This is a genomic window from Helicobacter pylori NQ4053 (assembly GCF_000274605.1).
GTDB classification, from domain to species: domain Bacteria; phylum Campylobacterota; class Campylobacteria; order Campylobacterales; family Helicobacteraceae; genus Helicobacter; species Helicobacter pylori_CV.
The window spans coordinates 230687-271993 of the sequence record NZ_AKNV01000003.1 but is presented as its reverse complement, the minus strand read 5'-3'; the positions used below and the strand labels follow the sequence as shown (position 1 = coordinate 271993).

Annotated in this window: 34 protein-coding genes and 1 pseudogene (1 of these 35 running past the window's edge); 12 read left to right on the top strand and 23 right to left on the bottom strand. The window is 39.8% G+C overall.

Annotated elements, in window-relative coordinates; translation table 11 throughout:
* From AYS37_RS03115 to hopE, 5 genes and pseudogenes are all read right to left on the bottom strand, one after another.
* Nucleotides 1-216, bottom strand: a pseudogene (locus AYS37_RS03115) (hypothetical protein); the annotation flags it as partial.
* Nucleotides 217-438: 222 nt separating this feature from the next.
* Nucleotides 439-1341, bottom strand: a complete 903-nt coding sequence (locus tag AYS37_RS03110) for an SAM hydrolase/SAM-dependent halogenase family protein (RefSeq protein WP_000751306.1) — start codon at nucleotides 1339-1341, stop codon at nucleotides 439-441.
* Between the two features lie 202 nt (nucleotides 1342-1543).
* Nucleotides 1544-1888: a hypothetical protein gene (locus tag AYS37_RS03105; protein WP_000023614.1), complete on the bottom strand. Its 345-nt coding sequence runs from the start codon at nucleotides 1886-1888 to the stop codon at nucleotides 1544-1546.
* Between the two features lie 19 nt (nucleotides 1889-1907).
* A complete protein-coding gene (rsmH, locus tag AYS37_RS03100; protein ID WP_001169159.1) occupies nucleotides 1908-2834 on the bottom strand; it encodes a 16S rRNA (cytosine(1402)-N(4))-methyltransferase RsmH in 927 nt (308 codons plus the stop codon).
* A gap of 171 nt (nucleotides 2835-3005) precedes the next feature.
* Nucleotides 3006-3827 carry a Hop family outer membrane protein HopE gene (gene hopE, locus AYS37_RS03095; RefSeq protein ID WP_000395412.1) on the bottom strand — a complete coding sequence of 274 codons (822 nt, stop codon included), beginning with the start codon at nucleotides 3825-3827 and terminating at the stop codon, nucleotides 3006-3008.
* A 164-nt stretch (nucleotides 3828-3991) separates the two neighbouring features.
* On the opposite strand from hopE, the gene uvrA reads away from it, so the two are divergent.
* Nucleotides 3992-6817 (top strand): excinuclease ABC subunit UvrA, encoded by a 2826-nt coding sequence (gene uvrA, locus AYS37_RS03090; RefSeq protein WP_001164002.1) that lies wholly within the window; start codon nucleotides 3992-3994, stop codon nucleotides 6815-6817.
* Nucleotides 6818-7490: 673 nt separating this feature from the next.
* On the opposite strand, the gene flgR is transcribed toward uvrA, so the two are convergent.
* From flgR to AYS37_RS03015, 15 genes are all read right to left on the bottom strand, one after another.
* Entirely contained in the window at nucleotides 7491-8636 is a 1146-nt protein-coding gene (flgR, locus tag AYS37_RS03085) for a transcriptional activator FlgR (protein WP_000684534.1), read from the bottom strand.
* On the bottom strand, nucleotides 8633-9106 hold the full coding sequence (locus tag AYS37_RS03080; RefSeq protein ID WP_001874555.1) for a hypothetical protein: 474 nt from the start codon (nucleotides 9104-9106) through the stop codon (nucleotides 8633-8635). The genes flgR and AYS37_RS03080 overlap by 4 nt, the downstream gene beginning before the upstream one ends.
* The gene (gene gyrA / locus AYS37_RS03075) at nucleotides 9106-11592 is read right to left on the bottom strand and encodes a DNA topoisomerase (ATP-hydrolyzing) subunit A (protein ID WP_001154007.1); all 2487 of its coding nucleotides are present in this window, start codon (nucleotides 11590-11592) and stop codon (nucleotides 9106-9108) included. The genes AYS37_RS03080 and gyrA overlap by 1 nt, the downstream gene beginning before the upstream one ends.
* Nucleotides 11593-11607: 15 nt before the next feature.
* Nucleotides 11608-11994: a diacylglycerol kinase gene (locus AYS37_RS03070; RefSeq protein ID WP_001279198.1), complete on the bottom strand. Its 387-nt coding sequence runs from the start codon at nucleotides 11992-11994 to the stop codon at nucleotides 11608-11610.
* Nucleotides 11987-13015, bottom strand: coding sequence for a hypothetical protein (locus AYS37_RS03065; RefSeq protein ID WP_000162012.1), 1029 nt, complete (start codon nucleotides 13013-13015; stop codon nucleotides 11987-11989). The genes AYS37_RS03070 and AYS37_RS03065 overlap by 8 nt, the downstream gene beginning before the upstream one ends.
* A gap of 10 nt (nucleotides 13016-13025) precedes the next feature.
* The gene (locus AYS37_RS08100; protein WP_000869316.1) at nucleotides 13026-13217 is read right to left on the bottom strand and encodes a hypothetical protein; all 192 of its coding nucleotides are present in this window, start codon (nucleotides 13215-13217) and stop codon (nucleotides 13026-13028) included.
* 197 nt (nucleotides 13218-13414) lie between these two features.
* On the bottom strand, nucleotides 13415-13915 hold the full coding sequence (locus AYS37_RS03055) for an acetone carboxylase subunit gamma (RefSeq protein ID WP_001873222.1): 501 nt from the start codon (nucleotides 13913-13915) through the stop codon (nucleotides 13415-13417).
* Between the two features lie 23 nt (nucleotides 13916-13938).
* Nucleotides 13939-16236 carry a hydantoinase B/oxoprolinase family protein gene (locus AYS37_RS03050; protein WP_001285041.1) on the bottom strand — a complete coding sequence of 766 codons (2298 nt, stop codon included), beginning with the start codon at nucleotides 16234-16236 and terminating at the stop codon, nucleotides 13939-13941.
* Nucleotides 16237-16247: 11 nt separating this feature from the next.
* On the bottom strand, nucleotides 16248-18389 hold the full coding sequence (locus AYS37_RS03045; RefSeq protein WP_000650667.1) for a hydantoinase/oxoprolinase family protein: 2142 nt from the start codon (nucleotides 18387-18389) through the stop codon (nucleotides 16248-16250).
* A 233-nt stretch (nucleotides 18390-18622) separates the two neighbouring features.
* Nucleotides 18623-19633: a lipid A deacylase LpxR family protein gene (locus tag AYS37_RS03040; protein ID WP_000465194.1), complete on the bottom strand. Its 1011-nt coding sequence runs from the start codon at nucleotides 19631-19633 to the stop codon at nucleotides 18623-18625.
* A gap of 124 nt (nucleotides 19634-19757) precedes the next feature.
* On the bottom strand, nucleotides 19758-21122 hold the full coding sequence (locus AYS37_RS03035) for a TIGR00366 family protein (RefSeq protein WP_000479504.1): 1365 nt from the start codon (nucleotides 21120-21122) through the stop codon (nucleotides 19758-19760).
* Between the two features lie 19 nt (nucleotides 21123-21141).
* A complete protein-coding gene (locus AYS37_RS03030) occupies nucleotides 21142-21765 on the bottom strand; it encodes a 3-oxoacid CoA-transferase subunit B (RefSeq protein ID WP_001206235.1) in 624 nt (207 codons plus the stop codon).
* Nucleotides 21762-22460, bottom strand: coding sequence for a CoA transferase subunit A (locus AYS37_RS03025; RefSeq protein WP_001045175.1), 699 nt, complete (start codon nucleotides 22458-22460; stop codon nucleotides 21762-21764). The genes AYS37_RS03030 and AYS37_RS03025 overlap by 4 nt, the downstream gene beginning before the upstream one ends.
* A 10-nt stretch (nucleotides 22461-22470) precedes the next feature.
* Nucleotides 22471-23646: an acetyl-CoA C-acetyltransferase gene (locus AYS37_RS03020; protein ID WP_001006938.1), complete on the bottom strand. Its 1176-nt coding sequence runs from the start codon at nucleotides 23644-23646 to the stop codon at nucleotides 22471-22473.
* Nucleotides 23647-23927: 281 nt separating this feature from the next.
* The gene (locus AYS37_RS03015; protein ID WP_424321609.1) at nucleotides 23928-24758 is read right to left on the bottom strand and encodes a 3'-5' exonuclease; all 831 of its coding nucleotides are present in this window, start codon (nucleotides 24756-24758) and stop codon (nucleotides 23928-23930) included.
* Nucleotides 24759-24873: 115 nt separating this feature from the next.
* Between AYS37_RS03015 and feoB the strand changes: the two genes are divergently transcribed.
* Both feoB and AYS37_RS03005 read left to right on the top strand, forming a co-directional pair.
* The gene (gene feoB / locus AYS37_RS03010) at nucleotides 24874-26802 is read left to right on the top strand and encodes a ferrous iron transport protein B (protein ID WP_000391122.1); all 1929 of its coding nucleotides are present in this window, start codon (nucleotides 24874-24876) and stop codon (nucleotides 26800-26802) included.
* Between the two features lie 253 nt (nucleotides 26803-27055).
* The gene (locus AYS37_RS03005) at nucleotides 27056-29359 is read left to right on the top strand and encodes a TonB-dependent receptor family protein (protein ID WP_000822069.1); all 2304 of its coding nucleotides are present in this window, start codon (nucleotides 27056-27058) and stop codon (nucleotides 29357-29359) included.
* 36 nt (nucleotides 29360-29395) lie between these two features.
* Here the strand turns inward: AYS37_RS03005 and fliP are convergent, their stop codons facing one another.
* Nucleotides 29396-30142 (bottom strand): flagellar type III secretion system pore protein FliP, encoded by a 747-nt coding sequence (gene fliP / locus AYS37_RS03000; RefSeq protein ID WP_001210287.1) that lies wholly within the window; start codon nucleotides 30140-30142, stop codon nucleotides 29396-29398.
* A gap of 82 nt (nucleotides 30143-30224) precedes the next feature.
* Between fliP and glmU the strand changes: the two genes are divergently transcribed.
* The 9 genes from glmU (at nucleotide 30225) to AYS37_RS02955 (ending at nucleotide 38871) form a co-directional block, all read left to right on the top strand.
* Nucleotides 30225-31526, top strand: coding sequence for a bifunctional UDP-N-acetylglucosamine diphosphorylase/glucosamine-1-phosphate N-acetyltransferase GlmU (glmU, locus tag AYS37_RS02995; protein ID WP_000953714.1), 1302 nt, complete (start codon nucleotides 30225-30227; stop codon nucleotides 31524-31526).
* Between the two features lie 292 nt (nucleotides 31527-31818).
* The gene (locus AYS37_RS02990) at nucleotides 31819-32199 is read left to right on the top strand and encodes a hypothetical protein (protein WP_000015744.1); all 381 of its coding nucleotides are present in this window, start codon (nucleotides 31819-31821) and stop codon (nucleotides 32197-32199) included.
* A gap of 39 nt (nucleotides 32200-32238) precedes the next feature.
* On the top strand, nucleotides 32239-32748 hold the full coding sequence (locus tag AYS37_RS02985; RefSeq protein ID WP_000381667.1) for a hypothetical protein: 510 nt from the start codon (nucleotides 32239-32241) through the stop codon (nucleotides 32746-32748).
* 298 nt (nucleotides 32749-33046) lie between these two features.
* Entirely contained in the window at nucleotides 33047-33388 is a 342-nt protein-coding gene (locus tag AYS37_RS02980) for a hypothetical protein (protein WP_000015919.1), read from the top strand.
* 33 nt (nucleotides 33389-33421) lie between these two features.
* Nucleotides 33422-33928 (top strand): hypothetical protein, encoded by a 507-nt coding sequence (locus AYS37_RS02975; RefSeq protein ID WP_000381687.1) that lies wholly within the window; start codon nucleotides 33422-33424, stop codon nucleotides 33926-33928.
* A gap of 165 nt (nucleotides 33929-34093) precedes the next feature.
* Nucleotides 34094-36460, top strand: coding sequence for a ribonucleoside-diphosphate reductase subunit alpha (locus AYS37_RS02970; protein WP_000633925.1), 2367 nt, complete (start codon nucleotides 34094-34096; stop codon nucleotides 36458-36460).
* Nucleotides 36461-36521: 61 nt separating this feature from the next.
* A complete protein-coding gene (locus tag AYS37_RS02965; protein ID WP_000895555.1) occupies nucleotides 36522-37469 on the top strand; it encodes a Gfo/Idh/MocA family protein in 948 nt (315 codons plus the stop codon).
* Between the two features lie 124 nt (nucleotides 37470-37593).
* The gene (locus AYS37_RS02960; protein ID WP_000356050.1) at nucleotides 37594-38361 is read left to right on the top strand and encodes a sulfite exporter TauE/SafE family protein; all 768 of its coding nucleotides are present in this window, start codon (nucleotides 37594-37596) and stop codon (nucleotides 38359-38361) included.
* A gap of 3 nt (nucleotides 38362-38364) precedes the next feature.
* A complete protein-coding gene (locus AYS37_RS02955; protein ID WP_001874553.1) occupies nucleotides 38365-38871 on the top strand; it encodes a methylated-DNA--[protein]-cysteine S-methyltransferase in 507 nt (168 codons plus the stop codon).
* A 63-nt stretch (nucleotides 38872-38934) separates the two neighbouring features.
* On the opposite strand, the gene xerH is transcribed toward AYS37_RS02955, so the two are convergent.
* Nucleotides 38935-40005, bottom strand: a complete 1071-nt coding sequence (xerH, locus tag AYS37_RS02950; RefSeq protein ID WP_000682457.1) for a tyrosine recombinase XerH — start codon at nucleotides 40003-40005, stop codon at nucleotides 38935-38937.
* A gap of 229 nt (nucleotides 40006-40234) precedes the next feature.
* Nucleotides 40235-41307: the 3' portion of a pyridoxal phosphate-dependent aminotransferase gene (locus AYS37_RS02945; protein WP_000967299.1), read on the bottom strand. 100 nt of this gene lie beyond the right edge of the window; the window shows 1073 of its 1173 coding nt (coding positions 101-1173); its start codon lies beyond the right edge, outside the window; it ends in the stop codon at nucleotides 40235-40237.

Genomic DNA, 41307 nt, shown 5'->3' with positions numbered 1-41307 from the left:
GCGTCTGTGAACAAATTAGCCGCTCGTTTTTAAAATCGTGTCTGTGGGTAAATAATTATAAGTTGCGTAAGTGTTTTTTGTGGTGGTGTGTCTTTTTTCTTGCGTTTGCGTGCCTTCTAATAGCCCAGTTTCAAACCCGGCTTCTATGAAAAAGCCATTTTTCTCGTTCGCTTCTAAAGCACTGAATAATAAAAGTGGGATGAATAGTTTTCTCATGGTTATCTCTTTTTAGTTTATAGTGCATTTATTATACAATTTAAGGGGATGGTTTATTTATTTTTTGAAAATTAAAGTTTTTACAAGGGATTAGTGTTTCATATTAAAACAAAATTTTAACAACAAGCGTTTGTTTTGGGGCCAATTTAGCATTAATTAGGCTGTGTTAATCAAAGTTTGATAGGGAAAAATTAACCTCTCATTAATTTTCTAAAAAGCGCCTTATTTAGCGCACTTCTTTATATCAATATTCCAGTCAGCACCGGATTTGATTTGATGTTTTTGCACGAAATTATCCATATTCAACGCCACGGAAACATTCAATAAGCTGTTTAAATAAACCAACGGCTGGCCTTCTAAAACATCGCCAAAGCTCGCAACATACGGCATTTTCCCTTCGTATTTTTTCTTGGAACCTTTAGAAATCGTTACACACAATATATCGTTGCGTTTGATTTTTGCTTGATTGAGCAGTTTATCGCTGATATTGCTCCAAACATTGCCGTATTGGATATCCAAAATCGGGATATTACCCTTCACCTCCCCTTTTGTGGCTTTCGCTTTTTGGTAAGGAATTTCAACGACTTTTGGGGGAAGCTCTGGCCCAACTTGCTCGAATGTGATCGCTCCAGAAGCCAAGCGCGCCCCAGTGTAAGCATACACATCACGACCATGGAAAGTATAGGATTTTTCAGAACCTTTCAAGCGGTTAGCTTTTTCATCAATTTCACGCACGCTATCAATCCCCAAAGTTTGCACCACCAAAGTCAGCGTGCCGTTATCCGGCGAGACGAAATACTGGCCGTTTTTAGTTTTTAGCACCACCGATTTACGATTAGTGCCTACGCCCGGATCCACTACGCTCACAAATACCGAGCCTTTTGGCCAATAACTAGCGGTCTGATACAAGCGGTAAGCACCCTCCCAGATGTTATATGGGGGGATTTCGTGCGTTAAATCAAAGATTTTGAGATTAGAATCAACGCTGAAAGCGACACCTTTCATCGCCGAGACAGCCCCATCTTTTAGGCTAAAATCCGTTTGTAAAATCAAAGCGTTATCTGCATAAACAGACGATAACCCTATACACGCTGATAAAAACAACGCTGAAATCGTTTTTTTCATCTGTATTATTTCCTGAATAATAAAAGTGGGATGAATGGTTTTCTCATGGTTATCCTTTATTGGCTTAAAGTGTTTTTATTATACAATTTAAGGGGGTTGTTTGTTTGTTTTTCACAATTTAAAGTTTTTATAAGGGATTAAAATTTCGTATTGAAACAAAATTTTAACGCTAATTAGACTCTCTTAAGATAGGGGGTTTTATTTAAAACGCAATATCGCCAATATTTTCACTATTTTCTATATAGTATTTAAAACGCTCTTTTTCTAATTCGTTTTTTAGGATTTGTTGTTCTTCTAAAAGCAGGCGTTTTTGATCTTCTAGGGTGTTGATTTTACGGCTAATATAATAGATATTATTGCTTAAATAGATTTTAGGTGCTAACAGAGCTAAAAATGCGCCCCCAAAAACCAATACCCCTATTAAATTCATTAAAGAAAGGCCATGCGGATTTTCATTTGCAGTTCCAGCAAACAATTCTTTCTTTTCGTCCTCTTCTATGCGCACAAAGCGTTCTTTTTCATTTGAAGAATGGTTTTTTATGCTCATGGCTTACTCATTGACTTGTTCATGGTTTGAATTTAAAAACCCTCATTTTAGCGCTTCGTGAACGCCTGTTGTTTTTAATTTCTTTTGGGCTTGGAGTGATGGGCTTTTTGGTTAAAATTGCGCCTAAAGCGTGATTGTTAGAGCAAGTGCATTTGAAGCTTGAAGGATCGCAAATGCAATTTTTAGCGTAATCTTTAAAAGCGTTTTTCACTAACGCGTCTTCTAAAGAATGGAAAGAAATCACGCACAAAATCGCTCCCTTAAGGTTTCTAGCGCATTGTAAAAATTCTTTTAACTCTTCTAATTCGCTATTGACTTCTATGCGAACGGCTTGAAACACCAAAGTCGCTGGATGGATTTTTTTATTTTTAGAAAGGGAGCTTAAAAAATCGCTCAAATCCTTAGCGTCTTTAAAGGGTTTTTTAGTGCGCCTTTCTGCAATTTTGTGGGCGATTTTTTTGTATTCTTTGATTTCGCCATAGTCTCTAAAGATTTTTTCTAACGCCACTACAGAATAAGAGTTGATGACTTTTTGAGCGTTCAAATCGCTCTCTAAATCCATGCGCATATCTAAAGTGTGCGAGTGGAAATTAAACCCTCTGTTATCATCATCAAGTTGCAAAGAGCTCACCCCTAAATCCACTAAAACCCCTTTAATCTCCTTGTTATGCGTTTCTAGGGCTTCTTTAAAGCGTTTGGCAAACCCTCCACTTAAGAGATTATAACGCCCTTCAAATTCTTTCAATCGTTCTTTAGCGATTTCTTGAGCGAACTTATCTTTATCAATGCCAATGAGTTTCAGGTGCGGTTTTTGGGATAGAAGGGCTTTAGAATGCCCCCCTAACCCTAAAGTGCAATCAATCAAAATCCCTTCTTCTAAAGGTGCGAACGCCTGCAAGACTTCTTGCAACAAAACGCTTTGGTGCAGATTTTCTATTTTTTGCAAACAACCCCCTTAAAACCCTTAGATGAATTTTCCAAATGCCTACTCAATGGTATTGGTTTTGTTGGTTACGCTCAAAAGTTTCTTTTAATTGATCTTAGCTTTTTAAGGTGTGAAAATTCAAACTAAAATCCCTTTTATAAAGACTAAAAAGGGCTTAAAGAACCCTTTTATTTAAAAAGTGTAGTTATACCCCAAATAAAGCGAATAATCCCGTTTCAAATGGTAATAAAGGTTAGTAGCGTTAGGACCCGCGCTCAAAAATTTATTGATGAGTAGCGGCACTCTCACGCCAAATTCCACGCCATTATGCTTGTAGATATTGGCTCTCACCCCAAAATTCAACCACACTTGAAAAGCGACAGTTGAAGTGTTGGTGCTATAAGGAGCGTTAGGGTTACAATAAGTAGGGGTACAAACATCAGGACCTTTGGCTTCAATGATTTGTTCTTTCCAATAGTTTGCTGCGGAGCTTTTCCAAGTGTTACCGCCGATAGCGACCCCACCAAAAATACCAAAAGAAGCGTTGTCTTTATCAATAATATCAGCTAACAAATCGCTCCCCACACCCCAAGAGACCATATCCAACTGGATTTTATTAGGTGCATAAACTTGTTTACCTAAATCGGCATGCCCGTAATCAAAAAGCCCATACACTCTAAAACCAAACCACTTGCTTGTCATATCTAGCGACTTGAATTGGAAGAATTTCTTATAACCCACATTCAACCCAAAACCATTCAAAGCCCCATTAGCGTATTTGGAGTGCCAATTGATATTGGTGCCTCCTGGATTATGCTTATTAGCGGTAAGACCTGGGGGGCAACCTACAACACTCCCTGTGCAATCCCCTGTGTTATAAATATTGCTATTCAAACGGGCTTGTCCAAGCTGGTAATTAGCCCCCACATAAACACCATCACCTTCGGCTAACAACGAAGAGCTCAAAACTGCGGATAGAAGCCCTAAAGCTACAAACTTTTTCATAAATTCCATTCCTTTACATTCCTATCTTTAAAATTGTCTCGTAAAATAATAGCATGTTTATCCTTAATCAAGCAAATATTTTTAACTCTTATGAATAAGAAATGATAATAAAACCATTCTTTTTTGAAGTATAATAGCTCCTTTTAATCCATTTTCTTATTTTAAGGAAACTCTTGCAACATAAAACCATTATGGATAAGATCATTATTCAAGGGGCTAGGGAAAATAATCTCAAAAATATTTTTTTAGAAATCCCTAAAAACCAGTTTGTTGTTTTTACCGGATTGAGCGGTTCGGGTAAATCCACTTTGGCGTTTGACACTTTATACGCTGAAGGCCAAAGGCGCTATTTAGAGAGTTTGTCCAGCTATGCGAGGCAATTTTTAGACAAAGTGGGTAAGCCTAATGTGGATAAGATTGAAGGCCTAACCCCAGCGATCGCTATTGATCAAAAGACCACCTCTAAAAACCCTAGATCCACTGTGGGGACGATCACTGAGATTTATGATTATTTAAGGTTGCTGTTTGCAAGGGTTGGGGAGCAATTTTGCCCCACATGTTTAGAACCCATTAGTTCTATGAACGCGAGCGATATTATTTCTCAAATCTGTCATTTAGAAGAAAATTCTAAAATCATTATTCTCGCCCCCATTATTAAAGATAAAAAAGGTTCGTTTAACGATAAATTAGAAAGCTTGCGTTTGAAGGGGTATGTGAGGGCTTTTGTTGATGGGGTGATGGTGCGTTTAGATGAAGAAATCCATTTGCACAAAACCAAAAAACACACCATTGAAGCGGTGGTGGATAGGGTGGTTATCAATAGCGAAAATTCTTCACGGATCGCTAGCGCAGTAGAAAAAGCCCTTAAAGAAAGCTATGGGGAATTAGAAGTGGAAATCTTGCAAGACAACGCGCCAAGCATCAGAAAGCATTACAGCGAGCATAAGGCATGTTTTAAATGTAAGATGAGTTTTGAAGAATTAGAGCCTTTGAGTTTTTCCTTCAATTCGCCTAAAGGGGCGTGCGAAAGTTGTTTGGGTTTGGGGACAAAATTTAGCCTAGATATTAGTAAGATTTTAGATCCTAATACGCCTTTAAATCAAGGAGCGATTAAAGTGATTTTTGGGTATAACCGCAGTTATTACGCTCAAATGTTTGAAGGCTTTTGTGAATATAATAGCATTGACACCGCGCTTTGCTTTAACGAATTGAATAAAGAGCAACAGGACGCTCTTTTGTATGGGAATGGCACTGAAATCAGCTTTCATTTTAAAAACAGCCCTTTAAAACGCCCTTGGAAAGGCATTATCCAAATCGCTTATGACATGTTTAAAGAGCAAAAGGATTTGAGCGATTACATGAGCGAAAAAACTTGTTCTTCATGCAAGGGGCATCGTTTGAAAGCTTCCAGTTTGAGCGTTCAAGTCGCCGGCTTGAAAATGGCGGATTTTTTAACTAAACCCATTGAAGAAGTTTATCATTTTTTTAATGATCCCACGCATTTTAGCTATCTTAACGAGCAAGAAAAAAAGATCGCTGAACCGATTTTAAAAGAGATTTTAGAAAGGGTGTTTTTTTTATACGATGTGGGGCTAGGGTATTTGACTTTAGGGAGGGATGCGCGAACGATTAGTGGAGGGGAAAGCCAAAGGATACGAATCGCCAGTCAAATCGGGAGCGGTTTGACAGGGGTTTTGTATGTTTTAGACGAGCCTAGCATTGGCTTGCATGAAAAAGACACGCTCAAACTCATCAACACCCTTAGGAATTTACAAAAAAAGGGGAACACGCTCATTGTCGTAGAGCATGATAAAGAGACGATTAAGCATGCGGATTTTGTTGTGGATATTGGGCCAAAGGCTGGAAGGCATGGGGGTGAAGTGGTTTTTAGCGGGAGCGTGAAAGAATTATTGCAAAATAACCATTCTACCGCCTTGTATCTCAACGGCACTAAAAAGATTGAGCGCCCCAAATTTGAACTCCCTAAAGAAAAGCATTTTTTAGAAATTAAAAATGTCAATATCAATAACATTAAGAATTTGAGCGTTCAAATCCCTTTAAAACAATTGGTGTGTATTACGGGGGTGAGCGGGAGCGGTAAAAGCTCGCTGATCTTACAAACCCTTTTACCCACCGCTCAAACCCTTTTAAACCATGCTAAAAAAACTCAAAGTTTGAATGGGGTGGAGATTGTAGGGTTGGAGCATTTGGATAAAGTGATTTATTTGGATCAAGCCCCCATAGGCAAAACCCCACGAAGCAACCCTGCCACTTACACGGGGGTGATGGATGAAATCAGGATTTTATTTGCCGAGCAGAAAGAAGCTAAAATTTTAGGCTATAGTGCGAGCCGTTTTAGCTTTAATGTTAAAGGAGGGCGGTGCGAGAAATGCCAAGGCGATGGGGACATTAAAATAGAAATGCACTTTTTGCCTGATGTGTTAGTCCAATGCGATAGCTGTAAGGGCGCTAAATACAACCCCCAGACTTTAGAGATCAAGGTTAAGGGTAAATCCATTGCCGATGTGTTGAACATGAGCGTGGAAGAGGCTTATGAATTTTTTGCTAAATTCCCTAAAATCGCCGTGAAGTTAAAAACGCTTATAGATGTGGGCTTGGGCTATATCACTTTAGGGCAAAACGCTACCACTTTAAGCGGGGGGGAGGCTCAAAGGATCAAATTGGCTAAAGAATTGAGTAAAAAAGACACAGGCAAAACCCTTTATATTTTAGATGAGCCCACCACCGGTTTGCATTTTGAAGACGTGAATCACCTTTTACAGGTTTTGCATTCTTTAGTGGCGTTAGGCAATTCCATGCTAGTGATTGAGCATAATTTAGACATTATCAAAAACGCTGACTACATTATAGACATGGGGCCTGATGGGGGGGATAAGGGTGGGAGAGTCATTGCGAGCGGCACGCCTTTAGAAGTGGCACAAAATTGCGAAAAAACCCAAAGCTACACGGGAAAATTTTTAGCTTTGGAATTGAAATAGTTTGCATTTGTTTGTAGAAACGATGTAGGGCTGAATAAAATAACAGACAGCTAAATATTAGAGAGCAGAGGTGCTATTTGCGTCATGGTTTCAAAATTATAAGGCTAGCGGCAACAATAACCATTGATTATATAAAAGTTAGCAAAGAAGCCATGCCTTTAAAATCTATCGCATGAGAGTTTGAGAAAAAAATAAGGGAGTTAGAGACCATTGGAACACTCCCTAACCATTACAGAGATGGCATCAACTATAGCGTTTCAAACCTTTATAAAATAGCGAGAGTGAGCCACCGAGTCTCCTTATGGCTCAATTACAAGGGGTAGGGTTGGAATCCCTAAACTCACCGAACCTAATCCTACACAAAAATTATCAATAAAAGGAGAGACACGAAATTAAGAAAAATGGGGGCGAAAGCTAAATCATCATCAAGTGGTTAGCAATTATAGATTATTATAGAGAGAAGCATGCAATTTTTTCTACTCCGCAAGCCATTACAAAAGAAAAGGCATTTAATTCTTTAAACTCTCTTTCACGCTAATCCTACTATAAAATGAGTTTAAAACACAATAACCGCACTAATAAAAAATGGGGTTTTAGTTACTTTATTATAAAAACTTATTTTTTAAGGAGAGGGTGTTTTGAATAATTATCCCCCTTAAAACCCCCTAACTCCCTACCTTTCTAAAAACAAATCTTTCTCTTGGATTTCTGTTTCTTCGCTTAAAATCGCTGCTCTTTCCACGACGCCTAAAAGCTCTCGCACGTTCCCATGCCAAGAGTATTCTAAAAGGCGTTTTGCGGCGTTTTTTGAAAAAGATTTTGACCCCAAATGATACGCATCGCACACTTCTTTAAGTTTAATTTCAGCAATGGGCAAGATCTCTTCTACCCTCTCTCTCAAAGGCGCGATAGTTATAGGCACGATTTGCAAGCGGAAAAACAAATCTTCTCTAAATTCTTTTGAAGCGATTTTTTCTTTCATGTTAGCGTTGGTAGCGGAAATGAAACGAACATCAATTTTAACGCTTTTATTATCCCCAAGGCGCGTGATTTCTTTTTCTTGAACCACTCTTAAAAGTTTGCTTTGCAGTTGAAGGGGCATTTCAGCGATTTCATCTAAAAAGATCGTGCCTTTATTAGCGCTCTCAAAAAGCCCCATTTTAGGCGCTGTGGCGTCCGTGAACGCCCCTTTTTGATACCCAAAAAGCTCGCTTTCTAATAGATGCTCTGGGATTGCAGACATGTTGATCGCTATAAAAGGGTGTTTGGATCGCTGGGAATGCTGGTGGATAAAATGAGCAAAAACCTCCTTACCCACCCCGCTTTCGCCTAATAGCATGACATTAGCGTCCGTGCTTGCGACTTTTAAGGCTTGTCGTTTGCTCTCTTCTAAAGCTTTTGAAGTGGCTAAAAAGCTGTGTTTGTGTGGTTTTTTTAAAGGTTTTTCTAAAGGGTGTTTTTTTTGAAATTCTAAAACTTTTTTAGTGCGATAGATGGACTCTAAAAGCAATTCTGGTTTAAAAGGTTTTTGGAAAAAGTCTTTCACGCCTAAACGAATGGAATCAATGGCTTTATTCAAGGTCGCATTACCGGTAATCACAATGGATTCATACTTGCCCTCTAAAAGGCGTAAAAATTCCAAGCCGTCCATATGGGGCATGTTAATATCCGTGATGACCAAATCAAAGCTTTCATCTAACTTGGCTAAAGCGTCTTTAGGGTTTTTAAAGCTCACAATCTCTAAATCGTCCTGAAGCTCAAAAAAAAGCTCCAGGCTTTTACGCATGTTAATATCATCTTCTACAATGGCGATTTTCATTCTTCTTCCTTTCTAAAAATATCTAAAAACAGCGCATCTCCCACTAAACTTGCCCTAACGCTTAAGGCTTTGAGGTTAAGAATGCTTGTGGTAGTGGTGCCGTTTTTATAGCTGTGATCATAATGCGTGATAGCGACTTGGCTTTTTAAAATGCAGTCTATGACTCGCTCTTTTTCTTTTTTTAACGCTATTTCTAAAAGGAAGCGTTCTAGTTTGGTTTGGAGCAAGGGGTTTTTCAAATCGGGCAAGTTGCGAGTGATGATGGAGCAATGATAGTCTAAGACATAGGGGGCTGTTTTGATGCGGCTAACGATAGGTTTAGAAACAGAATACTCTTCGCCCATCACTCTAGAATCAACGATTTTCAAGCGGTACGAAATTAAAAATTCTTGATTTTCTAGGGGGCTAAGGGCATGCAAAGAAACCCCTAAAAAATAAAATAAAAAATAAAAAAATAAAAAGAAACGCATCACTCAAATAAATTTTGCACCGAAGAGGTTTCTAAATTTTCTGGCTCTTCTTCTTTAGGGCAAGAATTGACATACATGACTTTATCGGCGGTGTTTATGAGTTTTACCCCACTGGCATTTCTTCCGGTTTCTCTAATATCTTTAATAGAAACTCTAATCATTTTCGCGCTTGCAGTAAGGATCATCAAATCCAAGTTTTCATCATCCACGCTGATAACGCCCACTAGATTGCCGGTTTTTTGAGTGATCTTCATGCCAATGACCCCCTTACCTCCACGAGATTGCTCTCTATACGCTTCAGCTAGAGTTTGCTTACCAAGCCCGTTCTCGCTCACGCTCAAAAGCTTGTTGCCATCATCGCTAATGACGACCGCGCCGACAACAAAATCATTTTCATTCAGCTTGATCCCTATAACCCCACGAGTAGTTCTTCCTATTTCGCGCACGTCTTCTAAAGGGAATTTAATGAACATGCCCAAATAAGATGCGATGAGCAAATGCTTAGCGTTTTTATCCACAATCTTTGCACCGACTAATTCATCGCCTTCATCTAAAACAATCGCTCTGATACCGCTATAACTCCTATTACCGCCAAATTCGCTCAAATTGGTGCGCTTCACCACGCCATTTTTCGTGAAGAAAGCTAAAGAGCGTTCATCGCTAAAATCTTTAGTGCTTAGGGTTGCCATGATCTTTTCATTAGGAGCGAGTGAGATTAAATTCACAATAGCTTTACCCATAGCGATCCGGCTCGCTTCTGGGATTTTATAGACTTTCAAATGATACAATTGCCCCTTATTGGTGATAAAGAGCAAAATATCATGCGTGTTAGCCACAAAAAAGTTTTCAATGAAATCGTCTTCATAAGTGCTGCCTGAAAGCTTGCCTTTACCGCCACGATTTTGTTTTTCATAAGCTTTTAAGTCCACTCTTTTCACATATCCTTTATGGCTCATGCTCACCACCATAGGCTCATTAGCGATCAAATCTTCTATATCAATATTTTCATACGATTCTTGAATTTCAGTACGCCTTGGAGAAGAAAACTGCTCTTTGACTTCTAAAAGTTCTGTTTTGACGACCTCATTCAAGCGATCTTCGCTCTTTAAAATCCCATTGAGATCATCAATAAGCTCTAGCAGGTTTTGGTATTCTTCTTTGATTTTATCCCTTTCAAGGCCTGTCAAGCGTTGCAAACGCATTTCTAAAATGGCTTTGCTTTGGATTTCGCTCAAAGTAAAACGCTCTATTAAGGCGTTTTTAGCCGTTTCTGGGCTTGGACTTGTTTTAATGAGTTGCACGATTTCATCAATATTGTCCAAGGCGATCAAATAGCCCTCTAAAATATGCGCTCTGGCTTTAGCTTTTTCTAATTCAAAAATCGTGCGTCTTATAATAATGGTCTTTCTGTGGTTTAAGAAAAGGTGCAACAACTCTAAAAGCGTGAAAATCTTAGGCTCTTTATTGTAAATAGCGAGTAAAATGATGCTAAAAGTGGTTTCCATGGTGGTGAGTTTGTAAAGGTGGTTTAAGACAATTTCACTCATCGCGTCTCTTTTTAATTCAATCACCACTCTAATGCCCTCTCTATCGCTCTCATCGCGCACTTCGCTAATGCCTTCAATTTGTTTTTCTCGCGCTAAATCGCTGATTTGTTCCACCAATTTGGCTTTATTGGTTTGAAAAGGCATTTCATCTAAAACGATGATTTCTTTATTTTTTGTCTTTTCCACATGCACTTTGGCCCGCACTTTCACGCGCCCTCGCCCCGTTTTATAGGCTTCAACAATGCCCGCCTTGCCATAAATGATCCCACCAGTAGGAAAGTCAGGCCCTTTGACAAATTCCAAAATTTCATCTAATTCAGCGTTAGGGTTTTCTAAGACATGCGCTAAAGCGTCTATGATTTCATCAATTCTGTGGGGGGGGATAGAAGTCGCCATGCCTACAGCGATCCCATTAGCCCCATTGACTAAAAGGTTAGGCAGACGGCTTGGTAGAATATCTGGCTCTTTTAAGGTGTCATCATAATTAGGCACAAAATCAATGGTGTCTTTATCAATATCCCTTAAAATTTCTTCACTCGCCTTGGTCATTCTGGCTTCAGTGTAACGCATCGCTGCAGCGTTATCGCCATCAATAGAGCCAAAGTTGCCCTGCCCATCCACTAATTCCAAACGCATAGAAAAATCTTGCGCCATTCTCACTAGCGCATCATAAACCGCGTTATCGCCATGGGGGTGGTATTTACCAATCACATCACCCACGATCCTAGCGCTTTTTTTGTAAGCGACTTTGGAAGTAAGGCCTAATTCATGCATCGCATACAAAATACGCCTATGCACTGGCTTTAAGCCATCTCTAGCGTCCGGTAAAGCGCGCCCTATGATCACGCTCATTGAATAAGCTAAATAGCTCTCTTCAATAGAAGAATCAATCCCCACTTCTACAATATTTTTTGTTTCATTGACTAAACGATCTTGCATGTATCTCCCTAAAATTTAATTAAAATAAAGCGTTATAAGATAACGCCCCCAAATCAAAGCCCAAAAAATAAGCCCTATCAGTTGGGCTGAACTGGCCATGTCTTTAGCTTTTTTGGCTAAAGGGTGGAACTCGGTGCCAGTAAAATCCACAGCCTTTTCAATAGAGCTATTGATGAGTTCAACCACCACCGATAAAAAACAAGGCAAGATTAATAGCCCCCATTCTAAAAAATCTTTAGCTAGATAGCTCGCTAGAACGATACAAAAAAGAGCCAAGATAATAATTTGCCTAAACGCGCTCTCTTCAGCCCATGCGCATTTAAGCCCGTCTTTAGAATAAAAAAGGGCTTTAAAAAGGCGTTTAAACCCTTTAGCTTTGGGGGGGACTTTGAAATCACTCATGACTTATTTTGTAAGATTGAAAGAAATTCACGCTAAGGCTTTCTAACAGGGCGTTAAAAGTCAGCTTGGCGTTGTCTTTAGCTTGGGCGTTAAGAGTGATCTGGGATCGTTTGTCTTTAGCCATAGAAACAAAGGCTTGCAACAACCCTTTAAAATTCTGTTGGAGCTCTGTATTGTCTTTAAAACGGGATTGGAACAAGGTCATAAAATAGTTTTCTAAAGAAGCTAACGCGCTTTCATAAGAGACGCTAGGGGTTTGAGATCGCAAACTAAAATAAGGGGAAAAAAAGCCCAAACTCTCTTTATGTTGGTGATAAAAGGCTTCTAAAACATTTTTAAGATGGTGCGCTTGGATAGAAACGCCCAACTTTGGCACTAAAAAACGCAGTTTGTCTTGCAACTCTTCTATGGCTTTGGCGTCTTTAGAACTTAAGGTTTTAAAAATATTTTTAAGGGATAAATTTTCTTGCGCCTCCATTAAACCCTCTTGAAAAAAAGTGTAAGCAAGGATATTTTCTGCATTAGTCAAATCGCATTTTAAGTTGTCGTTTAAGGTTTTTTCATCTAAAGCGTTGAATTTTAAAGAGCAATTCAAGCGTGTGGGTTTAATTTTTTCCAATAAGGCATTCAAGTCTTTCAGGGGGATTTGATGGGTTTTTTGCTGAATATCTTGTTCTAAAATAGGGGATTTGATTTGAGAGCTGATAGAAAGGGTAAGAGAGCTTTTGTCTAAAGAATGGAGCTTGATATTTAAATTTTTAAAATCCACAATAGGGGAGTTTTGAGAATCCAAAAAACTCAGCTCTTTAGAAGTGCATGCAATTTTAAAAAACCCTTCGCATTCAAAAGGAGTGCCTGCAATCCCCATGCCTTTAATATGGGGGCGTTGATCCAAATAAGCGTTAAGATAAGCGCTTAAAGATTTTTTAACCGACATGCTAGTAAAGAAGATAAACACCCCTAAAAGCACGCAAATTAAAGCCCCGATAACCACCATCCAAGACATGAATTTTTTAGTCAAAAAAAACCCTTTATTTTATTGAAAGCATAGTGATAGAACTCATAAAATGCGTTTTTTTATTTTTAGAGATATTGACAATATCTTGCAGTAATTTTCCACAATTTTCTTCTTCCCGAGTGTGGTTTCGCTGGTGTACAAGGACAGAAAATATCGTGTTTGTTAGGGCAAAAAAGTCGTTAGCAATGCCTTGTGTTACTTTCATAGCTTTTCCTTGTTAGGTGGAATTAAAATTATACCTAGTATTAAATCAAAAAAAAAGAAAAAGAGCTTAAAATTTTGAAAAAGTCCTAATTTGTGGCTGAATTTGTTGGGATTGAAAGAATTTGCTTGAGTTGAATTAACCCAAGCTTTTAGTGCCAAGAGGCATAAAGCCTCTTTCATAAAAAGGATTGAGCGGTTTTAGCGTCTTTCTGGGGGCTGTATGCCTAGCCAATCTTTATAAAACACCTCTATATCAGGCTCAAAATCATGGATCACAGGATACCAAGGAGTTGGGGCTTCAACATCTAAAAGGATGCCGCAATCCGGGCAAATATACTCCCGATACACTTGCCAGTGAGTATCACTGGCTAAGAGTTTAGGATACACCTCTTCCATTTTTTCTGCTGTATCGCGCACATAGATGTTTGCATGCAATTTCCAATTCTCCTCTGGAGCGCAAAACGCATGACCGCATGAACACTTAATGACCCACTTCTTTTGAGGATCTTGCACCACAAACAAATGCGGCCCCAAAGGTAAGACGATTTTATCATCAAAATCCACCTTATCTTGCAACACCTTCAAATACATTTGGAATCTCTCATGATCTTTAGGCATGCTCAGCATCTTTAAGACAGTGTTCCAATCCAAGTTCCCCTCTACCAAATTTTTAATTTGTTCTTGTGTGTATTTTGACATAACCATTCTCCTTCACAAAAATCTTATTTCTCATCAACCAACACAACCGTGTGCACATCGGGCAATTTGCTCAAATCCATCCTGTATTTAGATCCATAGGTGAATACGCCAAGCTCATCTTCTTCCACAGTCCAATTCTTTGGCAAGTTCCAGAATGCTTTAAAATCATTCAAGAACCTAGGCGAGAGATCAAAGCTAGTCGCATACATGTGCTTAACCTGTTTGGAAGCCTCTTTTTCAAGAATAGCGTTTCTCTCTTGCTCCATCCATTCTTTTACAGGGATGGATCTAGCCTTTCTGTTTTCAAGAATTTCTTTTCTTCTGGCTTTCGTTTTAGCTTCATCACCCACCCACACGCCGTCTTTATTCTGGCTCACAATCGCACCATAAACCTTGTAAGCGTATTCTGGCAATAGCTGTTTGCTGTTTAGATCTTCTAAAATCGCATTCAAATCCCTTTCAATAGGATCGCCAAATCCAGGACCGCCTTTGATGTAATTCAAATACAAGTCGTAATTATCAAAGCAGTTCTCAGTGGTGATGCATTGCTTATCCCTTTTGACTTGAGACGCATGAGAAATGTGTTTTTCATAACCTCGATCCGTTGGGTTGAAATCACCCCCTAAAGGCAAACTGGCGTTATTTTTAATCCTATTTTCTAAGTTGGTGTTATGCGCTTCAAACCTATAACCACTGGCCGCTGGATAACCACCCATCATGCCCCAATCGCTATTCATGTAGCCATTACCCATAAAGAACATGGTCCAATCATGCGCGCCCCACACCATTCTTAAGGTTTCAAACCCATTACCGCCCCGATATTTCCCATACCCACCGGTATTGGCCTTGACATTCCTACCCAAATAGAGGAGAGGTTCTGCCATTTCCCAGATTTCAATATCGCCCATATCACCCTCTGGATTCCAAATAGCTGCTGCGTGATTCAAGCCGTCTTTTATCGCGCAAGCTCCAGTCCCACAAGAGCTCGTCTCAAAGCTATTCACCGCATGGATTTCTCCATCCTGGTTGATACCGCCGCCTTGCAACCAGTTAGAAGTGTTAGCGTTTCCAGAATTGACTTCTTCTAAATACCCTCGGCTGTAATACGCTTGAGACAAGCCTCTCCACAAAGCGCTCCAGCCTGATACCAAGAAATGCCACGCATAAGCATGCCCGGTGCGCCTGTCATCTGGATTCATCCAAGTCCCTTTTTTGAGCCTGAATTGAGTCGCAAAATAAGCACCATCGTTGATGCGAGAAGTGGGTATTAAGGTTTGAGTCATCATCACCCAAATACCGCTAGTAAAAGACACTTGGTTACAATTGAAAGAGTGCCATCCCCACCTAGACGCACCATCAAAATCCAATTTCCATGTAGCGTCTTTATTGATAGTTATTTCCACAGGAGAGTGCATGATCGTGTCTAGCTTAGCAAATTCAGAGCACACGCCAATATCCTTATGCGCATAAGGCACATCCACAAAAGCGACCTTTCTATACTTGCCGGGTATGGTCATGGATTTGATCCTAGAGATAAGGCCTCTCCTCCCCTCTTCAATCACTTCATCAATAAATCGCATGTAAGAATCAATGCCATCTTCTTTAATGACTTCCATCACTAAATCCCTAATCATGTGGCACCCAGCAATCCTAGTCCTTTCATCCAAAATCCAATATTTAGGCGTTCTTACTGATCTTTGAGATTCATGCAACCAATCCTTAAAGCTCTCATCATTCGCCCCTGTTTTACGGCAAGTGATCATGTATCCATCCCCAAACCTTTGAACCTGTCCGGTACTCATCGATCCTGGAGTAACTGATCCCGTATCAATCACATGCGTAACACCGCCTACCCACCCAATCAATTTTTCATCGTGAAAGATAGGCACAAGAGTCATAATATCGCATGGGTGCACATTCCCAATCGCGCAGTCGTTATTGGTGAAAATATCCTTGTCATTGATACCAGGGTTATCTTCCCAATTATTCTCTACCATGTATTTAATAGCCGATCCCATAGTGCCTACATGGATAATGATGCCCGTAGAAGTCAGCACGCTATCGCCCACAGCGTTATAAAGCGTGAAGCACAATTCACCCTCTTGCTCAACAATAGGGCTTGCAGCAATCCTTTTAGCTGTTTCTCTGGCATGCACGATACCGCCTCTTAATTTAGAGAACATCTTCTCATAACCGATCGGATCTCTTTCTTTAAACTCTAGTTTTTTAAGGCCATTATAATGCCCTGTTTTTTCTGTCCTGGCTAGGATTTCATCTCTAGCTTGTTTTAAAGTTTTGCCGTTTTTCAATAAATTTGCCATTTTGAACTCCTTTATTTAATTTCTTTCAAGTGGAACAATCGGTGTTTGTCTAGTCTTGTCGCAAAGCCTTTGGGTATCACAAAGGTGGTTGAATCCGCTTCCACGATCGCAGGCCCTATGACTTCATTTCCAGGCAGTAACTTTTCCATGTGCCACACATCTGCATCCACCCATTGCTTATGCCGATAGAATTTTCTAACGCCTACTTTGGCCTCTTTTGGGGGCGTAGCGCCATGCTCTTTTTCAACCGGAATCACAGGTTTTTGCGTAGCCACAACACCACGCATGATCACGCCAGTCACGCTAAAGCCAAGCTCTGGCGAACACGCTGATTCAGAATAAACGCGAGCGTAGGTTTTTTCATATTCTTTGACAATCTCTTCCCAATCAGCCACGCTTGTAGCTTTTGATACAGGAGAAGTGATCTCTAAATCGTTCAATTGCCCCATATACTGCATCCTGTATCCAGGTCTTAGAATCACATCTTTTTCAGAGAATCCATTAATCTTAAACTCTTCAATCACTTTGAGAGTCAATTCATCCCATGCGTCTTGAATGATCTTGCATGCCTCTATTTTGGACTCGTCTGAAGAATACTGCGGAATAGCTATATCAACGCTCTTGTCGTATCTGTATTCAAAATCAGCGCAAGCGCAACCAAAAGCGCTAAATCCAGCCGCCCATGCAGGCACTACCACATCCTTAAACCCTAAGCCTTCTGTATAGCCATAAGTGTGCACAGGCCCCGCACCACCATACGAAAAGCACGCAAAGTCAGATGGGCTATACCCTTTAGCGCTAATATTGGATCGCAAGTATTCTTTAAGCTCCAAATCAAGCAATTCAATCACACCCGCAGCCGCATCTTCTACGCTAATGCCTAACGGATCAGCGATTTGCTCTTTAATGTGTTTTTTAGCCCTATCCACATCTAATTTGATTAGGCCTCCTAAGAAATTATCCGGATTCAAATAGCCCAAAACAATGTGGCAATCTGTCACCGAAACCGTGTCTAAACCGCTGTCTTTCCAACAAGTGCCAACTCTATACCCCGCGCTGTCAGGCCCTAGTTTGACAGATCGGCTGTGCGGATCAATGCGCACAAAACTCCCCGCACCTGCGCCAACGGAATCCATAGCCACAAGCGGTAAGGATAAGACAAGACGCGCCATATCAGGGTCAGAAGCGATGTTAAAATTGCTCTTAACGATAAGCGCCATGTCAAAGCTCGTGCCGCCAATATCGCTGCATGCAATATTGTCATAACCCAGCGTTTCGCCTAGCAATTTAGATCCAATCACGCCTCCAATAGGGCCGCTCACAATAGTCCTAGCGAGCTCTTTAGCTTTCCAGCTAATGGTGCCTCCATGCGTTGCCATCACCCTAAGATCGAATTTAGCGCCATGCTCTTTGAAGCGGTTACTGACTTTAGAGAGAGTTTGCCTGCTTGGCTCAGCCGCATAAGCTTCCAAGATAGTGGTGTTCATTCTGTGGCTTTCTTTTCTTTGAGGGTAGTAATCCACAGAAGCGAATACAGGAATATTTTTACCCAATTTTTCAATTTCTTTTAACGCTATATCTCTAACGATCCGCTCGCTTTCAGCGTTTTTATGAGATTGCAACAAGCAAATCACAATGGCTTTTGCACCCGCTTCTAAAAGCTCCTTAACAGCAACTTTAACCTCTTCTTGACGCACTGGGATAACCACTTGCCCCTTGACATCGGTTCTTTCTGTAACGCCTCTAATCCTTTTTAAAGGAATCAGTGGATCATCATACTTGTGCGTGTTGATATGCAGCCTTTCTTCTAGTGCATACCCCAAGTAGGATTGCAACGCTCTGCCCATAGAATGCATTTGCTCAAAACCCTTATTGCAAATCAGGCCCACTTCCATCCCACGCCTTTGGACGACCCGATTGAGCATCGCCGTGCCTGAATACACGCAAGTGACCAACTCTGGATAAACCTTACTCACATCCGATTGCCAGTGCGATAAAGCGTCTTGCGAGCTATTATAAATAGCTAGGCTCTCATCTTCTGGGTTGCTTTGGGCTTTACCGACTACGAAACTGCCATTTTCTTTCACAAAAAATGTGTCCGTCATGGTACCACCGGCATCAATACCCATCACCTGAACTCTTGCGTCTTTCATTTTTTAGACTCCTTGTATTAAAGTGTTGCTCGAGGCAACCTATTAGAAGTATAAGGCTGATTTTTAAATGGAAATCGTTTATTTCAAAGTTGTTTGTAATAAGGAAAAATTTGGTGTAATAAAGTGAAAATTAGTAACAAATTCATTCAAAACGCTACCGATATTCATCTTAAATTGCCCAAAAATATCATATAAATACCATATAGGAAGAAAAATATTAAACTGATATTAAATTAAAAAGCGAAATTCAATTCTAAAGTGCCGATTTGATGGTGCTTAGGCTGGGATTGAAAGGTTTTACTAATATCGGTGATCGTAAAAGCCACCCTGAGGCTGCGCCACATCATAGCCGCTCCTATTTCACTGGCATAAACAAAGTATTCCAAATTAGCAATGCCCCTAGTTGCAGGGCTATTGCCTTGAATGAAGATGTTAAGGGGTTGGAAGCGCCCAAAAGCCCCTACAAAAAAATAGATAGAAAATTTATCGCTATAAGGCATGCCCCCATCAAAAGCGGTATTGACCTTATTGACACCATAATCAGCGTCCAAGTTATACCCAGCCCTAAAGAGCGAGCCGAGTTGGAAATAATCTCTCGCATTCCCAAGCTCCACATTAAACCCAGGCATCAACTCCATAGAAAAAAAACGAGTCTTTAAAAGAGGGACTTTTTTAAGCAATTGGTAGTGCAATTCAAAGATAAATTCGTTTTTGAGCTGCGTGTTCCAGCCATAAAATTGGGGGTCATGACCCCATTTATGAATGAGACGCTGCGTTTGAGCGGCCAAAGAATCTTGCCCTGTCGTGCCTAAAGAAAGCGTGAATAATTCCATAAAAGTTTGATGGCGGTTATACACGTTCAAATTCACCCGTAAATACCCCCCATAAGGGTGGTTGTCATGCAAATGCACCAGTTTTCTGTTTGCAAGTGAGGGGGTATACATGTCTTGGGCGAGAGAAATACCAAAACGAGTAACCCTAGGGCTTTTATTGAAAAACCCTAAATACGAAGACCATTTCATCGCTTTATTTTTAGAAAAATCAAACTCTTTAGTAGAAAAGCCTATTTGATTGCCTGCGGTATAATACTCATCAATGTAAGGGTTGATATAACCATCATTTTCAGTCATCAAATTGATAGAATAGCGTTTAGAGGGCGTTAATGGGGTTGAAGGGGTGGGAATAATCTCTTTTGCCCATGCAAACATTCCTAATAATAAACATAAAATAAATTTGAAAAACAAAACACTTCCTTAGGTTATTATGGGGGTTATTGTAACGAAATAAGTCTTAATTACAAGAGCGTTTAAGGGGTAAAAAGAGAAAACTTACCCCATTGAAAAGAGCATGGTTTTAGGCATAAAAAACTCACACTAAAAAATAAAACACCCCACACACGACTAAGCCTACAAAAATTAAAGTCAAAACGCAATAGCCCATAATATCTTTAGCGCCCAAACCCGCAATGGCTAAAGCGGGCAAAGCCCAAAAAGGCTGTATCATATTCGTCCAAGCGTCTCCCCAAGCGATAGCCATAGAAACCACTCCTGGATCCACGCCTAAGCTTTGCCCAGCCGGAAGCATGATAGGAGCTTGAATCGCCCATTGCCCTCCACCAGACGGGATGAAAATATTGACAATCCCCGCGCTCAAAAAAGTCATGAGCGCGAAAGTTTTTTCATTAGCGATGTGCGTGAAGGCTAAAGAAAGCATTTGCGCTAAAGAATGACCCCCCACGCTATGGCTTGCCATCATCCCCATGATCCCGGCATAAAAAGGGAATTGCAATAAAATCCCAGCCACGCTCCTAGCGGAATAATTGATCGCTTTCACATAAGCTAAAGGGGTTTTATGGAGCAAAATCCCTAAAAAAAGGAAAATCGTATTGACAATGTTTAAACTAATCCCTCCCCCTTTAAAAAAATAAATACCAAGATACCCAAAACCCAAAAAAACCAAAAGATAAGAAAGCAAAGCGCTGTTTTCCAAAAAATGCGCGATCGTTTTATCTTGTTGGTGGCTAATGAGTTCTGTTTCTTTGTATTCGTCTTTTAAAAGCTTTGAATCAATCTCAACGATTTCTTCTTTTTTAGGGTGGATCATTGCCATTAAAAAGGGTAACCCTATAAGAATGATCCCTATAATGATCAAATTATAAGCAGAAAAAATCGTCTGACTGATAGGGATAGCTTTTTCAATCACCCCGGCGCTTATTTTGGATAGATTTTCATTTTGAGTGGCAACGCTTAAAGGGATAGAGCCTGATAAACCCCCATGCCAGATGACAAAACCCGAATAAGCGCTAGCAATAAGCAGCCTGTAATCCACCCCTTTAACATTTTTGGCGATCTCTTTTGCAAAAATCGCGCTAATCACTAAGCCAAAACCCCAGTTGATCCAATTAGCAATTAATGATAAAAAAGTAACCAACCATAAAGCTGTATAATACCCTTTAGGTAAAGACGCTAGATATTTTAAAAGTTTTTGGACTAATTTAGCGCTAGCTAGAGCCTGACCCAACACCAAAATAAGAGCCATTTGCATAGAAAAACCTAAAAGCGTCCAAGCACCATTCCCCCAACTAGAAATGACAGACGAAGCGTCCTGTCCTGTCAAACAATAAACAAGAACGAACACGACAAACGATAAAAGAGCGACCAAGACAAAGGAGTCCGGCAAACATCTAGACGCCAAAAACACGCACGCTGAAGTCAAATGCCTTAATAAAAACATAAACACCCCCTTTTACAAGCTATAAGTGCACTTCAAATTCAGCTTCTGTCTTTTCTTTCACTTGATCAAGGCTGACCCCTTCTTGCAATTCCACTAATTTCATGGCGTTATTGGAAAACTCAAACACCGCTAAATCCGTTATCAATTGATGCACCACGCCTTTTCCCGTTAAGGGCAATGAGCATTCTTTTTTCACTTTAGACTCCCCATATTTGTTGCAATGCTCCATGATGACAATCACTTTTTTAGCGCCATGCACCAGATCCATAGCCCCTCCCATGCCCTTTATGAGCTTTTTAGGGATCATCCAATTAGCTAAATCCCCATTTTGTGAGACTTCCATCCCTCCTAAAATTGCTAAATCAATATGCCCCCCACGAATCATCGCAAACGAATCCGCGCTGTTGAAAAACGAAGCGCCCGGCACCACGGTTATGGTTTCCTTTCCTGCATTAATGAGATCCGCATCAACGCCCCCTTCCAATGGGTAAGCGCCAATCCCTAATAGCCCGTTCTCGCTTTGGAAAACGATATTCATCCCGCTCACTTCATTAGCCACAAGCGTGGGCAAGCCTATCCCTAAATTCACATACATGCCCTCTTTTAATTCCTTTGCCGCTCTTTTAATGATAGCCTCTCTCATTTCGTGCTCCTTGTCGTGATTTTTTCTATCCGTTTTTCAAATTTCTCGCCCTTATAGATGTGTTGCACATAGATTCCTGGCAAGTGTATTTCATCGGGGTCTAATTCCCCAGCCGGCACAATTTCTTCCACTTCAGCGACGCATATTTTTGCCGCCATCGCGCACAAGGGATTAAAGTTTCTAGCCGTTTTTCTAAACACCAAGTTCCCAAGAGTGTCGCTTTTATAGGCTTTGATAAGCCCGTAATCGCCTGTGATCGCTCTTTCTAAAATATACTCCTTGCCGTTAAACTCCCGTGATTCCTTGCCTTGAGCGATCAAAGTCCCAACCCCTGTTGGGGTGTAGTAAGCGGGTATCCCAGCCCCACCAGCGCGCAAGTTTTCAGCCAAAGTGCCTTGTGGTGTCAAAACGACTTCAATTTCTCCGTTCAGCATTTGCGATTCAAAAATCTTATTTTCCCCCACATAGGAAGCGATAATCTTTTTAATCTGTTTTTTTTCCAAAAGAATGCCAAGCCCAAAGTCATCAACGCCGCAATTATTGCTCACGACAATCAAATCCTTGATGCCTTTCTTATAAATGTAATCAATGGCGTATTCGGGTATCCCGCACAGCCCAAAACCGCCCACTAAAATAGTATCCCCATCTTTTAACCCGCTCAATGCTTTGTCTAAATCGGTTATAACCTTGTTCATCTCATTCTCCTTATTTTTGTTCCACTACCACTGATAGCCCTTGTCCGCCACCCACACACAATGACGCACAACCCACGCCATGACCGCTTCTTTTCATTTCATGCAATAAAGTTACCAAAATCCTAGCGCCGCTTGCGCCAATAGGGTGGCCAATGGCTATCGCGCCTCCATTCACATTCACGATATTGGGGTTTAATTCAAGCTCTTTTAACACAGCTATGCTTTGCGCGGCGAAAGCTTCATTGAGTTCAAAAAGATTGATGTCGTTGAGATTCATTTTGACATTTTTGAGATTGTTTTTAATAGCGATGCTAGGGCATATCCCCATTATATCCGGACTGCAACCACCCAAACCAAACCCCTTGATAGTTGCCATTGTTTTTAACCCCAATTTTTGCGCTTTTTGAGTGCTGCATAAAATGATAACACTCGCGCCATCATTGATCCCTGATGAATTCCCTGCCGTTACCGATCCGTCTTTTTTGAAAGCGGGTTTGAGCTTTGCAAGGGATTCTAGCGTCGTGTCTCTAGGGTATTCGTCCTCTTTAAAAACAACCACGCCTTTTTTATTCGCTATTTCAATAGGCGTGATTTCTTCTTGGAATTTCCCTGCATTAATGGCGGCTCTTGCTTTGAGTTGCGATTGGAGCGCGAAATTATCTTGCTCTTCTCGACTTATGTGGTATGCTTGAGCGACATTATCAGCGGTGATCCCCATGTGGTAATCATTGAACGCATCCCATAATCCATCATGTATCATGGAGTCTATCATGTTCGCATTCCCCATTCTTTTCCCGTCTCGCATGTCAAACGACAAATAAGGTGCCATGCTCATGTTCTCCACGCCACCGCACACCACCACCTCATCGCACCCAAGCATGATGCTGTCATGCGCTAACTGGATAGCTTTCATAGACGATCCGCAAACCATATTGACGCTAAAAGCGTTTCTGTCATTGGGTATGCCAGAATCCAGTTGGATCTGCCTGGCGATATTTTGACCCAAACCAGCACCTAAAACATTGCCTAAAATGACAGAATCCACATCGCTAGGCTTAAGGCCGCTCGCATTCAAAGCGTCTTTAAGCACGCTAACGCCCATTTGCCTAGCGCCCACATTCTTTAGAGAGCCTAAAAAACTCCCCACTGCACTCCGCTTTGCCGCCACTACAACCACTTCATTCATGTCTTTGCCTTTAAGTTGATTTATCATTCATAGTATCACTTTTAGATAATTGACGCCCTAACAGGTTGGATTTTGTTTTAGGTTTTGTTTTAGATTGAGGGCAATCCGTTTATTTTTTTCACAAAAATATTATTTTAGCGTTCAATGATTATTGCATAATATAGTTTTAAGTGGGGATCTAAAATCAAGCAGATATGCACTTTAGGCTCATGTTTCTCTAACGCTTTAAAAAATTTCTTTCTAAGCAGTCTTTACCTAGTTTCAGGGTTTTAATTAGGGTTTCAAGCAAACTCCCTAATCTCTTTTTCTAAAGCGTTAATAAAAACGCTTGAATAGGATTTTTCTTTAGGGAATTTTTCTAAAAAATCGCTCAATAGCCCAAGGTATTGCTCCTTATTTAAAGCCCCTTTTAACACTTCGTATTTTAAAAAAAGCCAGTAAGTGTTAAGCACATCGCTTTGGCAATAGCTGTCAATAACGCCTTTTTTCTCCTTTTGGCTTAAATGTGGGTTGTAATAAATCGCATGCACTAAATCCCCGCTCACATCAAATTTACCAGGAATATTCGTCATGGAGCAAACGCCATTTAGATTCAACCCCCTAACGGATCCATAATGGCTCAAGCTATCCATTAAATCCAAATGAAACTGCTCGCTATAGCGCGCGCGGTAATTTTCCCATTTGTTTTCTTGGTTGTAAAAAGCGTCTAAAGTTAAATTGTATTTAAGGGCTTTGAGCGTGAGTAGGGGCATGTCAAAACCTCTGCCATTGAAACTTATCAAGCGCGGTTGCTTTTCGTTAAAGTATTTGAAAAAGTCTTCTAAAAGCTCTTTTTCGCTTGTAAAATCCTCTTTATTCTCGTGTTTTTGACCAAAATTCCCCACTTTGATAAATTGCCCGTAATCATCGCCAATGACTGCTGCAATAGAGATGATTTCATGCAGATAAAGAGGCAAAAACTCGCTCCCGCTTTTTTCTTTTTGCTTTTCAAAACTCCATTCACAGATTTTTAGAGCATCGTCTTCTTTTAATTGAAAATGCTCTTTACACAAGCTCACGCTAGGAATGGTTTCTATATCAAACACGCACAACATCACACGCCTCTTCCGCATTTTAATATTCTTGTCTCGCTTTTATTATATAACAATTAGTCTTATAGCGCTATAGTGCTGACTTTTAACAAAACTATATAACCAAAAATTAAAAAACTTATTTGGAGAATTGGAAGTGGAAGAAATCATTGTCGCTCTTGTGGGCCAACCTAATGTAGGGAAATCCTCCCTCATCAACGCTTTGAGCAACGCCCATTTGAAAGTGGGGAATTTTGCCGGGGTTACCGTGGATAAAATGGAAGTGAGTTTGATCCACAAAGATCGTCAAATCACTATCATTGATTTACCTGGCACTTACGCGCTCAATGACTTCACCACTGAAGAAAAGGTTACTAAAGATTTTTTAGAAAAAGGGCAATACGATCTCATTCTTAATGTGGTGGATTCCACCAATTTAGAGCGTAATTTAGCCTTAAGCGCGCAGCTATTAGACACGAATAAAAAAATGCTTCTTGCGCTCAACATGTGGGATGAGGCGCAAAAAGAAGGCATTAAAATCAATACCAAAAAGCTTTCTCAAGAATTAGGGGTTGTGTGCGTGCCTACAAGCGCAAGATCCAAAGAAGATCGCTTGAATACAGGGCTTTTATTAGATGAAATTGTCAGGCTTTATTCTCAAAACACTACAAACAATGAAAGCATAAAAGTCCCGTCTCAAAGTTTTAAGGAGTCTTTAAAATACAGCCAGAGCGCTCAAAGAATCGCCAAATTAGTGATCAGTGAAAACAAACAAAATGCGAGCTTTGAACACACTTATAAGATTGATAAGATTTTAATGCACAAGCGTTATGGGATTTTCATTTTTTTAGGGTTTATGTTTATCATTTTTTCCTTGAGTTTTTTAATAGGAGGCGGAGCGCAAAAAGCGCTTGAAGCAGGGTTTAAATTTTTGAGCGATAGCGTTAAAGAAAATGTGGCTAATGAAGATTTAGCGTCTTTGGTGGGCGATGGCATTATTGGGGGAGTGGGAGCGACGGTTTCATTCTTGCCTTTAATTGTGGTGTTGTATTTTGGGATTTCTTTACTAGAAACGACAGGCTATATGAGTAGGGTAGCGTTTTTATTAGATGGGATCTTGCATAAATTTGGCTTGCATGGGAAGAGTTTTATCCCTTTAATCACCGGTTTTGGTTGCTCTGTGCCCGCTTACATGGCGACAAGAACCTTACAAAACTATAACGAACGATTGATCACGCTTTTTGTGATTGGGTTTATGAGCTGCTCGGCAAGACTCCCTATTTATGTGCTGTTTGTAGGCTCGTTTTTCCCTTCTTCAAGCGCGGGGTTTGTGCTGTTTTGTATTTATATTTTGGGGGCGGTTGTGGCGTTAGTGATGGCCAAATTACTCAAATTAAGCGTGTTTAAAGGACAGACTGAATCCTTTATCATGGAAATGCCCAAATACCGCTTTCCCAGTTGGAGAATGGTCTATTTCAGTATCTATACCAAATCGCTTTCTTACCTTAAAAAAGCCGGGACTTATATTTTAGTGGGAGCGATTTTAATCTGGTTTATGTCTCAATACCCTAAAAGCGATGCGGCTATGAAAACTTATAAACAAGAAAGCTTGTTAGTGGATAAAAACACCACTCTTTCAAGCGAAGCTAAAGAAGAAAAATTAAAAGAATTAAAAGCAGAATTGGATAAAAAGAATTTAAAAAACAGCGTTGTAGGAAGAGGTGGGGCGTATTTAGAAAAAGTCTTTAGCCCTATGGATTTTGATTGGCGTTTGAGCGTCTCGCTTGTAACCGGATTTATGGCTAAAGAGGTGGTGGTTTCTACTTTGGGGGTGTTGTTTTCTTTAGGGGATCAAAATGAAAAATCTGACGCTTTTAGAGGGATTTTAAGAAAAGAAGTCAGCGTGCCTAGCGGGATCGCTTTTATCGTGTTTGTGATGTTTTATATCCCTTGTTTTGCAGCGACCATTACTTTTGGTAGGGAAGCTGGGGGGATCAAGTTTGTAGCGTATTTATTCATCTTCACAACCGTTGTAGCGTATGCGTTTTCCTTGATAGCTTTTTATGCGACTCAAATTTTGGTTTAAAAAGGCTAGCCATAAAGGGTTTAAAAACCCTTTGTCCGTTTAAAATTCATCTCATTAGAAATATTAAAAAATTTTTATTTTTCTTTATATCCCAATCCTTTCTATCAACATTCGCATTAATCGGCATTTTTGATAAAAAAGTCATTAATATTATCTAAATAATAATTTTTTAAAAATTTAAGCTAAAACTAATAATGGTTATTATAAATTTCACATTGTTGTAAAAAAGAACATTTTTCATAAAAGGTGGTAAATGAAAAGAATTTTAGTCTCTTTGGCTGTTTTGAGTCATAGCGCGCATGCTGTCAAAACTCATAATTTGGAAAGGGTAGAAGCTTCAGGGGTGGCTAACGATAAAGAAGCGCCTTTAAGCTGGAGGAGCAAGGAAGTTAGAAACTATATGGGTTCTCGCACGGTGATTTCTAACAAGCAACTCACTAAAAGCGCGAATCAAAGCATTGAAGAAGCTTTACAAAATGTGCCGGGCGTGCATATTAGAAACTCTACCGGTATTGGAGCTGTGCCTAGCATTTCCATTAGGGGGTTTGGTGCGGGAGGCCCAGGGCATTCTAATACGGGAATGATTCTAGTCAATGGGATTCCTATTTATGTCGCGCCCTATGTTGAAATTGGCACGGTTATTTTTCCTGTAACCTTTCAATCTGTGGATAGAATCAGTGTAACTAAAGGTGGGGAGAGCGTGCGTTATGGCCCTAACGCTTTTGGTGGTGTGATCAACATTATCACCAAAGGCATTCCTACCAAGTGGGAAAGTCAGGTGAGCGAGAGGACCACTTTTTGGGGTAAATCTGAAAATGGGGGGTTTTTCAATCAAAATTCTAAAAACATTGACAAAAGCTTAGTTAATAACATGCTTTTTAACACCTATTTAAGAACGGGAGGTATGATGAATAAGCATTTTGGAATCCAAGCTCAAGTCAATTGGCTCAAAGGGCAAGGGTTTAGATACAACAGCCCTACCAACATTCAAAACTACTTGCTAGATTCGTTGTATCAAATCAATGATAGCAACAAGATCACCGCTTTTTTTCAATATTACAGCTATTTTTTAACAGACCCTGGATCTTTAGGCATAGCCGCTTACAATCAAAATCGTTTTCAAAACAACCGCCCCAATAACGATAAAAGTGGGAGAGCGAAGCGATGGGGAGCTGTGTATCAAAACTTTTTTGGGGACACGGATAGGGTAGGGGGGGATTTCACTTTCAGTTACTATGGGCATGACATGTCAAGGGATTTTAAATTTGATTCTAACTATTTAAATGTCAATACCAATCCTAAATTAGGCCCTGTTTATACCGATCAAAATTATCCAGGATTTTTTATTTTTGATCATTTAAGGCGTTATGTGATGAACGCTTTTGAGCCTAATTTGAACTTAGTTGTCAATACCAATAAAGTTAAGCAAACTTTTAATGTGGGCATGCGTTTTATGACGATGGACATGTTCATTAGATCCGATCAAAGCACATGCGAAAAATCAGATATTATTGATGGGGTGTGCCATATGCCCCCATATGTTCTTTCTAAAACGCCTAATAACAATCAAGAAATGTTTAATAACTATACAGCGGTATGGTTGAGCGATAAAATAGAGCTTTTTGATTCTAAATTAGCGATAACTCCAGGGATTAGATACACCTTTTTGAACTATAACAACAAAGAGCCAGAAAAGCACGATTTTTCCGTATGGACCAGTAAAAAACAGCGTCAAAACGAATGGAGTCCCGCCCTTAACATTGGCTATAAACCTATGGAAAATTGGATATGGTATGCGAACTACCGCCGCAGTTTTATCCCCCCACAACACACAATGGTAGGCATTACTAGGACTAATTACAACCAAATTTTCAATGAAATTGAAGTGGGGCAACGCTATAGCTATAAAAATCTATTGAGCTTTAATACCAATTATTTTGTGATTTTTGCCAATCGTTACTATGCGGGAGGCTATAGTCCACAGCCTGTGAATGCTAGGAGTCAAGGGGTGGAATTGGAATTGTATTACGCGCCGATTAGGGGTTTGCAATTTCATGTGGCTTACACTTACATTGATGCGCGCATCACTTCTAACGCTGATGATATTGCTTATTATTTTACAGGCATTGTCAATAAACCCTTTGATATTAAAGGGAAGCGTTTGCCTTATGTGAGTCCTAACCAATTCATATTTGACATGATGTATACTTACAAGCACACGACTTTTGGAATCAGCAGCTATTTTTATAGCCGCGCTTATAGTTCTATGCTCAATCAGGCCAAAAGCCAAACCGTATGCCTGCCCTTAAACCCAGAATACACAGGGGGGTTAGAGTATGGTTGTAATTCAGTGGGGTTATTGCCCTTGTATTTTGTGTTGAATGTCCAAGTAAGCTCAATCTTATGGCAAAGCGGTAGGCATAAAATCACAGGGAGTTTGCAAATCAATAACCTTTTTAACATGAAGTATTATTTTAGGGGGATTGGCACAAGCCCTACAGGGAGAGAGCCCGCGCCAGGGCGATCCATTACAGCGTATTTGAATTATGAGTTTTAAATTGGTTTCAAGCTTTTATAGCTTGAATGTTTGATATTAAACCATTTTAAAACTCGCTACTAAATTTTCGGTCAATAAATTAAACCCATCTACCAGAATAAACACCAAAATTTTAAAAGGCAGAGAAATCATTACAGGCGGGAGCATCATCATGCCCATCGCCATTAAAATAGAGCTGATCACCATATCAATCACCAAAAAAGGCAAGTAGAGTAAAAAGCCGATTTGAAACGCTGTTTTCAACTCGCTTATCATAAACGCCGGGATCAAAACGCTCAAACTCACCTCATCAGGGGTTTTAGGGTTAGGCAGGTTTCTGATCCTAAAAAAAAGCGCTAGATCCTTTTCTCGTGTGTTTTTAAGCATGAATTCCTTGAAAGGCAGAGCGCTTTTTTCAAACGCTTCGGTGTAAGAAATCTTTTTATCCATATAAGGCTTAATCCCTGTATCATAAGCCTTTTTCAAACTAGGTTCCATGATAAAAAAAGTCAATATCAAAGAGAGCGAAACTAAAATTTGAGTGGGTGGGGTTTGTTGCGTGCCTAAAGCGGTCCTTAAAAAAGAAAACACCACGATCAAACGGGTGAAACTCGTCATCACTAAAATCAACGATGGGGCTAAAACCAAAAGCGTGAGCAGGGCGATGACATTAAGGGTGGTTACAAGCTGTTTAGGATCGTTAGGAGCGTTTAAAGAGAGATTGACGCTGGGCAAAGCGCTATCAGCGCTCATTAAAGGGCATATTAAAGGGCAAATGAGGATTAAAAAAATGAAAAAACGCAAAATTCTAGCCTTAAATCTTTGATAAAAACGAAGCCAAATTATAAGATAAGGCATGTTAAAATTCCATAAAAAAAGGATTTTAATGCTTTCTGTCATCATATTGGCCGCTGGTAAAGGCACTCGCATGCGTTCTAGCCTGCCTAAAACCTTACACACCATTTGTGGGGAGCCTATGTTGTTTTACATTTTAGAAACGGCTTTTTCAATCAGCGATGATGTGCATCTTGTCTTACACCACCAACAAGAACGCATTAAAGAAGCGGTGTTGGAGTGTTTTAAGGGCGTAATCTTCCACACTCAAATCGTGGAAAAATATTCAGGGACAGGTGGGGCTATCATGCAAGAAGATAAATCGCCTATCCCTACGAAACACGATCGGGTTTTGATTTTGAATGCGGACATGCCCTTAATCACTAAAGACGCTCTTACCCCCTTATTAGAAAGCCAGAATAACGCTATAGGCTTACTGCATTTAGCTGACCCTAAAGGTTATGGGCGCGTTGTTTTAGAAAACCATCAGGTTAAAAAGATTGTAGAAGAAAAGGACGCTAATGGTGAAGAAAAAACCATTCAAAGCGTGAATGCTGGCGTGTATTTTTTTGAAAGAAAGTTTTTAGAAAAATACTTACCCAAGCTTAATGACCAAAACGCCCAAAAAGAATACTACCTCACGGATTTAATCGCTCTAGGAATCAATGAAAACGAAACAATTGACGCTATTTTCTTAGAAGAAGAGTGTTTTTTAGGGGTGAATAGCCAAACAGAAAGAGCAAAAGCTGAAGAAATCATGCTAGAAAGGTTGCGAAAAAACGCCATGGACTTGGGGGTAGTGATGCAATTACCTAGTAGTATTTATTTAGAAAAAGGCGTGAGTTTTAAGGGGGAGTGCGTTTTAGAGCAAGGGGTGCGTTTGAGTGGGAATTGTTTGATAGAAAACGTGCATATTAAAGCTTATAGCGTGATAGAAGAAAGCCAAATTATTAATAGCAGTGTGGGGCCGTTTGCCCATGCGCGCCCTAAAAGCGTGATTTGTAATAGCCATGTGGGGAATTTTGTAGAGACTAAAAACGCCAAACTTCAAGGCGCTAAAGCAGGGCATTTGAGCTATTTGGGGGATTGTGAGATAGGGAAAAACACAAATGTAGGGGCTGGCGTGATCACTTGCAATTACGATGGTAAAAAGAAACACCAAACGATCATCGGTGAAAATGTTTTTATAGGGAGCGATAGCCAACTAGTCGCCCCCATAAATATCGGCTCTAATGTTTTAATTGGCAGCGGCACCACCATCACTAAAGACATTCCTAGCGGTTCGTTGAGCCTTTCACGCGCCCCTCAAGCTAACATTGAAAATGGGTATTTTAAGTTTTTTAAGAAGCCTTAAAGAGCTTGAAAAGAATTGTAATGTTTTAAAACTTTATTGAGCGTATTTTTAATGGATTAAAAAGTTCTCTTTTTATCCTTTTGAATTTGCTTTAATAATGAAAAATCCTAAAAATTATTATAACCATTTACTTTAATCTTGTAATTTGTGAATAAATAAAACGCTTATTGAGATTTTTGTGATATTTAGCTGATTTGTAACAATGCTTTTAATAGGGTTGTGGTATAAATACTCTTATCAAGGTGTGCCAAACATGCCTTGCCTTGAATCTCAATTTATGAAAGGATTTGTTATGAGTGGGTTAAAAGCATTTAGTTGTGTAGTGGTTTTATGCGGTGCAATGGCTAATGTAGCTATAGCTAGTCCTAAAATAGAGGCAAGGGGTGAATTAGGCAAACTTATAGGGGGTGGTGTTGGGGGTTTTGTTGGTGATAAAATTGGAGGAGCAATTGGGGTTCCTGGAGGTCCAGTGGGTATTGGATTAGGGAGATTTCTTGGTAGCACAGCAGGAGGGTATATTGGGTCTGAAATAGGCGATAGAGTAGAAGATTACATCCGTGGCGTTGATAGAGAGCCTCAAACTAGAGAGCCTCAGACTAGAGAGCCACAAGCCCCAAGAGAACCTATCCGTGATTTTTATGATTACGGCTATAGTTTTGGGCATGCTTGGTGATCTTAAATGATCCAAGGTGATGGGGGGGAAGGAAATAACATGGATACTACAAAAGAGAACTTGAATGGCTCAAAAGAGCGTTTGAGCGATTGGGAATATCAATGGGCAGTGGCTCTAGTCTATACGATATGTATCTCCATAAACGCTAGGATTTTTTATGACATAGATGGTTCAGCTAGCGATTCGATTTTTGACCCTAAAAATAGCTATTATATGTGGCTAGTGGGTCTAATAGCGGCTTTGTTGTCTAACCTTTTATTTGACCCACGAGGTAGGGATTGTTATAAATCTTTCCAAGTAAGATACCCTAGGTTTCTCAAAGCCATTTTTAAGGCTAGGTTTTTTGGCGCGTTTCATGACGCTGTGTTAGGATCAAGGCTAAGGGATTTTTATGTGATGCTTTTAACGATGCCCTTTATTGCCGCTATCCATGAGGTTTCGGCGTATTGCGGGCATCCTAGCAACTTCCTTGTAGAGGGTTTGGTCATTCTTGGCCTTGTGTGTGTTTTTGGAATTTGTTCTAGGCTTTGTGCTAAATTAGGGTGGTGATTTAACCCAAATGCCATTAAATGGAGGGGGTATAAAAAATTAAAAAACTTTAAAACCCATTCTTATTATTGAAAATGGGTTTTTTAAGAAATCTTAATTTGTTTGAATAATGAAAAATCCTAAAATATTATAATCATTTACTTTAATCCTGTAATTTGAGTAGAAACAAAACGCTTATTGAGATTTTTGTGATATTTGGCTGATCTGTAACAACGCTTTTAATAGGGTTGTGGTATAAATATTCTCATAAGGTATGCCCAAACATGCCTTGAATCTCCATTTTATGAAAGGATTTGTTATGAGTGGATTAAAAACATTTAGTTGTGTAGTGGTTTTATGCGGTGTAATGGCTAATGTGGCTATAGCTAGTCCTAGAATAGAGACAAGGGGTCAGCTTGGCAGAGATATAGGAGGAGACATTGGTTCAACAATGGGAGCGGTCAGAGGGCCGTTAGGGGCTGCGATTGGGGGTCAGCTTGGTCGGGAAATAGGCGATAAGGTAGAAGATTTTATTCGTGATTTCATAGACAGAGAGCCTCAAACTAGAGAGCCTCAGACTAGAGAACCACAAGCCCCAAGAGAACCTATCCGTGATTTTTATGATTACGGCTATAGTTTTGGGCATGCTTGGCGATCTTAAATGAGCCAAGGTGATAGGGGGAAAGGAAATAGCATGGATACTACAAAAGAGAACTTGAATGGCTCAAAAAAGCGTTTGAGCGATTTGGAATATCGATGGGCAATGGCTCTAGTCTATGGAGGATGTATCTCCATAACCACTAGGATTTTTTATGACATAAATGGTTCAGCTAGCGATCCGCTTTTTGACCCTAAATACAGCTATTATGTGTGGTTAGTGGGTCTAATAGCGGCTTTGTTGTCTAATCTCTTGTTCAACCCAAAAGGCAGGTCATCAGGTTATTTAGTTATTGAAACTTGGCAAGGATTCCCCAAGTTTTTTAAAGCCATTTTTAAGGCTAGGTTTTTTGGCACGTTTTATGACGCTGTGTTAGGAGCAAGACTAAGGGATTTTTATGTGATGCTTTTAACGATACCCTTTATTATCGCTATGCATGAAATTTCGGCGTATTGTGGGCATCCTAGCAATCTCCTTGTAGAGGGTTTGGTCATTTTGGGGTTTCAAGGTTTTCTTAAGCTTTGCACTAAATGGGGGTGGTGATTTAACCCAAATAGCATTAAATGGAGGGGGTATAAAAAAATTAAAAAACTTTAAAACTCATTCTTATTAATAGAACAGATCCAACTTGAACTTTTCTTTTTCTTAAGTTTTTTATTGATACAATGCCAAATTTAAAAGAAAACGATTTGATTTAAAGGAAAAATTTTGATTACAGTGGTTAAACGAAACGGGCGCATTGAGCCTTTGGACATTACCAAAATCCAAAAATACACTAAGGACGCTACGGACAATTTAGAGGGCGTGAGCCAAAGTGAGCTGGAAGTGGATGCGAGGTTGCAATTCAGGGACAAGATCACTACTGAAGAAATCCAACAAACTTTGATTAAAACCGCTGTGGATAAGATAGATATTGACACGCCCAATTGGAGCTTTGTCGCCTCAAGGCTTTTTTTGTATGATTTATACCATAAAGTGAGTGGTTTTACAGGGTATAGGCATTTGAAAGAGTATTTTGAAAACGCTGAAGAAAAGGGCCGCATCCTTAAGGGCTTTAAGGAAAAATTTGATCTAGAGTTTTTAAATGGCCAGATCAAGCCTGAAAGGGATTTCCAATTCAATTATTTAGGGATTAAAACCTTGTATGATCGCTATTTGTTAAAAGACGCTAACAATCACCCTATTGAACTGCCCCAGCACATGTTTATGAGCATTGCGATGTTTTTAGCGCAAAACGAACAAGAACCTAATAAAATCGCTTTAGAATTTTATGAAGTTTTAAGCAAGTTTGAAGCGATGTGCGCAACCCCCACTCTAGCGAACGCGCGCACCACCAAGCACCAATTAAGCTCGTGTTATATTGGCAGCACGCCGGATAATATTGAGGGGATTTTTGACAGCTATAAGGAAATGGCGTTGTTGTCCAAATACGGCGGAGGGATTGGCTGGGATTTTTCTTTGGTGCGCTCTATTGGGAGCTATATTGATGGGCATAAAAATGCGAGCGCTGGCACGATCCCATTTTTAAAAATCGCTAATGATGTGGCGATTGCAGTTGATCAATTAGGCACACGAAAGGGCGCGATTGCGGTGTATTTGGAAATCTGGCACATTGATGTGATGGAGTTCATTGATTTAAGGAAAAATAGCGGTGATGAAAGGCGAAGAGCGCATGATTTGTTCCCGGCCCTTTGGGTGTGCGATCTGTTTTTGAAAAGGGTTTTAGAAGACGCGATGTGGACTTTGTTTGACCCTTATGAGTGTAAGGATTTGACTGAGCTTTATGGGCAGGATTTTGAAAAACGCTATTTAGAGTATGAAAAAGATCCCAAAATCATTAAAGAATACATTAACGCTAAAGATTTATGGAAAAAAATCTTAATGAATTATTTTGAAGCCGGCTTGCCTTTTTTGGCCTTTAAAGATAACGCCAATCGGTGCAATCCAAACGCTCATGCAGGAATCATTCGATCGTCTAATTTATGCACGGAGATTTTTCAAAATACCGCACCCAACCACTACTACATGCAAATAGAATACACCGACGGCACCATAGAATTTTTTGAAGAAAAAGAGTTGGTAACGACAGATGATAATATCACTAAATGCGCTAACAAGCTCACTAGCACGGATATTCTAAAAGGCAAACCAATCTATATCGCTACTAAAGTCGCTAAAGATGGGCAAACGGCGGTGTGCAATCTAGCGAGCATTAATTTAAGCAAGATCAACACCGAAGAAGACATTAAAAGGGTCGTGCCGATCATGGTCAGGCTTTTAGACAATGTGATTGATTTGAATTTCTACCCTAACCGCAAAGTCAAAGCCACCAATTTACAAAATAGAGCCATAGGGTTAGGGGTTATGGGTGAAGCGCAAATGCTCGCAGAACACCAAATCGCTTGGGGGTCTAAAGAGCATTTAGAAAAAATTGACGCTTTAATGGAGCAAATCAGCTACCATGCGATTGACACGAGCGCGAATTTAGCGAAAGAAAAAGGGGTTTATAAGGATTTTGAAAATTCAGAATGGAGTAAGGGGATTTTCCCTATTGATAAAGCCAACAATGAAGCCTTAAAGCTCACCGAAAAAGGGCTTTTCAATCACGCTTGCGATTGGCAAGGTTTGAGGGAAAAAGTCAAAATTAATGGCATGCGTAATGGCTATTTAATGGCGATCGCTCCCACAAGCTCCATTTCTATTTTAGTAGGCACAACCCAAACGATTGAACCCATTTATAAGAAAAAATGGTTTGAAGAAAATTTGAGCGGGCTAATTCCAGTTGTAGTGCCTAATTTGAATGTAGAAACCTGGAATTTTTACACATCAGCCTATGATATTGACGCTAAAGATTTGATTAAAGCAGCGGCCGTGCGCCAAAAGTGGATCGATCAAGGCCAAAGCATTAATGTGTTTTTACGCATAGAAAACGCTAGCGGTAAAACCTTGCATGACATCTACACGCTCGCTTGGAAATTAGGGTTAAAATCCACTTATTATTTGCGCAGCGAAAGCCCTAGCATAGATGAAAAAAGCGTGTTGGATCGATCGGTGGAGTGTTTTAATTGCCAATAATATAAGCTTAAATAAGCTAATCTTTGCTAAAATGAGATTTAAAATTATTTAAGGAAGATGAATGCTTTTTGCGATGATTGGTTCAGGGGGGTTTATCGCTCCCAAGCACTTGCAGGCCATTAGAGATACAGGGCATTTTTTGGATTGCTCTTTTGATGTTCATGATAGCGTGGGGGTTTTAGATGAGTATTTCCCGCAATCAGAGTTTTTTACCAATATTGAAGATTTTGAAAAGCATTTAGAGCAATCTAAGGCTATGGGTAAAGAAATCAACTATTTGAGCGTTTGCACGCCCACGCACACGCATTTTGATCACATCCGTTTCGGGTTAAGAAACGGCATGCATGTGATTTGTGAAAAACCCTTAGTTTTAGACCCTGGCGAAATACAAGAATTGAAAGATTTAGAGGTGAAATACCAAAAAAGGGTGTTTAGTCTTTTGCCCTTGCGCTTGCATTGCGACACGCTGGCTTTGAAAGAAAAAATTAAGAGCGAATTAGACAAAAACCCTGAAAAGGTGTTTGACATCACGCTCACTTATATCAGCGTTCAAGGGAAATGGTATTTTTCTTCATGGCGAGCCGATGTGAATAGGAGTGGGGGGTTAGCCACTCAAATGGGAGTGAATATCTTTGACACTTTATTGTATTTGTTTGGAGGCGTTAAAGACAAGGTTATCAATAGAGAAGAGCCTGATTGCGTGTGCGGGATACTCTTTTTAGAGCATGCCAAAATAAGATGGTTTTTTTCCATCAATCCAGAACACATGGGAGTGGCTAAAGAAAAAGTTTATCATAAAATGATCCTAGAGGGCGAAGAAGTCAATCTCACGCAAAGCTTTGATAATCTGTATATAGAAAGCTACAAACAGATTTTAGCTCAAGGGGGGTTTGGCTTGGATGACGCTATGGCGTCTATCAAATTGGCTTATGAATTAAGAAACCTCTCTATTAGCGAACCCAATGATGATTCGCATGCTTTGTGTTGTAAAAACAAAACAGACCAATAAAAGCATGACTTTTAAAAGCGTTGTTTAGGGGGTTTGGTTATTGGTGTTTGATTAGAATAGAGTTATTTTTAATTTTCTTTTAGAGGGGTTTTATAGGGGGGGTTTTACTTTTTTAAGGGTTTTTATGGATATTTATGCGTTATACATAACGATAGGGCTTTTTACTGGCATTCTATCAGGGATCTTTGGCATTGGTGGGGGGATGATCATTGTCCCTATCATGCTCGCAACCGGGCATTCTTTTGAAGAATCCATCGGCATTTCCATTTTGCAAATGGCGCTTTCATCGTTCGTGGGATCTGTTTTGAATTTCAAAAAAAAATCGCTTGATTTTTCTTTAGGCTTGTTGATAGGGGCAGGGGGGCTGATAGGAGCGAGTTTTAGCGGTTTCATTTTAAAAATCGTTTCCAGTAAAATTTTAATGGTTATTTTCGCGCTTTTAGTCGTGTATTCTATGATCCAATTTGTTTTGAAACCCAAAAAAAAAGATTTTATAGCGGGTACCAAGCGCTATCAATTGCAAGGTTTAAAATTATTTTTAATTGGCGCGCTCACAGGGTTTTTTGCCATCACTTTAGGGATTGGTGGGGGGATGCTCATGGTGCCTTTGATGCATTATTTTTTAGGGTATGATTCTAAAAAATGCGTGGCGTTAGGGTTATTTTTTATTCTGTTTTCTTCCATTTCAGGAGCTTTTTCCTTAATCTATCACCACATCATTAATAAAGAAGTGCTAGTAGCAGGGGCGATTGTGGGATTAGGCTCTGTTATGGGCGTGAGCATTGGGATTAAATGGATCATGGGGCTTTTGAATGAAAAGATGCATAAAGCTTTGATTTTAGGGGTGTATGGTTTGTCGTTATTGATTATTTTATACAAACTCTTTTTTTAATTGATGGTTTTATACCACTACTATTTTAAGACCCCTAAGAGTTTCCCTTTAGAGTATTTGCATTTGTGCGCTAATGAGAGCCATTTGTTGAGATTGGATTTTGATGCGGCCAATTTTTCTCATAATACCCCTATGAATACCCCGCTAAAACTCAGCGTTCAAGCCTTGGAGCGTTATTTCTTGGGACAACTTTTTGAATTTGATGCGCCTTTAGATTTGATAGGGACTTTTTTTCAAAAACAAGTTTGGTCTGCGTTAATGACTATCCCTTATGGTAAAACAAAAAGTTACGATGAAATCGCAAAGCTCATTAATAACCCTAAATCTTGCAGAGCTGTTGGCAACGCTAATCGCAATAACCCTATTTCTTTGATCGTGCCTTGTCATAGAGTGGTGCGTAAAAATGGCGCTTTAGGGGGGTATAATGGGGGTATAGAAGTCAAAAAGTGGCTGTTAGAATTTGAAAGCAAAATTTTAAACCAGCAAGCTAAAAACTCTTTAATTTCTTAAAAAATGGGGTTTTGGTTATTCTATGGTAAAAATCCTTTTTTTAAGGGAGTAGGGGGGTGTTTTTTAATTTTCTTCCCAAATGCTCGCCGCTTCTTCTAAACGCTGTTTGTCAAAATGCGTGTAAATCCTACTCGTGTTCAAGCTCGCATGCCCTAGAGCTTCTTGAACCAAAATCAAATCATGGCGTTTTTGATAAAGCAAGGTCGCAAAAGAATGCCTTAACATGTGCGCCCCATTTTTCTCTCGCCTGAGTCCTGCAAAATTGATGATGCGCTCCACTTGCTTATACAAATACGCTTGCGTTAAAGCGCTGCCTTTTTGGTTGCAAAACAATAAATCGTTTTTAACAGGATACAATTCCCTTTCTATGAGCCATTCTTTTAAAAGGCTCTCAATGTGGAAAGCTTTGAGCATCACCGCTCTGTATTTATCGCCCTTACCTTTAATCAAAATCGTATAACAGCCATTTTCTAAAGTAAAATCCTTTATTTTAAGCTGCAAGGCTTCATTAGAACGCATGCCTGTAAAAACGATGATTTTAATGAGCAGGCGGTTTCTCGCGCGCACTTTAGCGGACATTTCTATTTTATCAATGCTTTCTAAAAATTTTTCTAATTCTTCATTGTTTAAATGAGTAGGGAGCTTGTTGCCCGCACTTTGATTTGCTCCGCTGATATTTTTAAGCGTGATATTATAAATATAAGATTTTTCATTTTCATCTTGATTTTGCTTGTCTATGTAGCTAAAAAGCCCGAGTAGGGCGATCCGGTAATTTTTCTTGGTGGCTAAACTCAAACCCCCGGTATAAATACTCAAAAATTCAGCCAACATGACTTCGTCTATGCTTTTGAGCGATTTTAAAGAAAGCTTTTGAGCGTATTCGTAAAATTTGAGTAGGGGCAGTGCATAGGTATTGATACCTAATAATCCGGCACTGCGGGCTTTTTTGCAAACTTTTTCTAATTGGCTTGAATTGATGAACGCATGATTGAATTCGTTCAAGCATTCAAAAACCTTGTTTTGATCTTTCACTTGGGAATTAGATAGGCTTGTGCATTTGTAACGCAAAAAGCGCCCAATCCACAGCAAAAGATTTTCTACAGGGTCTTTTAATTCTTCTAGGGGGTGCTTCATTGGGGTTTAGTCATCTATTAAGTGCAAATCAATGATATAGGATCCTTCTCCAAATATTATTGTCATAATTATTCCTTATTATTCCTTTATTTCTCAAAAAAATTCATTTAGTTATGAAAACTGCACTTTTCAAACTTTTAAGTCAAACCACTATACCACGCTACGCCACTAACTACAATATCAAATTCCAAACAAGATTAAGTCCCCCCTTTTTTAAATACCAATTTTTTTATCCCTTTGATTTGACAAAGCGAGCGATGCGTTCAATCCCCTTTTCAATCTGCTCTTCTGAGCATGCAAAAGACAAACGGACATAGCCTTCCAATCCAAAAGCCTTTCCAGGCACTAACGCTACGCCTTCTTTTTCTAACAACTCATGGCAAAATCGCATCGAATCCCCCCCACAAAGGCTACCGATATGGATAAACAAATAAAACGCCCCATCAGGTTTTAAAGCACTCAGCCCTTCAATCGCATTGATTTTTGCGTGGGCTAAATCACAGCGCTTCTCAAAAGCCTGACGCATCGTTTCAATTTCCTTATCCACCAACCCCTCAAGCGCCACAATAGAAGCCATTTGCGTGATAGAATTGATATTGGAAGTGCATTGACTTTGCAAGTTATTCATCAATTTGACTAATTTTTTATCCTTACTCGCCGCATAGCCCATACGCCAGCCTGTCATCGCTACTGACTTGCTCAAGCCGTTAATGGTAATGGTGCGTTTGTTCATCTCTTCACTCACTGCTGCGCAAGAAACAAACTCCCCTTTATAAACAAGCTTTTCATAAATTTCATCGCTAAGCACCCAAACTTTGGTGTCTTTTAAAACTTCGCCTAAAGCCTCTAATTCCGCCTTACTATAAAGCATGCCGGTAGGGTTTGATGGGGTGGTGAGAATGAGCATTTTTGTTTTGGGGCTTAAAGCGTCTTTAAGCTGCTTGGGGGTGATTTTAAAATGGCTTTTTTCATCGGTTTGAATGAATTGACTCACCCCTCCGCTGTATTTCACAAGCTCAGGGTAAGTTACCCAAAAAGGCACAGGGATAACCACCTCATCGCCCTCCCCTATTAAGGCTTGAATCGCATTGAACAGGCTTTGCTTAGCGCCATTGCTCACTAGAATTTCACTCAGCTCATAATCCAAGTTGTTTTCTTTTTTCAATTTAAAAGCGATCGCTTTGAGTAATTCAGGAATCCCAGCCACTGGCGTGTATTTGGTGAAGCCGTCATTTAGGGCTTTTATAGCCGCATCTTTAATCGCTTGTGGGGTGTCAAAATCAGGCTCGCCCGCTGAAAAAC

Bases quoted from the DNA above. Each gene is read 5' to 3' on its own strand.
- AYS37_RS03110 (WP_000751306.1), bottom strand. From the start codon at position 1,341: ATGAAAAAAACGATTTCAGCGTTGTTTTTATCAGCGTGTATAGGGTTA.
- AYS37_RS03105 (WP_000023614.1), bottom strand. From the start codon at position 1,888: ATGAGCATAAAAAACCATTCTTCAAATGAAAAAGAACGCTTTGTGCGC.
- hopE (WP_000395412.1), bottom strand. From the start codon at position 3,827: ATGGAATTTATGAAAAAGTTTGTAGCTTTAGGGCTTCTATCCGCAGTT.
- flgR (WP_000684534.1), bottom strand. From the start codon at position 8,636: ATGAAAATCGCCATTGTAGAAGATGATATTAACATGCGTAAAAGCCTG.
- AYS37_RS03080 (WP_001874555.1), bottom strand. From the start codon at position 9,106: ATGCGTTTCTTTTTATTTTTTTATTTTTTATTTTATTTTTTAGGGGTT.
- gyrA (WP_001154007.1), bottom strand. From the start codon at position 11,592: ATGCAAGATCGTTTAGTCAATGAAACAAAAAATATTGTAGAAGTGGGG.
- AYS37_RS03070 (WP_001279198.1), bottom strand. From the start codon at position 11,994: ATGAGTGATTTCAAAGTCCCCCCCAAAGCTAAAGGGTTTAAACGCCTT.
- AYS37_RS08100 (WP_000869316.1), bottom strand. From the start codon at position 13,217: ATGAAAGTAACACAAGGCATTGCTAACGACTTTTTTGCCCTAACAAAC.
- AYS37_RS03055 (WP_001873222.1), bottom strand. From the start codon at position 13,915: ATGTCAAAATACACACAAGAACAAATTAAAAATTTGGTAGAGGGGAAC.
- AYS37_RS03050 (WP_001285041.1), bottom strand. From the start codon at position 16,236: ATGGCAAATTTATTGAAAAACGGCAAAACTTTAAAACAAGCTAGAGAT.
- AYS37_RS03045 (WP_000650667.1), bottom strand. From the start codon at position 18,389: ATGAAAGACGCAAGAGTTCAGGTGATGGGTATTGATGCCGGTGGTACC.
- AYS37_RS03035 (WP_000479504.1), bottom strand. From the start codon at position 21,122: ATGTTTTTATTAAGGCATTTGACTTCAGCGTGCGTGTTTTTGGCGTCT.
- AYS37_RS03030 (WP_001206235.1), bottom strand. From the start codon at position 21,765: ATGAGAGAGGCTATCATTAAAAGAGCGGCAAAGGAATTAAAAGAGGGC.
- AYS37_RS03025 (WP_001045175.1), bottom strand. From the start codon at position 22,460: ATGAACAAGGTTATAACCGATTTAGACAAAGCATTGAGCGGGTTAAAA.
- AYS37_RS03020 (WP_001006938.1), bottom strand. From the start codon at position 23,646: ATGAATGAAGTGGTTGTAGTGGCGGCAAAGCGGAGTGCAGTGGGGAGT.
- AYS37_RS03015 (WP_424321609.1), bottom strand. From the start codon at position 24,758: ATGCGGAAGAGGCGTGTGATGTTGTGCGTGTTTGATATAGAAACCATT.
- AYS37_RS03005 (WP_000822069.1), top strand. From the start codon at position 27,056: ATGAAAAGAATTTTAGTCTCTTTGGCTGTTTTGAGTCATAGCGCGCAT.
- glmU (WP_000953714.1), top strand. From the start codon at position 30,225: ATGCTTTCTGTCATCATATTGGCCGCTGGTAAAGGCACTCGCATGCGT.
- AYS37_RS02990 (WP_000015744.1), top strand. From the start codon at position 31,819: ATGAGTGGGTTAAAAGCATTTAGTTGTGTAGTGGTTTTATGCGGTGCA.
- AYS37_RS02985 (WP_000381667.1), top strand. From the start codon at position 32,239: ATGGATACTACAAAAGAGAACTTGAATGGCTCAAAAGAGCGTTTGAGC.
- AYS37_RS02980 (WP_000015919.1), top strand. From the start codon at position 33,047: ATGAGTGGATTAAAAACATTTAGTTGTGTAGTGGTTTTATGCGGTGTA.
- AYS37_RS02975 (WP_000381687.1), top strand. From the start codon at position 33,422: ATGGATACTACAAAAGAGAACTTGAATGGCTCAAAAAAGCGTTTGAGC.
- AYS37_RS02965 (WP_000895555.1), top strand. From the start codon at position 36,522: ATGCTTTTTGCGATGATTGGTTCAGGGGGGTTTATCGCTCCCAAGCAC.
- AYS37_RS02960 (WP_000356050.1), top strand. From the start codon at position 37,594: ATGGATATTTATGCGTTATACATAACGATAGGGCTTTTTACTGGCATT.
- AYS37_RS02955 (WP_001874553.1), top strand. From the start codon at position 38,365: ATGGTTTTATACCACTACTATTTTAAGACCCCTAAGAGTTTCCCTTTA.
- xerH (WP_000682457.1), bottom strand. From the start codon at position 40,005: ATGAAGCACCCCCTAGAAGAATTAAAAGACCCTGTAGAAAATCTTTTG.